General features: G+C 56.0%; 56 protein-coding genes and 2 pseudogenes (1 of these 58 cut by a window edge). 32 read left to right on the forward strand and 26 right to left on the reverse strand.

Annotated elements, in window-relative coordinates:
- The first annotated feature begins 40 nt into the window (after positions 1-40).
- A complete protein-coding gene (locus tag GRAN_RS06950; RefSeq protein ID WP_128912206.1) occupies positions 41-403 on the forward strand; it encodes a lysozyme inhibitor LprI family protein in 363 nt (120 codons plus the stop codon).
- 406 nt (positions 404-809) lie between these two features.
- On the opposite strand, the gene GRAN_RS06960 is transcribed toward GRAN_RS06950, so the two are convergent.
- Together GRAN_RS06960 and GRAN_RS06965 are read right to left on the reverse strand one after the other, a co-directional pair.
- Positions 810-1,178 carry a hypothetical protein gene (locus GRAN_RS06960; protein WP_128912208.1) on the reverse strand — a complete coding sequence of 123 codons (369 nt, stop codon included), beginning with the start codon at positions 1,176-1,178 and terminating at the stop codon, positions 810-812.
- Positions 1,179-1,735: 557 nt separating this feature from the next.
- Entirely contained in the window at positions 1,736-1,981 is a 246-nt protein-coding gene (locus GRAN_RS06965) for a DUF2934 domain-containing protein (RefSeq protein ID WP_128912209.1), read from the reverse strand.
- A 348-nt stretch (positions 1,982-2,329) separates the two neighbouring features.
- On the opposite strand from GRAN_RS06965, the pseudogene GRAN_RS26955 reads away from it, so the two are divergent.
- Together GRAN_RS26955 and GRAN_RS06970 are read left to right on the forward strand one after the other, a co-directional pair.
- Positions 2,330-2,803, forward strand: a pseudogene (locus GRAN_RS26955) (MHYT domain-containing protein); the annotation flags it as partial.
- 27 nt (positions 2,804-2,830) lie between these two features.
- Complete coding sequence (locus GRAN_RS06970; protein WP_241654379.1) at positions 2,831-3,841, forward strand: sensor histidine kinase; 1,011 nt, start codon at positions 2,831-2,833, stop codon at positions 3,839-3,841.
- Positions 3,842-4,285: 444 nt separating this feature from the next.
- Here GRAN_RS06970 and GRAN_RS06975 read toward each other — a convergent pair whose 3' ends face one another.
- Positions 4,286-4,975, reverse strand: coding sequence for an EAL domain-containing protein (locus tag GRAN_RS06975; RefSeq protein ID WP_241654380.1), 690 nt, complete (start codon positions 4,973-4,975; stop codon positions 4,286-4,288).
- Between the two features lie 277 nt (positions 4,976-5,252).
- Positions 5,253-6,460 (reverse strand): IS3 family transposase gene (locus GRAN_RS06980; RefSeq protein ID WP_128912211.1). Its coding sequence is split into 2 segments (ribosomal slippage): positions 5,253-6,193 and positions 6,193-6,460, totalling 1,209 coding nucleotides; the frame shifts between segments, so codons are not numbered across the junction.
- A 381-nt stretch (positions 6,461-6,841) separates the two neighbouring features.
- Between GRAN_RS06980 and GRAN_RS06985 the strand changes: the two genes are divergently transcribed.
- The gene (locus GRAN_RS06985) at positions 6,842-7,747 is read left to right on the forward strand and encodes a CPBP family intramembrane glutamic endopeptidase (RefSeq protein ID WP_128912212.1); all 906 of its coding nucleotides are present in this window, start codon (positions 6,842-6,844) and stop codon (positions 7,745-7,747) included.
- Positions 7,748-8,371: 624 nt separating this feature from the next.
- On the opposite strand, the gene GRAN_RS06990 is transcribed toward GRAN_RS06985, so the two are convergent.
- From GRAN_RS06990 to GRAN_RS25425, 3 genes are all read right to left on the reverse strand, one after another.
- Positions 8,372-9,079 carry an alpha/beta fold hydrolase gene (locus tag GRAN_RS06990; RefSeq protein ID WP_241654381.1) on the reverse strand — a complete coding sequence of 236 codons (708 nt, stop codon included), beginning with the start codon at positions 9,077-9,079 and terminating at the stop codon, positions 8,372-8,374.
- Positions 9,080-9,324: 245 nt separating this feature from the next.
- Positions 9,325-9,954, reverse strand: a complete 630-nt coding sequence (locus GRAN_RS06995; protein WP_128912214.1) for a response regulator — start codon at positions 9,952-9,954, stop codon at positions 9,325-9,327.
- The gene (locus tag GRAN_RS25425; protein WP_161570876.1) at positions 9,951-11,936 is read right to left on the reverse strand and encodes a sensor histidine kinase; all 1,986 of its coding nucleotides are present in this window, start codon (positions 11,934-11,936) and stop codon (positions 9,951-9,953) included. Before GRAN_RS25425 ends, GRAN_RS06995 begins: the two co-directional genes overlap by 4 nt.
- 294 nt (positions 11,937-12,230) lie before the next feature.
- On the opposite strand from GRAN_RS25425, the gene GRAN_RS25430 reads away from it, so the two are divergent.
- The 10 genes from GRAN_RS25430 to GRAN_RS07045 all read left to right on the forward strand — a co-directional run bounded on the left by GRAN_RS25430 (position 12,231) and on the right by GRAN_RS07045 (position 21,152).
- Positions 12,231-12,515 carry a hypothetical protein gene (locus GRAN_RS25430; protein WP_161570877.1) on the forward strand — a complete coding sequence of 95 codons (285 nt, stop codon included), beginning with the start codon at positions 12,231-12,233 and terminating at the stop codon, positions 12,513-12,515.
- 1,101 nt (positions 12,516-13,616) lie between these two features.
- Positions 13,617-14,744, forward strand: coding sequence for an alkene reductase (locus tag GRAN_RS07005; protein ID WP_128912216.1), 1,128 nt, complete (start codon positions 13,617-13,619; stop codon positions 14,742-14,744).
- A 24-nt stretch (positions 14,745-14,768) separates the two neighbouring features.
- Positions 14,769-15,464: an alpha/beta hydrolase gene (locus GRAN_RS07010; protein ID WP_128912217.1), complete on the forward strand. Its 696-nt coding sequence runs from the start codon at positions 14,769-14,771 to the stop codon at positions 15,462-15,464.
- Positions 15,465-15,550: 86 nt separating this feature from the next.
- The gene (locus GRAN_RS07015) at positions 15,551-16,426 is read left to right on the forward strand and encodes an SDR family oxidoreductase (protein WP_128912218.1); all 876 of its coding nucleotides are present in this window, start codon (positions 15,551-15,553) and stop codon (positions 16,424-16,426) included.
- Positions 16,427-16,451: 25 nt separating this feature from the next.
- A complete protein-coding gene (locus GRAN_RS07020) occupies positions 16,452-17,561 on the forward strand; it encodes a Gfo/Idh/MocA family protein (protein WP_128912219.1) in 1,110 nt (369 codons plus the stop codon).
- On the forward strand, positions 17,558-17,971 hold the full coding sequence (locus tag GRAN_RS07025; RefSeq protein WP_128912220.1) for a nuclear transport factor 2 family protein: 414 nt from the start codon (positions 17,558-17,560) through the stop codon (positions 17,969-17,971). Before GRAN_RS07020 ends, GRAN_RS07025 begins: the two co-directional genes overlap by 4 nt.
- A complete protein-coding gene (locus tag GRAN_RS07030; RefSeq protein ID WP_128912221.1) occupies positions 17,968-19,113 on the forward strand; it encodes an alkene reductase in 1,146 nt (381 codons plus the stop codon). The genes GRAN_RS07025 and GRAN_RS07030 overlap by 4 nt, the downstream gene beginning before the upstream one ends.
- Positions 19,106-19,636 (forward strand): DinB family protein, encoded by a 531-nt coding sequence (locus GRAN_RS07035; protein ID WP_161570878.1) that lies wholly within the window; start codon positions 19,106-19,108, stop codon positions 19,634-19,636. The genes GRAN_RS07030 and GRAN_RS07035 overlap by 8 nt, the downstream gene beginning before the upstream one ends.
- Positions 19,633-20,385: an SDR family oxidoreductase gene (locus GRAN_RS07040; RefSeq protein WP_128912223.1), complete on the forward strand. Its 753-nt coding sequence runs from the start codon at positions 19,633-19,635 to the stop codon at positions 20,383-20,385. The genes GRAN_RS07035 and GRAN_RS07040 overlap by 4 nt, the downstream gene beginning before the upstream one ends.
- Before the next feature lie 50 nt (positions 20,386-20,435).
- The gene (locus GRAN_RS07045; protein WP_128912224.1) at positions 20,436-21,152 is read left to right on the forward strand and encodes a hypothetical protein; all 717 of its coding nucleotides are present in this window, start codon (positions 20,436-20,438) and stop codon (positions 21,150-21,152) included.
- Here the strand turns inward: GRAN_RS07045 and GRAN_RS07050 are convergent.
- A complete protein-coding gene (locus tag GRAN_RS07050; RefSeq protein WP_241654382.1) occupies positions 21,149-21,679 on the reverse strand; it encodes an HNH endonuclease in 531 nt (176 codons plus the stop codon). The genes GRAN_RS07045 and GRAN_RS07050 overlap by 4 nt on opposite strands.
- Before the next feature lie 4 nt (positions 21,680-21,683).
- Positions 21,684-21,998, reverse strand: coding sequence for a hypothetical protein (locus GRAN_RS07055; RefSeq protein ID WP_128912225.1), 315 nt, complete (start codon positions 21,996-21,998; stop codon positions 21,684-21,686).
- 93 nt (positions 21,999-22,091) lie between these two features.
- On the opposite strand from GRAN_RS07055, the gene GRAN_RS07060 reads away from it, so the two are divergent.
- The 6 genes from GRAN_RS07060 (at position 22,092) to GRAN_RS07085 (ending at position 28,894) form a co-directional block, all read left to right on the forward strand.
- On the forward strand, positions 22,092-22,655 hold the full coding sequence (locus GRAN_RS07060) for a recombinase family protein (protein ID WP_128912226.1): 564 nt from the start codon (positions 22,092-22,094) through the stop codon (positions 22,653-22,655).
- Positions 22,656-22,690: 35 nt separating this feature from the next.
- Positions 22,691-23,668: a non-homologous end-joining DNA ligase gene (ligD, locus tag GRAN_RS07065; RefSeq protein ID WP_161570879.1), complete on the forward strand. Its 978-nt coding sequence runs from the start codon at positions 22,691-22,693 to the stop codon at positions 23,666-23,668.
- A 531-nt stretch (positions 23,669-24,199) separates the two neighbouring features.
- Complete coding sequence (locus GRAN_RS07070; protein WP_128912228.1) at positions 24,200-24,400, forward strand: hypothetical protein; 201 nt, start codon at positions 24,200-24,202, stop codon at positions 24,398-24,400.
- Positions 24,401-24,632: 232 nt separating this feature from the next.
- A complete protein-coding gene (locus GRAN_RS07075; RefSeq protein ID WP_128912229.1) occupies positions 24,633-26,648 on the forward strand; it encodes a two-component system sensor histidine kinase NtrB in 2,016 nt (671 codons plus the stop codon).
- 143 nt (positions 26,649-26,791) lie between these two features.
- Positions 26,792-27,349, forward strand: a complete 558-nt coding sequence (locus GRAN_RS07080; RefSeq protein ID WP_241654383.1) for a Crp/Fnr family transcriptional regulator — start codon at positions 26,792-26,794, stop codon at positions 27,347-27,349.
- Between the two features lie 444 nt (positions 27,350-27,793).
- On the forward strand, positions 27,794-28,894 hold the full coding sequence (locus tag GRAN_RS07085; RefSeq protein ID WP_161570880.1) for a sensor histidine kinase: 1,101 nt from the start codon (positions 27,794-27,796) through the stop codon (positions 28,892-28,894).
- 268 nt (positions 28,895-29,162) lie between these two features.
- Here GRAN_RS07085 and GRAN_RS07090 read toward each other — a convergent pair whose 3' ends face one another.
- From GRAN_RS07090 to GRAN_RS07120, 7 genes are all read right to left on the reverse strand, one after another.
- Complete coding sequence (locus GRAN_RS07090; protein WP_128912232.1) at positions 29,163-29,933, reverse strand: hypothetical protein; 771 nt, start codon at positions 29,931-29,933, stop codon at positions 29,163-29,165.
- Between the two features lie 157 nt (positions 29,934-30,090).
- Complete coding sequence (locus GRAN_RS07095) at positions 30,091-30,657, reverse strand: hypothetical protein (RefSeq protein ID WP_241654384.1); 567 nt, start codon at positions 30,655-30,657, stop codon at positions 30,091-30,093.
- 330 nt (positions 30,658-30,987) lie between these two features.
- Entirely contained in the window at positions 30,988-31,578 is a 591-nt protein-coding gene (locus tag GRAN_RS07100; RefSeq protein WP_128912233.1) for a hypothetical protein, read from the reverse strand.
- Positions 31,575-32,207, reverse strand: coding sequence for a YsnF/AvaK domain-containing protein (locus GRAN_RS07105; RefSeq protein ID WP_128912234.1), 633 nt, complete (start codon positions 32,205-32,207; stop codon positions 31,575-31,577). The genes GRAN_RS07100 and GRAN_RS07105 overlap by 4 nt, the downstream gene beginning before the upstream one ends.
- 78 nt (positions 32,208-32,285) lie before the next feature.
- Positions 32,286-33,089, reverse strand: a complete 804-nt coding sequence (locus GRAN_RS07110; RefSeq protein WP_128912235.1) for a YsnF/AvaK domain-containing protein — start codon at positions 33,087-33,089, stop codon at positions 32,286-32,288.
- 46 nt (positions 33,090-33,135) lie between these two features.
- Positions 33,136-33,639, reverse strand: coding sequence for an OmpA family protein (locus tag GRAN_RS07115; RefSeq protein WP_128912236.1), 504 nt, complete (start codon positions 33,637-33,639; stop codon positions 33,136-33,138).
- Positions 33,640-33,673: 34 nt separating this feature from the next.
- Entirely contained in the window at positions 33,674-34,423 is a 750-nt protein-coding gene (locus tag GRAN_RS07120) for a YsnF/AvaK domain-containing protein (protein WP_128912237.1), read from the reverse strand.
- Positions 34,424-34,763: 340 nt separating this feature from the next.
- Here GRAN_RS07120 and GRAN_RS07125 point away from each other — a divergent pair, with 340 nt between their 5' ends.
- Both GRAN_RS07125 and GRAN_RS07130 read left to right on the forward strand, forming a co-directional pair.
- Positions 34,764-35,231: a DUF3761 domain-containing protein gene (locus tag GRAN_RS07125; protein WP_241654385.1), complete on the forward strand. Its 468-nt coding sequence runs from the start codon at positions 34,764-34,766 to the stop codon at positions 35,229-35,231.
- Positions 35,232-35,323: 92 nt separating this feature from the next.
- Entirely contained in the window at positions 35,324-35,737 is a 414-nt protein-coding gene (locus tag GRAN_RS07130) for a YidB family protein (protein WP_128912239.1), read from the forward strand.
- Positions 35,738-35,748: 11 nt separating this feature from the next.
- On the opposite strand, the gene GRAN_RS07135 is transcribed toward GRAN_RS07130, so the two are convergent.
- A complete protein-coding gene (locus GRAN_RS07135) occupies positions 35,749-37,752 on the reverse strand; it encodes an EAL domain-containing protein (protein ID WP_128912240.1) in 2,004 nt (667 codons plus the stop codon).
- Between the two features lie 261 nt (positions 37,753-38,013).
- Here GRAN_RS07135 and GRAN_RS07140 point away from each other — a divergent pair, with 261 nt between their 5' ends.
- Positions 38,014-38,283, forward strand: a complete 270-nt coding sequence (locus tag GRAN_RS07140) for a hypothetical protein (protein ID WP_128912241.1) — start codon at positions 38,014-38,016, stop codon at positions 38,281-38,283.
- A 251-nt stretch (positions 38,284-38,534) separates the two neighbouring features.
- On the forward strand, positions 38,535-38,780 hold the full coding sequence (locus tag GRAN_RS07145) for a KH domain-containing protein (protein ID WP_128912242.1): 246 nt from the start codon (positions 38,535-38,537) through the stop codon (positions 38,778-38,780).
- Between the two features lie 17 nt (positions 38,781-38,797).
- On the opposite strand, the gene GRAN_RS07150 is transcribed toward GRAN_RS07145, so the two are convergent.
- Positions 38,798-39,880, reverse strand: a complete 1,083-nt coding sequence (locus tag GRAN_RS07150; RefSeq protein WP_241654386.1) for a two-component system sensor histidine kinase NtrB — start codon at positions 39,878-39,880, stop codon at positions 38,798-38,800.
- A gap of 250 nt (positions 39,881-40,130) precedes the next feature.
- Here GRAN_RS07150 and GRAN_RS26085 point away from each other — a divergent pair, with 250 nt between their 5' ends.
- The 6 genes from GRAN_RS26085 (at position 40,131) to GRAN_RS26605 (ending at position 45,513) form a co-directional block, all read left to right on the forward strand.
- Positions 40,131-41,162: a hypothetical protein gene (locus tag GRAN_RS26085; RefSeq protein ID WP_241654387.1), complete on the forward strand. Its 1,032-nt coding sequence runs from the start codon at positions 40,131-40,133 to the stop codon at positions 41,160-41,162.
- Positions 41,163-41,350: 188 nt separating this feature from the next.
- The gene (locus GRAN_RS07160; protein ID WP_128912244.1) at positions 41,351-41,605 is read left to right on the forward strand and encodes a PqqD family protein; all 255 of its coding nucleotides are present in this window, start codon (positions 41,351-41,353) and stop codon (positions 41,603-41,605) included.
- Between the two features lie 18 nt (positions 41,606-41,623).
- Positions 41,624-42,994: a phosphotransferase gene (locus GRAN_RS07165; protein WP_128912245.1), complete on the forward strand. Its 1,371-nt coding sequence runs from the start codon at positions 41,624-41,626 to the stop codon at positions 42,992-42,994.
- Between the two features lie 20 nt (positions 42,995-43,014).
- Entirely contained in the window at positions 43,015-43,389 is a 375-nt protein-coding gene (locus tag GRAN_RS07170; protein ID WP_128912246.1) for a lasso peptide biosynthesis B2 protein, read from the forward strand.
- Between the two features lie 12 nt (positions 43,390-43,401).
- Positions 43,402-45,300 (forward strand): asparagine synthetase B family protein, encoded by a 1,899-nt coding sequence (locus GRAN_RS07175; RefSeq protein ID WP_128912247.1) that lies wholly within the window; start codon positions 43,402-43,404, stop codon positions 45,298-45,300.
- Between the two features lie 78 nt (positions 45,301-45,378).
- Entirely contained in the window at positions 45,379-45,513 is a 135-nt protein-coding gene (locus tag GRAN_RS26605; RefSeq protein WP_277751196.1) for a hypothetical protein, read from the forward strand.
- Positions 45,514-45,558: 45 nt separating this feature from the next.
- On the opposite strand, the gene GRAN_RS07180 is transcribed toward GRAN_RS26605, so the two are convergent.
- The 4 genes from GRAN_RS07180 to GRAN_RS07195 all read right to left on the reverse strand — a co-directional run bounded on the left by GRAN_RS07180 (position 45,559) and on the right by GRAN_RS07195 (position 53,184).
- Positions 45,559-47,955 (reverse strand): hypothetical protein, encoded by a 2,397-nt coding sequence (locus GRAN_RS07180; protein ID WP_128912248.1) that lies wholly within the window; start codon positions 47,953-47,955, stop codon positions 45,559-45,561.
- A 79-nt stretch (positions 47,956-48,034) separates the two neighbouring features.
- Entirely contained in the window at positions 48,035-51,148 is a 3,114-nt protein-coding gene (locus GRAN_RS07185) for a TonB-dependent receptor (protein WP_128912249.1), read from the reverse strand.
- An 80-nt stretch (positions 51,149-51,228) separates the two neighbouring features.
- Complete coding sequence (locus GRAN_RS07190) at positions 51,229-52,476, reverse strand: anti-sigma factor (RefSeq protein ID WP_128912250.1); 1,248 nt, start codon at positions 52,474-52,476, stop codon at positions 51,229-51,231.
- Between the two features lie 39 nt (positions 52,477-52,515).
- Entirely contained in the window at positions 52,516-53,184 is a 669-nt protein-coding gene (locus GRAN_RS07195; protein ID WP_128912251.1) for an RNA polymerase sigma factor, read from the reverse strand.
- A gap of 134 nt (positions 53,185-53,318) precedes the next feature.
- Between GRAN_RS07195 and GRAN_RS07200 the strand changes: the two genes are divergently transcribed.
- Entirely contained in the window at positions 53,319-53,579 is a 261-nt protein-coding gene (locus GRAN_RS07200; RefSeq protein ID WP_128912252.1) for a helix-turn-helix domain-containing protein, read from the forward strand.
- Positions 53,580-53,714: 135 nt separating this feature from the next.
- On the forward strand, positions 53,715-53,960 hold the full coding sequence (locus GRAN_RS07205; RefSeq protein ID WP_128913014.1) for a helix-turn-helix domain-containing protein: 246 nt from the start codon (positions 53,715-53,717) through the stop codon (positions 53,958-53,960).
- Positions 53,961-54,181: 221 nt separating this feature from the next.
- Here the strand turns inward: GRAN_RS07205 and GRAN_RS26960 are convergent.
- From GRAN_RS26960 to GRAN_RS07225, 4 genes and pseudogenes are all read right to left on the reverse strand, one after another.
- Positions 54,182-54,448: pseudogene (locus tag GRAN_RS26960) on the reverse strand (DUF2520 domain-containing protein); the annotation flags it as partial.
- A gap of 103 nt (positions 54,449-54,551) precedes the next feature.
- On the reverse strand, positions 54,552-54,800 hold the full coding sequence (locus tag GRAN_RS26965) for a hypothetical protein (protein ID WP_128913016.1): 249 nt from the start codon (positions 54,798-54,800) through the stop codon (positions 54,552-54,554).
- Positions 54,776-54,970, reverse strand: coding sequence for an NAD(P)-binding domain-containing protein (locus GRAN_RS26970; protein ID WP_421800803.1), 195 nt, complete (start codon positions 54,968-54,970; stop codon positions 54,776-54,778). The genes GRAN_RS26965 and GRAN_RS26970 overlap by 25 nt, the downstream gene beginning before the upstream one ends.
- A gap of 561 nt (positions 54,971-55,531) precedes the next feature.
- Positions 55,532-57,200: the 3' portion of a xanthine dehydrogenase family protein molybdopterin-binding subunit gene (locus GRAN_RS07225; protein ID WP_128912254.1), read on the reverse strand. 638 nt of this gene lie beyond the right edge of the window; only the last 1,669 of its 2,307 coding nucleotides appear in the window; the start codon falls outside the window, past its right edge; it ends in the stop codon at positions 55,532-55,534.

Genomic DNA, 57,200 nt, shown 5'->3' on the forward strand with positions numbered 1-57,200 from the left:
TGCAAGGCTTTCGCATAAACTGAGTACCTGGGGGGCAACAATGAAATCCATTCTTATCGGCTTTTGCGCCGTCCTGACCTGCGGGCTCGCAGTGGCTCAAAACCCGTCGGAGTTCGCCGCGACCGATGCCAAGCTCCAGGCCTGCGTGGACAGAGATAGCAGCAACATGCACATCATGGCGTGTAATTCCGTCGCTCAGATGTTCGCGGACGCCCGGCTGAATAATGTCTACCAGGCCTGGACCGAAGTGCTGAAGCATCCTAAGCCAGATGAAGCCAAGGACGACGCGGAAATCCTGAAGCGCCTCGTCGCGGCCGAGCGGGCCTGGATCACATTCAGGGACACGGACTGTAGCTTGCAAAGCACATCCATGCTCGGCGGTACCGGCGAGTCCAACGCCTAGGGCGACTGCGCCTACGCCATGACTAAAGCGCGCGTGAAGGCGCTAGAAGCGGCACGTAGCGCCCGCTGAGGTGCTTAACCTTCTACAGAGTCCTAACGCCCGAGGCTTGGTGCGATGACCCCCAGAAGGTTGTACCCGCCGTCTAGCACTCTTTACACTTCTCGCAAACGTTGCAATGATCCGCAAACGCAATCCATCTACTGCTGTAGACGCCGATGACCTGGGGCCTCAGATCGACGAGCCCCCTTGCCAGGACGATCTTCCACTCTTCTGTGTGAGTTCGGGCAAAATCTTTGAGCAGCGCCATGCCCTCATCGCAAGCCGCTATCTCGTCCAGCGTCCATCGGTCAAGTAATTCTGCACTCGCAATCATCCGCGACCGCCTTTCCGCGTACAGCACTGTCCGTTAACCACATTTTCTCACCAGCGCCCGTTCCAGGATGAGCCTCGCGAGCCCCACGCAGTCCGCAATGACAGACATGAGCCGTGGCGATGGGCCGCTTATGTTCTCATCCCGCGCGAGGCGAACGGCTGCAATGATGCTGGCAGCGATAACGACGGTTGAGGTGAACCGCTCTCTGATCCGCTGAGCTTCCTCTACCGGCTCGAGGGCCATATCCGGGCACAGGAATCTCTTTTGACTCGGAACACGCCTGTTCAGGGCTAGTCCGCACCGGTAAGCCAGAGCAACGATAGGCGGGGCCTGGAGCTCCAAGGACGGCGATGCTAGCCTGTGTTCATGATTTGCAGGCTTGCGGTGCGTCGAGTTGTTCATCCCGAGGGAAATCTCACTCAGTACGTCCTTCGCGTGGCCGGGGCACCGACCTTAGGAAGTGCCGGTACCCTTAGCTCTGACGAGAAGACCTTTTCCGAGCACCAAGACGTGCTGTCGTGTCTTCGCTCTTTGGGTGTTTCGGACAAAGCCATCGCGCAATTCGAAGCAGCCGTGCTACAGCCTCACAGCGCTTTGAGATTCGTTGGTTTTGCCGATCAGGAGCACATCGCCTTCGATCGCTTGCAAGACGACGGCTTCGACATTTTCATAGATTGATTTCAGACATCTTAGGTAACCTATATAATTGATTACACAGCACTTAGGTCTGATAACGCCTTTTATGTACAGTAGGTACAATTCAGCATGGCCACTGAAGAGCAGCTCCGTAAGTTGATTTCAAAATGGACCGGCGACAGAGACGGCTTCCGGGCGGAGGCACGTCGCTTGGAACTCTCTGACCTTAGCCGTCACGCAACCTCAGTCGCAATGCTGGAAGCTCGTGCTCAAGCAATTGACCGGTGCATAGTTGACGTACAGATTTTGCAACAAATCGCTGTCTAGCCATTTTGCAACTGGTGCTCAGCCCTTAACCAATCTTGCGCGTCGCCGCCGTGCTGCCTTCCCCTTTGTATCCAGAGGTAATATGCCAACAACTGGATATCGTGCTGAGTCGGGGCAACAAGGGCCGGTTCCGCCGCTGAGCTTGCCTTCTTCTTCGCTGCAGATTTCCTTGCAGGAACGGTGCTGGCCTCTGCCGCTACAGAGGAAGCAGCCTTCTTCGCTGGTGTTTTCTTTGTTGTCATGGAAGCTTTCGGCATACCTAAAGTCTAATCGAAGCGCATTGTTCTCGAGGCCTGTAGGCCTACTCTCCCAGCTCGATCACTAAGACACAACGTTTCCAGAGGGATAGCGTCCTACTGAAAGTACGTTGCCGAACTTTCCGTTCCCTCGGTTCTGGCTTCCCCCTTCCGCAAACCGACTCCCGCCCAAAGACCGTAAGGCTCCCAGTAGTGGGAGCCTTCACTTCTGTGATCCGATAGGACTTCTAGCTGGCTACAACTGTTGTGGTAGTGGCGGGATGACAGAGCACCCGTCGAGGGGCATATTCTCGAACATGCACGTCGCGAGCAGATGCATTTCAAGAGGTAATCATGAACGATTCCTTTGACTGGACGCGGGCACTCCTTTCCTGCCTGATCGCTTCGATTTCAGCTTTTGTGGCATTCGAGGCGGTAGGACATAGGGAGCAAAGTGAGAAGCGACAACTTTGGATCACGTTAGGAAGCCTCACACTCGGCGTGGGAATCTGGTCCACCCACTTTCACAGCCTTTTGGGCTGGCATGCTGGGTTCCGACGCTTCTACGACACGCGGATTATCTTCGGGTCAGTTCTCCTGGCAGTCTTGGGGTCGTGGTTAGCGCTCAACCTCATTAGCCGCCCGTCGCCCGGGTCGCGCGTAAACAGAGCGATAGCCTCACTCTTTCTGGCCGGCGGGATCACCGGGATGCATATGGCTGGAATGATCGCACTCCACTTCGCACCCGAAGCTCAATGGAGCATACCCTGGCTTACCGCTTCTTTCTGTATCGCAGTTCTCTTGAGCTATGGATCGCTTAGCTTATTGAGTTCGCGGAACTACGACGGAGCCAGAATGGCTTCGCGTGGTCTCGGTGCCACCACGCTCGGAGTTGGAATTTGCCTTGCCCATTTCACGGCCATGCACGCCATGATGCTGCCCAAGGGCATCCGATCAATCCAGACGCTCACAAACATGAGCGGACCAGTGTTGGGAAGAATCGGGACGATCAATGTGTTCGTATTCGCGTTCGGTCTCCTAATCTTGAGCTATCACCGCAGCAGCCGCTGGATGCAGCTCGCTCATGAGGCTAGAGTTCAGGCCGAGGACGCAAGCAGACAAGCCGAACGGCTTGCGACCGCAGGCAAGATCGCAGCCTCAATCGCTCATGAGATCAATAATCCGCTCGAAGCAGTAATCAATCTTCTCTACTTGATGAAGGATGAAAAGAACGAAGCCTGCCGTCAGGAGTACTTGGGACAGGCCCAGAGCGAAGTGAACCGCATCTCTGAGATAACGACCCACACTCTAAAGTTCTATCGACAGCAGAGTGCTCCTGAACTCGTTGACGTAACGGATCTCCTTGAGACCGCTATTGTTCTCTTTCAAGCCAAAATGGATAGGGCTCAGATCCACGTTGAGCGATTCTGGGAGCCAGACCTTCCGCTAGTCCTCTGCAGAGCCGGGGAGATTCGCCAGGTGCTTGCCAATCTCGTCGGCAATGCGACGGACGCCATGCCCACGGGAGGGATTCTGCGACTCGTGTTGAGAAAGCGAGAAGATACGCTAGAAATCAGCGTTGCGGACACGGGATGCGGAATCTCCGAAGAGACGAAGCAGCGAATCTTTGAGCCCTTCTTCACTACCAAAGGCGCCGCTGGAACAGGGCTTGGCCTGTCGATCAGTGCAGAGATCATCGCCAGGCACGGCGGCCAGATCGAACTCATGAGTTCTACGAAGCCAGAGGATCGCGGTACCCAGTTTCGGATTTGCCTTCCATGTCATCCGGAACAGCCCACGCCGACATTTTCAGAAGCTAGCCGGGAGCGGACCGGCGTTCTAAAGACCGCCCTCATGACCGGTTAGGCTAACCGTTGTAGCTCGGATGCTCAGACTCTGAAAATCTATTAGGGTATCGGGTTATCCTGTTGACAGGCTAACGCGGTAGATTACTCGGGATTATCAGCAAATACTTGCAGCGTTTCGCGCCCCTTCTCTTGGGCCGTGAAGTCCAGGAACTTCTGGTCTTTTGCTTTCGGGTGTTATTCTCGCCAGAGAATGCGAAGCCGCTCGGGCTAACCCTCATCCGGAAATAGGATCCGCGTGATCTTGCGTGGCAAGCCAGACACAAAGTAATCATCCGCTTCGGATCGTTGTTACGGGGTTCCCGATGATGAACAACTAGTGACCGCTTTCAGCGCGTCAGCGTTGTACAGCCAGAAACGGCACACCTGTAGGTCCCCTTCAGAATTCGGACCACAAAGTACGCTAACCATTTCGTTGACGCCGAAAATCGGAACGGGCAACGACTTACGCCGCTGTGTAGTCCATTTGAACTGCCGAAGACTCAACTCGCTGCGTTGAAGACTCTTCGGGCCAACTGACAGGTGGTAGCTTCTCGAACGCCGGCTTCGCAAAGAGATAGCCCTGCATGAGCCGAACACCACAATCCCGCAGTGTTTCGAATTCTTCGAACGTCTCGACGCCTTCAGCGAGCATCTCCATCCCCAAGGCCTTTGTGAGCGCTACGATGGACTTCACGATCAGGAGAGCTGATGGACGCTGATGCACGTTCTTGACGAGATCGATGTCAAGCTTCAGGTAATCGATTGGTAAATCGACCAGCAGGTTCAACTCCGAGTAACCACTCCCAAAATCGTCCAGCGCAACCTTGAAACCTTGCCGCCGGTACTCCTCAACAATGCTTCGAAGGTGTGCCTTGTCCTTGACCCTCTCGTTCTCGGTTATCTCGAAGATTAGGCGATCCACTGGAAAACCACACTTTCGCGCTGTCGCGAGCGTTAGTTGAATGCAGGCAGCCGGACTGTATACAGCTCCCGGCATGAAGTTGATTGAAAGCCTCGCTCCGCTTTCTGCTAAGCGCAGCTGGGAGGCCAGCATGATCGCAGCCACGCGGCAGTTCTGGTCGAAGGCATACTTGTTTTGATCGGTGACTTGGCTCAGTACAGAGTAAGCCGATTCACCCTTCGGCCCGCGCACCAGTGCCTCGTATGCGTAGACTTTTTCGTATCAACGTCCACGATTGGCTGGAACGCCATAGTGAATGGGAAAGGACTCTGGACGCCGTCTCTGCAAGCGCCGCATTTTGTAGTGCTCGTCACTTCGATCATTAGGTACCCGCATAGGCAATAAATGTGCTCGGTTCGATCCGGCCTTATTAGAGGCTGAGTCTCGACAACGCTCGCGATTCGAGCTTAGATCCAACTCCTATGGAGAATACTCCCATGGTCTGCCCGATCTTTTGTACCGTGGAGTGTCAGTGTAGCGCAGCTTCTTTTGAGATCAAGTAGCCGCCGTCGAGGGTGTGGGGAAGTGGGAAGCGCATTTTGCTTTCCACTTCTCCATACCTTGTTTTGATTTCGGTCTGCCATGACTCCGGTGCTGGTGGTCGATAGCCCAGCGAGGAGTGTGGCCGGACGGTGTTGTAGTGAACCCGCCAACGTTCGGCCAGGATCCTGATCTCCTTCATGGAGTAGAAGATCTCGCCGTTGAGGAACTCGTCACGCAGCTTCGAGTTGAAGCTCTCGCAGTAGCCGTTTTCCCACGGGCTGCCCGGCTCGATGTAGAGTGTCTTTGCACCCGTGTTTGCAAGCCATTTGCGCAGGTCGCGGGCTACGAACTCAGGGCCGTTGTCTGAACGTATGTGTTGCGGTACTCCTTTGATCACCATCACATCAGCCAACGCCTCGATCACCTTCGCGCTCGACCAGCGCCGCTCCGGACGTACAAGCAAGCTTTCTCTGGTGTGTTCGTCGATCAGGTTCAGCATCCGGACCGTCCTTCCGTCGTATGTCTTTGCGCTCACGAAGTCGTAGCTCCAGACATGGTTGACATGCTCGGGACGCAAGCGCACGCACGAGCCATCGTTGAGCCATAAGCGGCCTCTTGGCTTCTGCTTCTGTGGAACCTTAAGCCCCTCGCGACGCCAGATTCGTTCCACCCGGTCCTTGCCGACATGCCAGCCCGCGTGCCTCAGCAGAGCTGTAATGCGGCGATAACCATAGCGGCCATATTGACTGGCTAGGGTCACGATGGCCTGGGTGAGCGTATCTTCGTCGTCTCGCTGTGTTGGCCGATAGCGCTGCGTGCCTCGTGGCTGTTTCACCACAAGGCACGCATGCCGCTCGCTCAGCCCATGCACCTGTCGCGCATGGTTTACCGCACAGCGACGTCGCTCAGGGCTTAGAAATTTCCCTCCGCGATGTCCTTCAACACCAGCTTCTCAAGGCTCAGGTTGGCTACGATGCGCTTCAGCTTGGCGTTTTCCTGCTCGAGCTCCTTCAATCGCCGAGCCTGGTCTACCTGCAGTCCGCCATACTCCTTGCGCCACCGGTAGTACGTCTGGTCCGTGATCAACGCTTCTTTACAAGCCAATGAAGTCGACTTCCCGTTCGCGATCGCCACTTCAATCTGCCGCAACAGGTTCACGACCTGCTCAGGACTATGCTTCTTCCCTCGTGCCATATTTCGCTCCTTTGATCCCAGTTTGTATCAACTCCACTGGTACAAAAGAAGCCGGGCACTCCAAGTTCCCTAGAGCCGACTCCATGGCAGACGGATCTGGAGCGCAGGGGATGCTCTGTCTATCGGTAAGCTTTTAGGGGTTGCTACATCAAACGTCAAAAATCGTACGGTAAGCCTTCGTTGCACAAACCGGTCGCCAATAAGAAAGCAATCGCAACAGCTTTTTGCGACACAGAATACGGGACCTCGCCCGGTAGGCGTCGACTTGCGTATACGTTCGTTTGCGCAACAAAGCCTGAAGAGCCTCTCGGTGAGCGCCTTGGCGATTATGCACTCATCTGGGCGACGCCCTGCCGTGCTGCAGGCAGTTAGAATCTGCAGATGCGTGTGACAAACGAAGGTCTAAGCGGCTGGCGGGATCCTCGTGCCTGGTGTGCCATCCTTTTGCTGGCCGTCAGCACATATTTGGAAGCTCCGATCAGCAATTCTGTTTTTCGCCCGATCGTGCACGCGTTTGGTATTCACCATCCACCAGCAGACACTCTGGGACAGGGCTCTTACGGAACGCAGATGCTCATTAGGCTGCTTTGGGATCTTCTGCTTTGGGCTGGTGTCTGCATGCTCTTGGGCCGTCGCCTAACCGGTTTCCCGTTCCGCGATCGGAAATGGTTCCTCCATCTCTTGCTCGGTCTCGCCACAGGGTTATCTGTCATGCTCGCGACAATGCTTGGAATTTGGGGGCTTGGATCAGCAAGTGTTGCCTCTTCAGGACAGAGCTTTGCTAGCGCGCTCGGTAACGGCTCTTGCTGGCTGGTGCTGGATTTCATTGGAGCTCTCGGCGAGGAGATTCTTGGGCGTGCCGTCATCCTGACGACAGCAGAGCGCTTTTTGGGCTGGAGGGGAGCGATTCTCGTGTCTGGGCTCATGTTTTCCGGCCTACACCTGCATAATCCGGGAGCAAGCCGCGTATGGCTCTTACGACTCTTTCTTCAAGGTGCTTTACTCGCGTATGCCGTCTTCCGCACGCAGTCCCTTTGGTGGTCCGTGGGATACCATACCGGGTGGAACTGGATCAGTGCGCCTCTGTTCGGGGCCGCCGGCAGCGGATACCTGGACGAGGGACACGTCTTTGACTTTCTGCCGCACGGTACGACCCTAATCACAGGCGGGTCCGTAGGTCCGGAAGGTAGCTTGCTGGCCTTCCTTGCGGTATTTGTAGCGTTAGCGCTGCTCACAGCCTTGACTCAACCGCATTCTTGCCAAAGGAAGCTTGGTGAAACTCATTAGCCCAATCGTTTCCTTGCAGGTCGGCTTCCCGGAAGCAATTTCTTGCGAGGCGTTCTCAAGTTGAGAGAACAGGCCAATGCGCATTTCCAGACAGGCTCATCCTCGAAACGTGACTCGGCGATTTGTCGTCAATCCGACTGACGGCTGTCGTGACCGGCATTCGTCGTACTGGCGAAAGCCGCGGCTACGTCACCGAGAACGCCCCTCACCGTTCTCTGTAATTTGACGGAACGACGATCCTAGTAGCCGTAAAGGCACCGGTATCTCTGATCAAAATGAATACCTGCGAGCACTCATGTGGTACGCCCTTCCGGTCATGAGGTATGACTTCCTACCTTCGGGGCAGTCATACGCCGATTGCCGAGTGGAACGGTAGGTCGCCCCCTTTAGTCATCGAAGAGGGCGCAGGCATCGACTCGCTTACCTAGTGAGCTAGGGCTCTCGCAGGACATTGAGGCCCTGCAAACATGAATCGAAGGCACAGGATATTGGTGCGAAATTGAAGGTCCACAGTGCCATCGCCAAGTGATGATTCGTCTCTCCGTTGCATGCGCTTACGACGCGGTCTCAGTTACAGCAGGAAAGCACTGCGGAGGCCGCACCATCCGATGCGGCCTCATAGCTTCAGTGTGTGTCGGCCACTGCTGTCGTTCCCTGAGCAGCGTCGATGATGAACTCCGCCACCTCTGACGGCCTGGATAACATCGGCACGTGGCAGCTCTGAAGTGTAAGCGTCTTCGCCTTCATGAGTTTGGCCGAGGCGCGTTCCTGGTCAGGAGCAATCATGCGATCGTTGGCTGCGACGATAAACCATGTCGGTCTGGTGCGCCACGCGGGCAATGTGACCGTTGCTCCCAAGGCCGCACCTTGCGTGGGTGTTTGCGTTGCAGTGAGGATGGATCGCTCAGCCGCAGAAAGGTCCGGACCGAAGTCCTCCTCAACGCCCTTCGGCGTCAGGACGAGGAAGCCATCTCCGATGGGCCGCAATTCGCCGATCCCCGGCGTAGGTCCGTACGGCTTGCCTTCGCTGCCAGCGGACTCGCCCTTGTCAGGCGCAAAGGCCGCAACGTAAACGAGGCCCGCCACCTTATCGTTAGTACCTGCTTCGGTGATGACGACTCCGCCATAAGAGTGTCCGACGAGTAGCACCGGGCCATCCTGTGCGTCGATCGCGCGCTTGGTTGCGGCTACATCATCCGCAAGCGAGGTAAGAGGATTCTGGACGCAGACCACGTGCAGGCCTTTCGCCTCAAGCAGAGGAATGAGTTTGGACCAACTCGATCCGTCAGCCCACGCGCCATGCACAAGCACAATGTTGTGGACGGCTGGCATCGCCGGCTTCTGTGCAAATGTGTTGACTGGGACAACGAACGCGGCTATGAATGCGACTTTCGCAACTACGGCGGCATGAGAACGAGAGAGTGGCATGGATGTCCTTTCGGTTAGGGCCAGCTATGCGATGAACAGCGCATTGCCAATCCTTACAACGAAGGTAGAGGCCCCCAGTGGTATGCGTAAGTCTCGTTCGGCCCTTTCGCAGATAGCTCAATAGAGTCACATGCCGGGAACGCTACGATTCACGCTTCTATGTAGCCTCTTCTTATACCGATGACCACCGCATCGGTCCGGTCGCTGGCATCGAGCTTCGACAGGATGCTCTTGATATGGTTCTTCACCGTGTGCTCTGAGATGCAAAGGTCATCCGCGATGATCTTGTTGGACCTGCCTCTCGAGACTCCGCGAAGAACTTCTAGCTCTCTCGCGGTGACTGTATCTTCCAGAGAGTGTTCGGCAATTTGCTGAGCAATCTCAGGAGGCATCTTTCTCTTGCCTGCATGCACCAGTCGGATGGTTTCGATGAGTTCTGTTCGCAACAGATTCTTCAGCAGGTATCCGGTCGCGCCCGCTTGAAACGCTCGCACTGCCTGTACATCGCCTGCGGAAGAGGTCAGGATCACAAACCTGGATGTGGGGAAGTCGGCACGGATGCGCGTGATAGCTTCAATGCCGCTCACGCCAGGCATGCGGATGTCCATGAGTGTTACATCGGGCCGGTGCACGCGATACGCCGCGACCGCTTCTTCGCCATCGCTGGCTTCGGCGACGACTTTCATGTCGTGTTGTGCATTGATTTCACCCGCGATACCGGAGCGCATGAGGGGATGGTCATCGACAATAAGTACCCGAATCACGTGGAGCTCGGTCATCGCTTGTAACCTCCTCGTGCGGCGTATGCAATCTTCGCAGGCACTTCCACTTCGATTTCGGTACCTTGGCCTCGCTTACTCCACAGGCTGTACCGCGCGCCGATTCGCTCAGCGCGTTCATTCATGCCGATCAAACCGAGGTGGCCCGGACGGCGGCCATCGCGAATGACGATTTCATCGATGCCCTGTCCATCGTCACGAATTCTCATCTTGAGAAAGTCCTTTTCGTAAAGAATCTCTACCTCAACGGCAGTCGCGTTGGCGTGTTTGAACGCGTTATGAACCGCTTCCAGCCCAATGCGCAGAAGCTCGGAACTCGACACTGGGTGCAGCCTGCGAACCTGTCCGACCGCAGTGACTTGATAAGCCGGCGCGGCTACGCCGAATGACTGTGGATCGACGCGCGACAGATCCTCGGCAAGGTTTGCGGTGACGGTATCGTCCGCGCGCAGATCCAGCACTAACTCCCTGCCTTCCGCCATGACTCGATCCGACTGCTCCAGCGCATCGACGAGGATCCGGCGTGCTGGTTCATTGGCCGGCAGCATGGCAGTGCCGGTGTTGACTCGCAGAAAAAGTCCTTGGATGCCCTGGAAGAAGGTGTCATGCAGATCACGGGCGATGCGTTCACGCTCTGCGAGCCGTTCATAAAGGCGCTGCTGCATGCGCGCGGTCAGGCTTCGCAGACGTAGCAGAAAGAGGAACGACAACACACCGAGCGAAGCGGCCACGCATAGCAATTTGAACCAGACGCTCTGCACGAAGGTAGGAGGCAGAGAGAAGTCCCAGCGCGCCGGTGCCTTACTCCACACGCCGTCATTGTTACTCGCTATGACGAGGAAGGCATACCGTCCTGGGGGCAGGTGCGTATAAAACGCCTGACGTCGTGTTCCCACGTCCAGCCAATCCTTATCGAATCCCTCGAGCTTATAACGGAAATGCACGCGTTCTGGAATCAGCAGGCTGGATGCGGTGTAGTTGATCTGAAGATTCTGCGATCCCTTATCCAAGTCGATTGCCACTGGATTGTCATACCTGCGCCGATCGGCAACCGCCGATGTAATGGCGATCCCCGGGAGGATTCTATTGGTGTCGGTGTGGGATGGATCGATGGACATGACGCCTTGGCGGCTTACAAAATAAATCAGGCCGTCGAACGTGAGAGCCGTGGTAGAAGCCTGCGAACTTACCCTGGGAGATTCAAAGCCTCCATCCAGATAGTCGAGTATGGTTGCATGGACCCAAGGTCGCTCTTCGCGCAGTCCGTTTCGTAAGTCGAGCGAAGTCATATGCACGATGCCTCTGGCAGAGTTCATCCAGACGTCGCCATTGGATGTTTCCTCAACCCCGGTTACGCCCGGAAGCTGGGATCCGTCCTCAGAAGAAATTCTGCGGAAGCGACCATCCGAGAAGTAGTCCAGATTGTCTGTGCCACCGACCCAGACATGATCGCCATGTTCGAAGAGCAGTGTGGTGCCTCCACTGTCGACCCCTTGCTGTCGATCAAAGCTGCGTGCTTTGCCGTCCTCAATCATGAAGATGCGGGATGCCCCCGTCGCGATCCAGACACGTCCTACATGGTCGGTCATCATGCTGGTAGCTTGAAAGCTACCGGCATCGTCAAGACCGTGAAACCGTGTCCAGATGCCATCGCGAAGCGTATAGATCAAATCTGGTCCGTTGGAGAGGATCGACACCCACAACGATCCGGCCGCATCCGTTGTGATGGAACGAATCTTGAACTCGCCTTCGGAGATGTCCGCAGGCCCTTGCACAGCTGTGCTTGTAGCCCCGTTCAGGCGAACAGATTTTCCATCAGCATTGAGCCATACCGTGCCGCGTGGATCGCGAAACATCTGGTGTATGCCTGACGTCAGCAATGGAGTAGGAATTGGTTCCAGCCCGCGAGGAGACAATCGCGCGAGCATGACTCTTGTCTTGAAGCCCGTTCCGATCAACACGCTTTTGCCTTCATCCAGCATGAGCGGCTGCGGCATCTCAAACGGCAGCGCCACGTTGGTCAGAGCCGTCTTCCGGAACTGGTCAAGCCCCTTAGGTGTGACGGCCCACATACTTCCTTCCTGATCGATCGTGAGAGCGTAAACGAAGTCGGCCGACAAACCATCCGCTTTCTGAAACGACTGCAGTGCATCGGCAGGCAAGGACCTCATCGCAAAATTGTTGATGTTTCGTATGCGCCAGATACCATCATGGGCGCCGAACCATAGAGATCCATTTGGTGCGTACGTGATCGAAGAGATGTTTTCCTTCAGGAGTTGCTTGCCAAGCGACCAACGGTTGCCGATTCCACGGAAGATGGGAAAAAGGCCGATATCGTCGCGGGATATCCAACCCATGTCATCGCCGGTAAGAACGAGCTTGCCATTTGGCAGGCCGGTCTCTTGAAATCGCTTGCCGCCGCCTGGCAGGACATAATAGGTCTTGCCGTCATCGACCCAGAGCTCACCGTTCGTCATCAACCTCAGGTGATCGACATGGCTGATCCTTGGTCCCCAGGACTCATCCACATGGCTCCAGCGCTTACCGTCGAAACGGAATAGACCGATCGACGTTGCTCCCCATAGGACGCCATCACGGTCCTGAGCCAGCGTGTAGACCGTTTCAGAGAACTCACGAGAGGCTAGGTAGTTGGTGACAACTCCATTCCGAATCGAACTCGCGCCCCCGAATCTGTACGCAATCCAAAGACCATTATCCGTAGTTGTCGTGATGGCTGTTATTGGGCCATCTTTCAGAAGCTTCTGACCTGGCGGTGGCTGGTACTTTGTGAAGGTGATGCCATCGAAACGATAGAGGCCGTTCTCAGAGGCAAGCCAGAGAAATCCATCCGTTGTCTGTTTCGTCTGCCAAAGACCCGGAGGCACCCCCTCACGCACCGACCAAGACTTGTGATATTGATCGTCGAACGGAACAGGAGGACGGGCATCAGTCTGCGCATGCAGCGCAGCGGCCAGCATGCACACGGCGAGCGCGGTCAACACCTTTCTTCGACATCTCCGGGCTGCGCAGAGATTTCTCATTGGGAAGAATGTTGGACCTGACGCCGACGGATCAAGTGTAGTCTCTTGCCGCCGTACATAGAGTGGCTCGAAAGGGCTACTGTTTGCAGGCCAGGACGGGATAGAACCTCTCTCCATCGTGAACTAACTTCGTTCGGTGCAGAGACTTTTTTCATCCTTTCCCTCCGGTGTCCCAGGTGTGGCACTGATTCTCCTGAGGCTTTGTGCCGCCGCGTCCCTGATTTGTTCGGTATTCCTCCGGCATGCAACGCCGCTGTCTCCTGCGGTGTACGTAGTAGCAGTGGGGCTATCGATCGCCGTGACAGCAGGCGCCATGTTGCCACTCTGTTGCGCAGCCGCAGCCTTAGTGGAGGTTTGCGTTGAAGGTTGGCCGCCGAGCGCCGTGCTGGTAATCAGCGTCGTTCATGCCATCGCCCTTGCGTGCCTGGGCGCCGGAGCTTACTCCATGGATGCCATTCGGTACGGCCGGCGCGTTGTGATCCTGCCAAAGAGCAATTAGTTCGATGGCTCGAAAGAGCCCACCTGCACTTGCTCGAAGTGGTCTCAAGGGAACACGCAGTTCCGTTCTACCCTCGCTGTGTGACGCATTGCCCTCAGAAATGCAAACCCGGAAGTAGGCTTATGGCAAGTACACATGCACTCTTTACTCCAGTTCAGCTCGGTCAGCTAACCCTTAAGCACCGTGTGATCATGGCGCCTCTCACGCGATCACGGTCGGTGCAGCCCGACTCTGTTCCCGGCGATCTCATGCGCAGGTACTACGAACAGCGCGCATCGGACGGTGGCCTCATCATCTCTGAAGCAACAAACATTTCGCTCACCAGTCGCGGCTGGCTGGGAGCGCCAGGTCTTTACTCAGACCAACAGGTCCTGGGATGGAAGTCCGTCACGGCAGCCGTGCACGCAAAGGGCGGGCACATGTTCGCGCAATTGTGGCACACAGGCCGCTCGTCGCATGTCGCCATGACAGGTGGAGCGGAGCCTGTCAGCGCTTCCGTCGATGCTGCGTATTGGCAGCATCCCAGCCATCTCGTCTCCATCCCCGGTGGATGGGTACAGCCCTCACCGCATCGTGCACTGTCCGTCGTAGAGATTGCAGCAATCGTGCAGGACTACCGCCGCGCCGCACAGCGCGCCATGGACGCCGGTTTCGACGGAGTGGAAGTACATGCCGCGAATGGCTACTTCATCGACCAGTTCCTGCAAAACGGCAGCAACAAACGCGCGGACGAATACGGCGGCTCGCTCCAGAATCGCTACCGCATCCTGTCGGAGGTCGTTCAGGAACTTGTCTCCGTATGGGGCGCAGGGCGCGTTGCCGTGAGGCTTGGCCCCGGCGGCACATTCAACGGCATGTCTGACTCTGATCCGCTCGCCCTGTTTTCGTATATCGCGGAACAGTTGAACACCTTCGATCTTGCGTACCTTCATCTCATCGAACCTCGTGTTGCGGGTGGTTACACCACCCGTCCGGAAGACGGCGCGGTTGCAGCGAAGCAGCTGCGGCCCATCTTCAAGGGCAGTCTGGTCGCGGCGGGCGGGTTTGAGGCAGACACTGCCGACGCTGCGATCACAGGTAGACTGCTGGATGCAGTTGCCTTCGGCCGGCACTTTGTGTCCAATCCCGACCTGGTGAGCCGCATGCGCGAGCATCTGCCCTTGAACGATTACGACCGGGATACCTTCTACACCTTCGACGCGCGGGGCTATACGGACTACCCCGCATACAAAGCAATGTTGAGCGCTTGAGATCTGTACCCAGGGAGAAATGAAATGAACAAGAAACTGAACATCATGCTCGTACATGGCGCGTGGGCCGATGGCACATGCTGGAGCAAGGTCGTCCTTCTGCTGCAGGCAAAGGGCTACACCGTCACCGCGGCGCAGATACCCTTGACGTCTTTGGAGAACGACATCGACGTGACACGCCGCCTGCTCGTGGACCAACCTGAGCCTACGGTTCTGGTCGGTCACTCCTACGGCGGAGCCGTCATCACGGGCGCAGCCACGGCAACGCCGCAGGTGAAGGCGCTGGTCTACATCACTGCGTTTGGTCTCGATGAAGGCGAGAGTCTTGAGTCTCTCTCCAAAGAAGGCCCACCATCGCCGGGCTCCACTGCCATTGAGCCGGACACGCAGGGCTTCCTGTGGATCAACCGGGACAAGTTCCATGACGCCTTCGCCGGAGGCGCTTCCGACGAGGAGGCTGCAGTGATGGCCGCCGTGCAGAAGCCGCTAAGCTTCGAGGCCTTCAGCGGCAAAGAAACTGCTCCTGCCTGGAAGACCATCCCGTCGTGGTACCTGGTATGCACTGACGACAGGATGATTCCTCCTCCAGCTCAAACGTTCCTTGCAAAACGCATGGGCGCGACCGTGCGGTCCGTTGCATCGAGCCACTGCCCCTTCATGTCACACCCGCAGGACGTCGCAGACATCATCCTGCTGGCAGCTGACTCGTTGATCCAGTAACCACAACCCCACTCAGGACGCGGGCTCCGCTCTCGCGCGGAGAAAGTGGAGTCGCGCCCTCCAACGCATCGACAAAGGTGAACGCTATGGCAACGAAGGCGAGAGTTCTTGTGATGGGCGCTACAGGGCAGGTCGGTGGCGCGCTGCTTCCTCTGCTAAGTGAGAAGTCCGATGTGGAGGTGATCGCAGCTGTGCGCAATCAAGCCAAGGCCGCGCATCTGTCTGTGCCAACAGTCCATCTTGACCTGGATGACTTCACCACCTTCGCGCCGGCACTGCGCGGTATCGACCGCATCTTCATGGCAACTGGCTACACCGTCGATATGCTTCGCCAGAGCAAAGATCTTGTGAACTGTGCGAAGCGGGCAGGCGTTCAGCAGATCGTGCATCTCGGTGCATGCGGCGACAACGACACACGCGTGCCGCACTACGGATGGCACCAGTTTATTGAACGGTATATCGAGTGGTCGGGCATAACGTTCACCCACCTCCGCCCCGAAATCTTCATGCAAAACCTGCTTGGCTACGGCGGCGAAAGCTACGTCAAACAAGGCGTTATCAAGCACTACGTCGGCGCGGCAAAACTCAGTTGGGTCGATTGTGGTGACGTTGCAGCGGTTGCTGCAGAATGTCTCGCCGACCCCGCGAAGCATGCAGGCATGACCTATCGCATGGGCTATGAAGCCAAGACATACTACGACCTGGCTCAGACGTTTACCGAAGTGTTGGGCCAGCGCTTCACGTATGAGCCTCAGTCACCGGCGGAATTCCTTCGCAATGTGCTCGCAGCGGGGGCGGAGCCGGCCTACATGAAGTGCGTCTTCGACAGCTACACCGACTTCACGAATGGCGTGGACATCGGCGCGGATGAAGTCTTCGACAACTTGCCCAGTCTCATCGGGCGAAATCCGTCCACCCTGGCGGATTTTGCAAACAAACACGCAGAGCGTTTTCGTTACTAACAGTGCCCTGGAAGTAGGAAGACTTATGTCCGAACACAAACCAATTCGAGTGGGCCTCGTAGGCGTCGGAAACTGGGCGACCTACGGTCACATACCCGCACTCCAACTTCTCCCCCAGTACGAGATCGCAGCCGTGTGCAGCCGAAGCATCGACAAGGCAACGGACACTGCGAAGAAGTTCGGCATTGAGCGTGCCGTTTCGCGAGTCGAAGACCTGGTGGCCTTGCCTGATGTTGACCTGGTGGCCGTTCTGTCGCCAGCGCCTCAACATGCCTGCATCGTCAAATCGGCAATCGCAGCGGGGAAAGACGTCTACTGTGAATGGCCTCTCACGACGAATACGAACGACTCTGCACAACTTCTGCGTCTCGCCGAAGCCGCCGGAGTCAGGCATGTTGTCGGCCTGCAACGCACTCTGGGCGCCAGCTCGCAACATCTCTCGCAGCTCTTACAGGAACGATACATCGGCGATGTGCGGTCCGTGCACATGCACGTGAGCATGGACTCATTCGGTCCGACTCGTTCAGCGTCTCTTGAGTGGACGCTGCCTGCGAAGAACTTCTCTCACGTGCTCTCGATTTATGGCGGACACTTCATGGACATGCTGTTCCATGCCATCGGACGTCCGGAATCACTTATCGCAATCGTCGAGACGCAGTTCCCAACACTCACCTTGACGCGCACCGGGGAGCAGCTCCCGAACGAAACGCCCGATGAGGTAATGGCGATGGGGCGGCTCGCAAACGGAGGTCTGTTCCAGATCCACATTGAAGGCGGCAAACAGAACCTGTCCGGTCTGCGGATCGAGATCACCGGCACCGAGGGCGACTTGAAGGTCTTCAATGACAGGGCGTTTGTCACGAAGCGTCACGACGTAATCGAAGCCGCTCTGGGAGACAAAGGCGCATGGGCATCGCTTCTCCTGCCTTCCTCCACGATCCAAATTCCGCGCTCCGATCTGGACGTGAGCATACAGGATCTCGCGCAGCTTTATGCGGCTTTCGCGTCCGATAAGCAGACCGGAGCAACGACCGTCCGGACCTTCGCTCACGCAGTGGAATTACATCGCCTGATCGACGCAATCAACGAATCTTCTCTCACTAAGACAACAGTTTCACTGATGGGGCAACGATGAAACCGACACTCGCAGAAACAAATCGCGCACTTGTTCTCGAAGCCTTCGACACACTCTTCAACAAGCGCGATTACGCGCGCGCAGAGACGCTGTGGTCACCGGAGTACATCCAGCACAGTGCTCACATCGGTCCCGGCCGCGACGGGTTGCTGGACCTGACAAAGGCGCTGCCTACTACGCTTCGTTATGAAAATGCCGTAGCCGCAGCCGAAGGCGACTACGTCATTCTCCATGGTCGCTTCTCTGGTCACGGGCTTCCTCGGAACTGGATCGTCGCCGATATCGTGCTGGTAAAGGACGGACTTCTCGTGGAGCACTGGGACGTGATCCAGGACGAGGCCACGCATCTGGAATCGAAGAGCGGGCGGCCCATGTTTGGAACGGCGTTCGCCCCGGAGCCAGCGCAATGACAACCCTTACACAAAACCCTCGTCTGCTGTTGGAACCGTTTCGTTTCGGCGACCTTACGCTTTCCAATCGCATTGTGATGGCGCCGCTTACGCGTATGCGTGCGCCGGCCGCTGGGGCAGTACCGAACGCGCTCATGCGCGAGTACTACCAGCAGCGGGCATCTGCCGGACTCATCATTACTGAGGGCACGTTCGTCAGCGATCAGGCGCGAGGGTGGTTCGGCGCGCCAGGGGTCTACACCGAGGAGCATCGTAAGGGATGGCAATCCATCACCGATGCAGTTCACGCAGAGGGCAGCCGCATCATCGTGCAGTTGTGGCACCAGGGGGCCGTCTCAAATAAGGCCCTGGTCGGCACGGGACGCGGGCCGCTCGGTCCGTCAGCGGTGGACCCAGAGCAACTCGTTCACACCGGCTATAACAATACGGAGCTGACATCGGTTCCTGAAGCGATGACGCTGGACGACATCCGACAGACCGTTGCGGACTTCCGGCATGCTTCACAGGTAGCACGCGACGCGGGCTTTGATGGCGTGCAGATACAAGGCGGCTTCGTCTATCTCTTTCAACAATTCCTGCAGCAGAATCTGAATCTGCGAACAGATGCATACGGGGGGTCGATCGAGAATCGCGCGCGGCTTCTGTTTGAGGTGATTGAAGCAGTGCTCGAGGTCTGGCCGTCGCAGCGCGTCGGCGTCAAGGCCGGGCCGATGATGCCTGAGCGTGGCGGCTTCCGCTCGGGGTCTTCGACACTGTCCACATCCGAATACATCTATCGCCGCCTTAATGACTATGGCCTTTCTCACCTGATGGTGATGCGGCAACTTGCGGACCTCAAGGGCACGCCGCTTCAGCCGCTTGCGGGTGATGACGTTCTCCATCGCATAGGGAAGCTGTACGAGGGAACGCGGATCATCAACGCTGGCATCAGTGCGACGCACGCGGAGGAGCTGCTGCAGCAGGGGCTGGGTGAACTCGCTGCGTTCGGACGCGACTACATCGCGAACCCCGACCTCGTGGAACGTATCCGCGTCCATGCCCCGCTCAATGAACAGCGTCCAGAGGGCTATTACGGGGCAACGAGCTCCGGATACACGGACTATCCCAGGCTGGGGCAGATCGTCGAGGTGCAGTATGTGTGACTTTGACTGTGTCGGCACAGTCGGCTTCTTTCGTGAGCGTCACAGGATCGAATCCGCGACGACGCGTAAGGTGCTCCATGCAATGACGCCCGAGATGCTTGAGTATCGGGCTCACCCGGCATCGTCAACAGTCGGTGTCATCGCGTGGACCATCGTCCGTTGTCTTCGCATTTGCAATCAACTCACGGGTCATCCTCTCGCTGAGGTGCCGCGCGATCCCCACCCGGCCTACGCGGAGCTACTCACAGCGTTCGATCGAGCGACGCAGGAGTTGACCGTCGCCCTTCTTGTGATGGCGCAGAAGGAATGGGAGACGGACCGCGTCGTTATGGCAGGCCCGCGCGTCTTGCTGGATCAGCCACTCGGTCAAATCTTCTGGCTGTTTCATGCCGACGCTATTCATCACCGCGGACAAATCTCAGTGTTCTTACGGCCGTTTGGAATAAAGGTCCCATCGATTTATGGACCTTCCGGCGACTGCCAACCACAGGTGTCAATCAACCGCGAAGGAGCACAGCTATGAAGCTGGAAGGAAATACGATCTTTATCACGGGCGGCGGCTCCGGCATTGGACGGGCACTCGCTGAAGCACTCCATGGACGCGGAAACAAAGTCATCATCTCTGGCCGCCGCAAGGGGCATCTGGAAAAGGCGGTTGAAGCAAACCCAGGCATGGACTTCATTGAAGTGGATGTCACCGATCCGGCGAGCATCCAGAACGCGGCCCAGGAACTGATTGCGAAATACCCGAAGCTGAACGTCCTCATCAATAACGCGGGCATCATGCAGATCGATGATGCAAGTACTGCCCTTGATGACGACCTCATCACATCGACCATCACGACCAACCTTGTTGGCCCGATTCGGCTCACCGCGGCATTGATCGAGCACCTGAAGCAGCAAGACTCAGCTGCCGTCATGATCGTGTCATCAGTGCTGGGGTTCACACCCATGGCGATGACGGCTGTGTACTCGTCCACGAAAGCCGCTCTTCATTCCTACGCGCAGTCTCTTCGCTTCAAGCTGCGGCACAGTTCGGTGTCGGTGCTTGAGATCATTCCGCCCTGGGTCCAGACAGAGTTGCTCAACAGCAGCGAAGAGCCTCGTGCCATGCCGCTGCATGAGTTCCTGGAGGGAACGCTGGATGTACTCGCCACGGAAGCCAACGAGATCATGGTCCCGCGAGCCAGGTTCTTGAGGGGCCAGGTCGGCCTCGAAGAATCGGCATTCGTCACATCGTTCAACGAACAACTCGAGACGCCGCAAGTCTAGGCTGTGTGCACTCGCAGTCACCAACTCCAACCCGGTAACCGGAGGATGTTATGAACGACCTATTGCAACTCGCAGTCGACGCACACGGTGGTTTGAAGCGTTGGAAACAGATCAGTTCCATTACAGTCGCCGCATCGCTCACAGGGGCGATCTGGTTCGTTAAGAGCCAGGGCGACTACCTGAAGGACATTGTGATGACGGTTGATACGACAAAGGAGCGCCTTGTCACCGATTTTCCAAGGCAGAACAAGCGGTTCATCTTTGAACCAAAGCGCATGGTCATGGAGCGCCGCGACGGCACACTCCTTCAGGAGCGCATGAATCCTGAAGAGATTTTTATCGGCCAGTCACGTGAGACGCCATGGGACGATCTGCAGGTCGCTTACTTCCAGGGCGAGGCTCTCTGGACTTACCTGAATACGCCCTTCCTGTACACCGAGCCAGGGTTTGTAACGGACGAGATCGCTTCCATCGAGGTGGATGGCGAGCAATGGCGCCGGCTCAAGATCACATTCCCCGACACCATCAAGAGTCATACGCGGGAACAGATTTCCTGCTTCGGGCCGGATGGCCTCCTGCGGCGCCACGACTACACCGTGGATATCCTCGATGGGGCCACGGGATTGAACTACGCGTCTGACTACCGCGATGTGGAAGGCATCATCATCCCGACAAAGCGCAGGATCTATGCCTACGAGGGTGACTACCAGCGTGTGCCCGAACCTTTGCTGGTGAGGATCGACATGGCCGACATCACAATTCGCTAATAAGTCAGCCGGCCGCTTCTGGGCCTGGCAGAACGGACAAGGGAACCACGTTGAAGCTTTCCGCGTTTTTCAAACCTCTGCAGCTCGGCAGCACAACGTCCGTCGTCGAAGAGATGTAGCGTTTCACGAACTTCTTCGCGAATGTTGAAGTTTAGAAACGTCTGCTCTTTTGCTTCAGGGTGTTGCTCCCGCCAGAGTGTGCGAAGAAGCTCGGGCCATTCGTTCTCTAGGAACTGCGTGCGGCCAACCTTAGCGTGACAAGGGAGGCAGAGCGTAATCATAAGCTTGGGATCGTTGTTGCCAGGCATACGATGATGAACTGCCACGGAGCGCTTTCCCCGCTTTAACGTTGCGCAATCGGGGATACGACATCTATAGCCATCACGAGCCAGAACTTCTTCGCGATGACCGCCGAAGTATTCCTCATCTTGGCGCTTAAGCGTGTAGCAGGTCGAGCAAAGGCCCAGCGCAAGGATCTTCTCATTGCCGCACGGGCAGCACAGCGACAGCTGCTTGAGGCCTGCCATTTAGCTACATCACCCGTTGCGGCACATCATGTACAACCTCGACATCGACCATCCACCCATGGATCAAGAAGCACTGCCCGTCATCGCAGCGCACGGTGAACTCATCGGCAAGATCATAGTTTTCAGCAACGTCACTCACGAGCGTCCCGCCGATCACTTCGCCTTCAATCACCGTACCCTCACCGTCGACCAGAACCCGCATCACATTCCTCCGCCCTTGAATCGCAACGCTCCACTCAATCCCATCACAAACGACCGTTTGCGACACGTCTTTTAGCTCGCTCAATTCGTTGAACGAAACCGCGTAAAAACCTGTCATAACTCAACGTCACAATCATACACTATCGACAACCGTTTGTGACAGCTTTATTGCACTTCTGGGAGATTATCCGTTTATGATATGTTGTCTCTCATGATCGTTGGCTATGCACGAGTGTCGACCGCCGACCAAAATACCGAAGCCCAGATACCCGCACTGAAAGGGGCGAAGTGTAAGCGCATCTACCAGGAGGAGGGCAGCGGTCGAACGATGGATCGACCGGAGCTGGAGAAGTGTCTGGACAATCTGGAGGCCGGAGACACACTTGTCGTATGGCGTCTTGACCGTCTCGCGCGATCGCTCCGCGACTTGCTTGAACTCGTAGCCCGCTTTGAGAAAGAAGGCGTCAACTTCCGCTCGCTGACGGAGAACTTCGATACAACCACAGCATCAGGGCGGCTCGTGTTCCACTTCTTCGCAGCCCTTACACAATTTGAACGCGAGTTAATTCGAGAGCGCACGATGATCGGATTGTCAGCAGCGAAGGCCCGAGGACGAACCGGAGGGCGCAAACATAAGATGTCGCCCCAGCAAATACGTCAGATCAAAGCTTTGTGGGCAGGCCGAAAGGAAACAAAGGTTGATCTTGCGAAGTCCTTCGGCGTATCCATCTCAACCATCGACCGCATCGTAAGGCCCAAGAGTCTCAAGTCTTAGATAGATCCACCGTGCAAAGCAATATGGGAGACCTCATGAGCGCTGCGACGACCAATAAGCAGGATGCCCCCAACATTGGCTTTATCGAATCGATGGAGTGTCTAGCAGTCCCGGTGATTCCCGAAGGTCCTGAGTGGACCTACGAGATCAAACTCGATGGCTTTCGGCTGGAGGCGGTCAAGGATGGATCAGAGACAACGCTCTTCTCACGCCGTGGCAACATGCTCAATCAGAAGTTTCCTTACATCGCTGCCGCATTGAAAGGACTTCCTAAGAATACGATCATTGACGGAGAGCTGGTAGCCCTTGACGACGAGGGCCGGACGGACTTCAACCTGCTTCAAAACTTCCGCTCAGCGGAGTCCCAAATTCACTACTATGCCTTCGACATCCTGGTCTCGAAGGGCAAAGACCTCACACACCTTCCCCTAGCGGAGCGTCGAGCAATCCTTGAAAAGATCGTGCCGGTGAACGACCACATCAGCCTTTCGGTGGTTCAGACTGATTCCCGGGCGATGCTGTCCTTTGTACGCCAGCATGGGCTAGAGGGCGTTGTCGCAAAGCGAGTCGACGGCATCTACCAGCCCGGTAAGCGGACCGGATTGTGGGCGAAGCATCGCATCAACCTCGGCCAAGAATTTGTGATCGGCGGCTACACCAAAGGGACGCAGGGGTTTGACGCTCTCATCATTGGCTTCTACCGGGGCAAAGAACTCATTTACGCTGCCAGAGTCCGTGCGGGCTTCGTCCCGGCGACCCGCCGCGAGGTATTCGCCCAAATAAAAGACCTGAAGACAGAGCGGTGCCCCTTCGTGAATCTTCCTGAGACGGGGGCGGGCCGCTGGGGGCAAGGACTTACGGCGGACAAAATGAAGGAGTGCGTGTGGCTGCGGCCCGAGGCGGTGGGACGGTTCGACTTTCTTGAGTGGACCGGGGCCGATCATCTACGTCACACCAAGTTTGTCACCTTACGGGACGACAAAGACCCGCAGAAAGTCGTCAGAGAGAGCTGATTTCGGGTTGAGTCGCCTGGCCGACAGACGATAAAATGCCTATCGGATATTCTGCGACAAGCGCGACGGTGAGAAATCCGACCATGGTCCCAGACGCTCAAATTGTCATTTACGGCCAAGACAGAACCCTCCTCAATACGCGAGCGTGGGTGCTGCAAAATGCTGGGCTTAAGGCAGGCACGGCAACAGACCTAGATGAGATTAAGAGCTTGAGCACGACTCGTACTGTCGAGTTGCTCATTCTTTGTCACACCCTCACTCCTCCTCAACTCTCAGGCGCTATCGCACTTTCCCGAAGCGAAAAATCGGACATCAGACAGCTCCTATTGCTCTCAGGACCGACCACACCGATGACTGAGACGACTTATCCAACCGTAAACCCTCTGTCCGGTCCTAGTGCGTTCATCGACTCCGTGCGAGCCTTGTTGACCCCCTAGAGCACCACCGACAGCGATCTCACCTAAATACTGCATCGAACATTTCAGCCTTCGCAAGCGCACGACTGCAATTTATGTGGGATATGAAGGGTTTATGGACGACTCCAAGAACTCTCAGGTTGGGGACTTGCTTCATCGGCTGACCCCGCCCATAGAAGCTCTCGCTAATCTTAGTTGGCTGATCAACCATGAGTCGGAGCACGTTGATAAGGTTCGCTTCTACGCCGAACTTGCGGAGCAACAGATCAATGAACTCCGAACAATCATGTTGGCTGCCACAGACCCGAAGGCTTGAGGGATCACTCGCAGCTACTCGCTCTGCGAGGCTTGATCGCCATCCTGTATACTAAAGATAACAAAGAACTTATGTCTGATAAGCTAACTTATGTATAGTCGATACAATTGGGTGGTGCCTGGCGGTCGGCTGCGGATTTCTAGATGTGGTCCCCCCAAAGAACCTCTCAGAATTGCCCAAGGCTCCCGGTTCATGCGTTTCTAGTCTGGTACAAGAGAGCCGAGAGAATGCGATGGTTGAAGCTGCGCACGATCCTCAGGGTCGTTACGACTTAGCTGAATTCGGGCTGAAAGAAATGATCGAGTGCGGGCGGGCACTTCGCATAGAGTCACAGAACTCCGCCACGATGGAAGACGCAGCCCGGAGGATCGTCAGCTTTCTTCACGGAAAGCTCTCTTCTGCATACGGTCAGACAAACTGCGCTCTGGTTCGCTGCTTCAAAACACATCGCTTCTTCGACCTACCCGTGGAGCTGGAAAAAGTGGCCCGAAAAGCGCTGCTCCAGAATGATCCAAGTCCAAGCCTCCCTTGTCTCACTCTATTAGCCACGGCAGGCGACAGGCCAGAATGGAATGATCGCCGAACCTCACAGGGCCATGCGGTGATTCCACTTGAAAGCGTGGAGCTAGTTGAACGAGCGCCGATGATTGCTGCGCTCATTCGCCAAATGGGTCTCGAAATAGAATCCACGCTCTATCCCGATCCTCAGATCATCTTGGACTCGGAACAGCATACGTTCAACGTGTTTCATGTTGAGAACGCGAATGGGGATCCGCTCATCCCTGCGCAAAAGGGCTTCGTTGGAGCCTATGGGATTAGTTCAGTTCTGGGGTTTGGCGGTCTTCTTCCGTCCGGCGAGCTCTTCGCAATAATCCTCTTCTCAAAAGTTCGTATCACCCGCGAGACGGCAGAACTGTTCCGGACAATTGCCTTGGGTGTGAAGCTCGCTCTCCTGCCCTTTACGCGCGGTCGGATCTTTGACGATGATCCGATAAATCGGCCGGGCCGGCATCTCGAGGAGAATCTGAAGACGATCCAGGATGAGCAGCTACGCTCAGAAACGGCAACTCTGCAGCTACTCCTTTCAGCGCTGGAAGACACAGCTTTGTACCAGACAAGACGGCTGCACCTCTCAAATCAGAAACTGGTTTTGCAGGCTGAGAGCGTGCAGAGACAGGGGGCACGGCTGAGTGCGATGCTTGAAGCAACCAGCGATGCAGTGTTCCTTCTTGATCGTGAGTGGCGCTTCACATTTCTCAATCACTATGCACAAACGCTGATCGCCAACGGTGTTGATCTCATTGGCCAAAATGTATGGGAGCTATTTCCCCACGCCGTGGGAACCAACTTCTGGGTTGAATATCGAAAGGCTATGTTGGAGGGTCAAGACGTCAAATTCCAGGAATACTATCCGCCCCCGCTCGACAGGTGGTTCGAGGTTCATGCTTTCCCGAGCGATGACGGCATAGCTGCGTTCTTCCATGATGTGACGGATCGCCGCAGGCAAGAAGAGACCCTGAGACAAACGGAAAAACTGGCGGCTGCGGGCAAACTTGCCGCTTCCCTTGCCCATGAAATCAACAACCCACTCGAGGCCATAACCAATTTGCTCTATCTCGTGGGTGGAGATGAGCGGCTCAGCGCTGAAACGAAATCTTTTGTTGCCCTTGCGGAAGGTGAGTTGAAACGAGTTTCAGAGATTACTTCTCAAATGCTACGTTTCCATCGACAAAGCACCTTTGCGTCTGAGGTAAACCTTGTTGCTGTGTGCGAGTCGGTTCTGGCCTTGTATAAGGGACGGTTAGACCAAGCGAACGTCAAAGTAATAAAGGCATTTCCCAGCAGCGCGGTGGTTACCGGCTATGAGGGGGAGATCAGACAAGTTCTTGCAAATCTGGTGGGCAACGCCATTGATGCGTCGCGTCTTGGCGGATCCTTGTGGTTGAAGGTACGTTACAGGAAGAGCCTGCAAGATGGGAGACCAGGGGTGACTGTCACGGTCGCGGACTCTGGGAGCGGGATGAGCAAGGCCGTAGCCGCCAGGATCTTTGAACCTTTTTTCACCACTAAGGGCATCACGGGTTCTGGCCTGGGACTCTGGATCTCGCTCGACTTGGTAAAGAAGCATGGCGGAAGATTATCGCTGCGCACCTCCGAACTGTTTTCCCGCCACGGGACGGTCTTTTCGTTGTTCCTTCCTGCAGACATGGGGCGAGAGGCCGCTAGGTCAGACTTTGAACGAGAATAGGTCACCGGCCAGACCGTTGAGATTCTACGTATCTATACGGTTACAGAGAAGAACCGATCGCTAGTCGTCGTCATCCGGGTTTGGCAGTTTGCTAAGGCGACATCATCCAGGATGTCTACTTTGTTGAAGAAGGAATGGCGTCCATGACGACGACCTTTTCGGATGGAGCACAGGTCGAAGTAGGCATGTTTGGCTACGAATCCATCATTGGAGTTTCCGCCCTCATGGGAACGAAGCGAAGCCTTAACCGGGTCTACACACAGATTGCGGGTCACGGCTACTCCTGCTCTTTAGAGGCAGCGAGAAGAGAGTTCAATCGGGGAGGCGTCTTTCAGTCGCTTGCACTCAGGTACGTCCAGACGCAGCTCGTCCACGCTATGCAGTCGGCTGGCTGCAATGCGCAACATGAGGTGGACCAACGTCTTGCCCGATGGTTGCTCATCTGCGCAGACCGGGCACAGAACACGACCTACAAAATGTCCCATGAATTTCTCGCCCACATGTTGGGAAACTCCAGGCCCACAGTCTCCCAGGCTGCCGCAATTTTGAAGGATGAGGGGCTCATTGAATACACCCGGGGAGTGATTCACATTCTCGACGTGAGCCGATTGGAAGCCAAGGCTTGCGAGTGTTACCACGTCATCAAAGACCATTTGGACAACTACACAGAGTTCGATAGTGGGATACCAGTCCAAGGATAAAGGCGGTATGGCAACGACTCTCCCCAAATGGCCATATGGCGTGGCCAGAATTCCTACGTTTCGGCCATCACTTAGAGCGTTCCGCAAGTCCTCGCCAGGCCGACGACCAGTTCACCTATCCGTCATTGAGCTGCGGGAGAACTGGCGAGAGAACGTCACGGAATGCCGCAAGTAACGCACGCCTGGATAGGCTAGCGCACTTTAAGTCGAGGCCGTGCTCATGGTATTCAAAGCGTGAGCCAAATCTACGGCCTCTTCGCTGTCTCTCTTACCTATGAAAATTATCGAAGCGCAGGCTCGCAGGGCGATGCGGCGTCTGTTAGATCGATTGAGCCATCCCTTTTTGACCCTGTGGCCGAGGATGGCAGCTGGGGGCTAAAATGCCGTTCAGAACGGAGTAACTTCCTTTCAAGGGGCCCGCCGATGTTCCAACCTGTTGAGCTCATGCCCCACGCCGTCTGCTGGGCGGCCGCACCGAACCTGATCTGGACCATGGTCGTTACGAATCTGGTCACATTTCTCAGCTATCTCAGCATCTGTGTCACCCTGCTATACCTGGTGAGCAGGACACGCCGGGTCATCGCGCGCGACTGGGCATACTTCGTTGTCGGGTTCGCCCTCTTTATAGTTGCTTGTGGCTCCACTCACCTTCTCGAGGTCATTACGACTTGGATCCCAGTGTTTTGGATCGATGCAGGGACCAACGTCATTACTGCGCTACTTTCCGGCTACGTTGCCATCATGTTGATCAAAAGAGCTTCAGCAATTGGCTTTGCAATCAGCGACTACGCCGATCGCCTTGCAAATGCAGAAGAGGAGAAACGAGCGATTGAGGAGAAGCTACTTTCCGCCAGGAAGCTCGAAGACTGGAGTCGCCTTTCGACTGTGATTGCACACGAAATCGGCAATCCTCTGGAGGCGATCCAGAACATGTTGTACCTCATTACGACCGATCCGGAATCATCTCCTGGGTCGGTGGAATTGGCCGAACAGGCACAGCAGGAGGTAGAACGCGTTATCACCATCTCGCGGTCCACGCTGTCGTTTCACCGCGAGTCTAAGCAGCCCGAAATGATCGATCTGCGATCAGTGTGTGAGTCTGTCCGTTTCTTATTGCAATCGATCATCGACGACAAAGGTATCGAGTTCGAGATCATAGGGGAAGGACCATTCCTGATTGAAGCCTTTCCAGGGGAGACCCGCCAAGTGATTCTTAACCTCGCAAGAAACGCATGTGAGGCCATCTCGGAGCGCGGGCGTGGCGTCTCCCTTTCCTTGAGTTCAGCACTAAATGGTGTAGAACTTCAAATTGCGGATGAGGGAATCGGGATAAGCAGCGCCACCCTCTCTACCCTGTTCGAATTCGGAAAGACGACTAAAGGGGACCAAGGGAACGGATTAGGCCTATGGAGCGTCAAGCAAATTCTCTCAAAGCACGGAGGCACGATCAGCCTCGCTAGCAGTTCCTCGTCGGGGACGCGCTTCGTACTTTGGTGGCCGGAAAATCACCCTTCAATGAGCCAAACAGGCGCTACAGCCGCATAGCCCAGACGGAAGTTGCTGAGGAATTACATCGGCCATCGGATGAGTCCGACGACAAGAGCCCACGTCTACACCATTAAGCACAGCACCGGAACGGGACTTGCGCTTTGGATCAGTGAAGACGTAGTCCGTCGACATCACGGGTCGATTAGCCTTAGAAGCAACGCAGTGGCGGGTCCTTCCTGAACGACCTCTAGTCTTCTCTTTCATCACGGTAAGTCAGGTCTTAACTGATCGAACAAGCCGCGCTCTACGATGCAATAGTCAAGGGCTACTGAAAGGATGGACTAATCTGTTCCATTCTCCAGATCGGTCCCCCTTCGTACAACGCTCCTTCCTCGCGCACGAACGCCGGAGGATTACCGGCCTGGAGCCAGATATGGTAGTCCGACGGCTGCTTGCCGATGATGGGCGCGACGACTCCTGTTAAGCCGCCTAGTTCAACATGGAGAGTGAAATCTGTAGCTTTTCGCCGAAACGCCCCGACTCGGAAGGGGATGGTTCCCATTGGTCTGATTGCAATATGAATGAGTCGGGCCTTCTTGCCGGGCGCAATATAGGAGACTTTGGTCTCAGGTGTCGAAGGAAGGATGTTCAGCAGCAGATTCGGCGGAAGTCCATTGGCGACGTCAGAAGGGAGATCCATGTGCTCCTTCGAAATGCTGCCGTCCTCCGCTTTGAATGTGAGGTCGCCACTGGTCATATCGATCAGGAAGTCGATCGGCTTAGGAAACGAAGGACCGTGCTGAATGTGGTGGTCGGTCAACAAGCGGAAAACCTTGTCTTGCGTGAAAACGGTCACGTCTTCATCAACAGAGCCATCCTTAAAACGGAATATCAACCGCGAAGTTACCTTACCTCTGCTGACGACCTGCGTTGACTCGCCTGTCGCGATTGTCACGCCGTCGAGAGTTTTGAGCGCGAGAAAGCCATGACTCGACCCTTGACCGTATCGAACTGGAATCGGTTCCGCTTTCAACGAAGCAGCAAGGAGAAGGGTTATGAAGGTCGAGAGACCGAGCGCATTGGCGCAGAAACGCATGGTGGTGCTCCTTGGTTTATATAGTGAGCAGATCCGTGAAATTGGACCGCAATAGGAGCTAAAAAGGCTGCCTGAAACCTAAACCCAAGACTTGCTGTTCGGTTGCGCGGAGAAGGATGCGGTCCGGAGAACAGCCTGGCTCGTGGCGCTCCGGAACCTAGCCGTGATGCTTTGGCCGCAAGGCGGAAGCCACCATTTTAGGGCCAGCGATTAAGAAGTTGAGGAGGATCTTCGGCAATACTTCCATGTCGTGAAGAATAGTCGTCTCTTCAGAACCCCCCAACATTGCACCATGACGCATGGCGTACCAACTGAAGGCTGCTGAGGCGGAGGAAACAAGGAATGATAGAACGAGCCCGCCGCTGAGGTGAGGCGTGTGCGCGAGCCGATGAACCCCCGATTGAGCCAGGAGCATCACGCCCGGCAACCCTATCCAGACCACGGCAGCGTTCGCCCAAAGAGGCTCAGCATTCCGCAACTGCTGTGAGATCGCTCCGATCAATCCTCCTGTGACGAAAGCGAATACTGCTTCGACAATGAGAGCCTTTGTCGCTTCTCCTCGCCCCGCCTGAAGATTCGTTAAGAAAAAGGCTGCTCCACGCACCGCTGCAGCAAAGGCCGCGGCCTTCCAGCTCCACGGGGGAACCAAAGTCTTTACAGGCTCGCGCACGATGTTCCGCAGTATTTGTCGAAGATGTACGGGTGTACCTACCATCTGGTCCATAGCTATTGGTTTCCATGCCTACAGGATGCCTTGGCGATCAGAACCAGCAAAGGTACGGTCGATAACCCGTCCGTTGGATTGCATACCCTAGGATTCCGCGCCACTGTATAGATCAGGACCGAAAATTGCCAGCGAGGTGATCATGCAGGGGCATACTCACACCGAAAGACACGGCATCAACCTGATGCCATGGCAGATCGAAGCTGCCGACGAGCTTGAGCAAGCCTGCATCCTCGTGGCCACGATGAACGGAAACGAGATGATGAGTATTTCTCTTCACGTCGCCTCTAGTCCGCCCGCTTCTAACCCGATTGCAGTTAGGAGTCCCTCTCAAAACTGATGTTGTCTCTGCGACGGCGCAGATGGTGCGGCGCTTGACGAAACAGACCCTCTGTCTCCACCTAGCATCGTTATGATCCCTTTCCAGAGGGCTCTAACTTTACTCATCATCGCCAGACCTTGGGCTGTGGCTCGCTTGGCGCTTGACGAGATTCTATGAAGATCATCGGTAATGTCTTCCACCTTAGGAGAGACCTCTCCAATTAGAACGTGCGTTTTTTCAGCGATACCCTTGATGGTCGGCGTGAGGTCAGTGATGAGAGCATCGGCCTTAACCGCCGCGCTTCTGATGACGGGAGCCAGGTCGCTGACCAATCCGGTGCTTTTCTCGATGAGCGGGTACGCACGTCCCTTAACCTCGCGCACCGTCTCTCCGAATGAACGCTTGGCCTTGATTCCGGCCACTACCAACGCGACGAGCGCTCCTGCAGCCAACAAGGCAAGCACTAGGAGAGAGATCGCGGCTATGCCCATGAAAATCAGCATCAACTTTCCATCTCCCCCGTTCTGGGGAATCTGCACGTCCTGGTCAGCCAGAAGAGAGATATCGACCGCAAAGTTGCTGATCGATGCGAGAATCATGAGCTTCTCCTAGATTTTGCTCTATCGGTTGCGCTCCAAATCGTCCTGCCCGGAACGCGTTCGACCGTCATGTGTTCTCTGTGTAGGGTGACGACCTGAGTGTCGTGGCGCTCTGTATCACGTTGCACGATGCGAATCTCTTCTTTGAGAACAAGTTCTTTCGTAAGAACCAATCTCTCCTCTACGAGCGAGTAGATGGTGGTGTTCCCTTCCTGGCGGACCGGTGGCGGAGCATCTACAGGCTGGTTGATAACGATGCGTTCGACATCGAAAGTGCGAACCGACAGGCTTTCGTCGAGGGCCTCGGTGTATTCCTGGACCGTTTTATTCAGGCGAACGGTGCCTGTAGCAACAGTCCGTTTCCCTACTTCGAGTCTTTCTTCGACCAGGGGGATTACTGTCGTGGCACTGTTGTTCGAGGAGAGAACGTCCGCCTGCGTGTCAGCAGACTTCCATACGTCAGAGGTCTGAAGAAGCACGGTGGTTGGCAGGCGAACCACTTCACCGTTGGCCATCCAGATCTCAGTAAAAGGTTGAGTCGGGTCGAATTGCCCAGAGACGGCAAGGACATTGGGCCGGGTAGTGGGCTGGTCATCCACTGTCGATGTGGCAGATTCAGTGTCAGTCATAGAAACTCCTGAGAGGCAAATGCCACAGGCCGGACGTGTTGATGTCCGGCCTGCGTGGTGAGCGAAATACGTGATCGTCTAGTAGCGATCCTTCGAGATGCCGGCTCCAGTGGTCTCGCCGGGAACCTCCTCGACATCCACCTCTGTCTTGCGAACGGAATCATGGATGGCCTGAGTACGCTCGCTGCTCTGCTTGCCAACGAGAACTTCCTCTACGACTCTGCTCGTCTTGCCCACGACGGCTTCCTCTCCAGTTGCGTTCAACTCGATGACAGATCCGCTACCGGCAGCAAAATCAGCTGCGGTTGCAGGCCGATTGACCACGCGGCGCTCCACATTGATCTGCTCTTCGCGGAGGTTGATGTCCGCGTCGACTGGACGCTCTACAACGTGGGAGTAGATGCGGACACCACCGCGATCAACCTCGCGCTTCCCGACTACGAGCTCTTCTTCGACGATTGGGATCGCTACGCCTTCAGCTGCAGTTGTCGCGGCACCTTCGTACTGACTGCTCGACCCGCCCTCGATATCACGAGCTCCAACCTGCTTTAGAAAAGTGGCTGCCTCGGCAGCTTCCTCATCCGGTACCGTGATGGCGAGGAGTGCACCGCCCGCGTTTACCCCTTTCGCGTAATGATCATGGGCGTGGTCATCGCCGCCGCTGAGTGAACGGAAGAAGCTGCTGATCTTCTCTCCGATTCCCGTCCCGCTGCCGCTTCCAATGTCGGTGTAGCCGGAAGGATTTGCGGTTGCTGAGGAATTGCCCTCATCATTGGCCATAACCTGGATATTCTGGGATTCGTAGCCGTCTGTGATCAGTTCCTGCTTCGCCTTGTTCGCTTCCGCCATCGTGCTGAAAAGCCCTACGACTGTCTTTGACATATATATTCTCCTGGTGTGGGTTGGCTGCCTAAACTGTTTGCCGTGCTTACTGCGGCTGCGAGAAGAGTTCGACGCGGCGATTATCCGCCTTGCCGGTCGGAGTGGCGTTGGTGTCCGTGGGCTTCTGGGCTCCGAAGCCCCCACCAGTCAATCGATTACCATCAATGCCTTGCCCTTTGAGATAGCCAGCTACCGCGAGTGCTCGCTGTTCCGAAAGGTCTGCGTTGTGGGGTGCAGAACCTGTGCTGTCGGTGAAGCCCTCAATCCGAAGATGGGCGGAGGGATTTGCTTTCATCGCCGCTGCAGCCTGCTGGAGTGTCGCTTGGCCTTCCGGAGTCAGAGTGGCTTTGTCCGTATCGAAATGCACAGACCCGAGGTCCGGTAGTGCGGGCGCTGCCACTGCAGAGCTGACCACTGGCGCACTGTCAGCGGGATGGCGGTGGGTGAGGAAATAGGCGAGGAGAGCCAAGAGAAGAAGCAGTGGCAGAAGCCAAGCCCAAACAGGAATCCCCTTCTTTGTCTCTTCGTAAACTTTGACGCGTTCAGCCATGAAATTGCTCCTGGGATACCGGATGGGCTACAAATTAGTTCGTTTTGACTGGCGTTCTCAGTTCGCTCTCGCGCTGAATCTCTTCAATCTCAACCTCGGTATGGCGAACCGTATCGTGAATATGCTCCGTGCGCTCCGATGCGGTCTTGCCCACGACCACTTCTTCTACAACGTGCGCTGTCTTTCCAACAACGGCTTCTTCGGCTGTCTCGGTGAGTTCGAACACTTGATTGCCTTGAAGTGCCAGATCTGCATCCTTGACCGGACGGTCCACGGCATTTCGCTCGATAACGACATGCTCTTCGCGGAGGTTAACCGACTGTTCCACAGGAATCTCGATGACTCGCCGATAAACACGGACGCCACCTTGATCAACCGTCCGCTTGCCGACTTCGAGGTCCTCTTCCACGATCGGAATAGCTGTCTCACCCTCTGCGACAACGGGAAGTTCGGCGGCTTTGGGCGTCATGACAGCATCATCAATCTTGGTAGCCTTGTGGCTTCCAAAGATCTTCTCCACAGCGGAAACATGCCCTTCCACTGCGGAAACCGCCACAACAACGCCGCCGTTGCGTATCCCTTCCAGAAGATGTTGGCGGTCACGGGCCGGAACTCCGAACTCGTCGAGAGCGGAACCGGCGGCATGCTCAGGTCCTTCGTTGCAAATGACTGCGATCGACGTGGGAGGAATGCCTTGTTTGTAAAGATCTTCAGTTGCTGCGGCAGCCTGATCGTGGTGATGGAATAGGCACACAAGATGAGTGAGCTCGTCGGTCGTTGCCATGAATCCTCCATAGATAAGTCGCGAGATCTTACGGTTGCAGGCCCAGCTCTACGTCGGCTGTGGGCCGCATTTTTTTCAGGGTGCTATAAGGGCTATTAGTCGTGCTGGATGGATAGGCGAGCGGCCTTCGGATCGATACCTGCAGCCCCTAGTTCCCAGTAATGAGGTGCCTACTTTTTGCGTTCGGTTGTACTTGAAAATACGAAAATGTGCGTCTGGAAGACGACATTAATCCTGGTATTTTCCAAAAAAACACCACGTGGCGACTGAAGAAGGATCCGCGCGCATCCAATGGCGCAACCGCGCTAGTAGGAGTTCAGGCGGACATATGGAGGAATCTGTGACCAAACGCGCCATCGTTGTTTTCGCCACAATTTTTATGTCCGTCTGCACCCTTGCTCACGCACAAGCTCCGGCTGGGGCAACAGGCCAGTGTAAAGACGGCACCTACTCCACTGCCAAGGCTAAGAGCGGAGCATGCTCCGGACACAAGGGCGTGCAGACCTGGTACGCCACGGCTTCGGCAGCCCCGGCCCCAGCAGCAACGCCCAGCGCGACTCCAACGCCGCCTCCGGCACCGTCTACGCCCGCTCCCCATCCCACTGCGAACTCCAGCGCGTCAGCTATACCGAGCCAACCCGCAGCCGGGGGCGGACCGGGGCAGGTTTGGGTCAATACCTCCACCAAGGTCTACCATTGCAGCGGCGATCGGTTCTACGGCAAGACGAAAAAGGGTGCTTACATGAGCGAGTCTGACGCCATTACCAAAGGCGCACGCCCCGACGCCGGAAAGCCTTGCCCCAAGTAGCGTTTCACCCCAAGGTCTCAGGCCGAGGAAGAAGCCTGAGACGCACCTCATTCAGCTCAACAGCTTTCCGCATTTCACACCCGAGGTCATGTATGGGACTACTAGACACAATCGAAGGATTGACCAGTCAACAGGGCCAGGGTACCAACTCCGGCACGAACGCGAATGTCGCTAGCGGCATGATGCAGGCTCTTGAACAGCATCCTGGCGGCCTCTCCGGCGTCATCGATTCTTTCCGCAACAACGGTATGGCCGACCACGTCCAAAACTGGTCCAACGGCCAGGAACCCGCCGCCACGCCCGGCCAGATCGAACAAGGCCTCGGAAACACAGGCTTCATCGAGAACGTTGCTGCAAAGGCTGGGGTCTCGCCTGAAATCGCAAAGGTAGCCATGGCTACAGTTCTTCCCATGGTCTTAAAGCATTTCACCAACGGTGGCCAGCAGGCTCCGCCGCAAAGCGGGTACAGCAGCATGGCTTCCAAGATTCTAAGCAACTTCCTATAAGTCAGTACACGTCAACATATCGTGCTTGTCTCATCGGTTATCTCCTGGATAGTCGCGACTGCACCTACGATCTTGCCGTCCTTGTCTTTGAGCGGTGCACCAGTGAGGCTTAGCCACTTCCCAGAGCCGCTTCCGAGAGTGTAGTAGACGTGCTCTGCATCAGTGACTTCTCCCTGCTGAATTGCCCTAGCCAGGGGGAAGTCATCGGACTCTAATTTATGGCCGTTGCGATGATATGCAACTCGTTTTGAGTAATCCCCGATCTCTTCAAACTCCATTGGGTCCTGCCGGAGTATTGACTCAGCTTTCGGGTTGCGGCTGACAATCCGCCCGCTCGGAGCTTCCGCAATCACCACCCCAACTGGCAAGGTATCAATGATGCTTTGCAATCGCATCTGGCTGGCCCACAGTTGTTCTTGCGCTCGCTTCTGATCATCGATTAGCTCTACGCTCCCATACCACCTGATGATTACTCCGGCCCGATCCTTACGTGGCGCAGCCCGAGATCGCATCCAGTGCCACACCTGATCACATCCTAAGACTCTGAATTCCACATCAATGGGCTCTCCCGCCCGAATAGCCGTCAAGCAAACATTGACCACTCCAGATGCGTCCTCAGGGTGAACTGCTCGGAGCCAACCGCGCCCGCGGGTCTCCTCGAATCCAAGCCCCGTAAGCTCCACCCACCGTGGACTCATGTCAAGAATGAGGCCGTATGGATCCATCGTATAGGGGATCTGCGGATTGAGTTCGACCATATGGCGGAAGTGATCTTCGCTCTCTGCCAGCGCTCTTTCGGTTGCTTTCCGGTCAGAGATGTCGACCACTGTGACCGACACGCCGATCACATCATCGTTCTCATCTCGCGCGGGCTGATACGTTGTCAGCATGGTTGCCGATTTTGCTCGGGAACTGTGGTCTCTTCGCTCTAACTCGACCCCGTTGATTGCCTCTCCGCCAAGAGCTCTAGTGAGATAAGGCGCAATGACATCCGCAATTGCTGGAACCATCTCGTAGACAGTCCTTCCAAGATGCGCTTTAGCGGATATGCCATTCATCTGGGCTAGCCGTTGATTGATGCTCACGTACCGTAAGTTGCGATCGATGAAGCAGAGTCCTACGGGGGATCCATCGTAGATGGCTTGCAGCTGAGCGTGACGAGCCCCAGGCAGAGCCTCGAGAAAGGAGGGGAAATTGTAATCAGGTTCGGAAGATGTGCCCACCAAACCCGAAAGAGCTGGTCGCTCGACCCCGAGCATGGCGGTCAAAGCCTCTTTGGGCATGGGTCTTCCATATAGCCAGCCCTGCCCTACCTCACATCCGAGATGGCGCAACATGTCTGCTTGAGCAACTTCCTCCACCCCTTCACCGACCGTCGTCAGCCCAAGACTCCGGCCGAGACCGACGACGGCCGCCACGATCTTCATGCTTTCCCGGCGGCAACACATGGAGCTCACGAAGCTCTTATCGATCTTTAGCTCGTCGAAAGGCAAGGCTTGCAGGTGCGCGAGGCTGGAATATCCGGTGCCGAAATCGTCCAGTGAGAGCTTCATGCCCAGCAACTTCAATTTCGCTGCGATGCATTGCGCGTCTACTAAGTTTTCGAGGAGGGCGCTCTCGGTAATCTCGATTTTCAATTGTCCAAGTGGAAATTGATGCTCCTCAGCCAAGCGAGAAATCCGTTCTGGGAGCGAGCAGTCGCGAAACTGTATGGGCGAGATATTGACCGATAAGGTGAAAGGAGCGCCCAACTCTGCGCACGTCTTGAAGGCCTGCGACAGCACGCTTTCACACAACGCTCCTATGAGGCCAGTCTCCTCGGAGAAGGGTATAAAGTCATCGGGGAGTACAAGACCCTTTGTGGGATGAACCCAGCGGGCAAGAACCTCGCAACCCCGTAGTTGTCCGGTTCGTAGATCAACCAGTGGTTGAAAATACGGAACGAATTCACCTCGAGCTAACGCAGAACTCAGATCTAGACGTCTTCGTCGAGTCACGCACAACCTCCACTCCACCTACCCTGTGGACCTCCCGCAAATAGACTAAAATTCTCCCATAAAGTTGAGGAATGTGTCAGTAACACGTCGGAGTGACAGACCCATCGCGGAACGAACCGTTGCAGTCTCGGCACCCTCGCTCTACCGGTCGATCCCGCTCCACTAACTTAGAGGCGCCGGTTAGGCAAGGCGTTCGGTTAGGTTTTGGGGCCGACATCTGATGAATTCGTGTAGTAGATAAAATCGGAGTGCTACTCCGTTACGTGGACAGGAGCCATCATGACAGATTCCGATCCCACCTTCACAGGCCAGCAAGCGGCCACCGCACAAACCGCACTTCGTAAAGCTCTCGGCCTTGAACCGGAGCAGTTTCCCGTCTCTGCCTTTATCGGTATGGTAAGCGATGAGATCGAGCAGCTCCGCGCCCAGGGAAAGACGGACGACGAGATTGCCGTGCTGATCGAACAAGCCGTCGGGGTCAAGCTCCCCACGGAGACGATTACCCGCTTTTTTGCGTCTCCCGAGAAGCGAGGCCATCAGGGACAATGATCTAGCGCTCATGACCGTTTTCTCGAATCCAGATCACACTCGGAGGGTTTCGGATGCCGAACGAGGCCTTGAGGCTTTACTTGTCCCGGTCTTATGGAGAGGACCACATCGTGACTGTCTGGCCCTTCGTGAACTACAAACGCCCACCTTCCAAACGACACGCCGAGGTCAGGCGTTTGGTGTAGTGGCGTAAGCTCAAACGCATGGCCGGCCAAAAATCCATTCCGAAAGAGACCGAGACTATCTCTGCCATGAAAACACTTGTGTATGAGCTCGTTGTTTGTTTGGTGGATAAGCCGAACGAGGTTTCGATTCAGGCTGTCACGAATGGGGAGGTAACGAGCCTGCGGGTGAGGGTCGCGCCGGAAGACGTAGGCAAACTCGTAGGTAAGCAGGGCCGCACGGCACGTTCTTTGCGCACGATCCTCTCGGCCGCCAGCATGACACGCCAGCAAAGGTTCTCCCTCGATATTCTCGAAGAGCGCTCGACTCCGTGATTATGGTCACCTGAAGACTAACCGCCCGCCCTCAAGGTCTCGTTATGGCCGGTAGGCGGGCCATAGGGGATTGCGACCGTCACAGTCGTCCCGCTATTCCCTTGTTCGGTGCTGCTTGCGACGGAGATGGTACCACCACGAGATTCGACAAGTTGTTTTGCCACCCAAAGGCCAATACCTGTTCCCAGTTCACCCTTCGTGGTGAAGAAGGGCTCGAAAATCTGCGTTATGTGTTCGAGCCTAATCCCTGAGCCACTGTCTCGGACCACTGTCTCGATTCCATCTCCCCAGGGACCAACAGACTCATGAGTCGAGATGCTAAGCTTCCCTCCCTGACGCATGGCATCCGCGGCATTTGTTATCAGGTTTGAGAAGACCTGGAGGAATTCGCCTCTGCGAATGAACACCTTCCGTTGGTCATCAAAGTGCTTTTCGATCGTGATGCCTGCGGCAAGCAACTTTGGACTGTAGACGGAGATAACGCTCTCCAGGAGCTGATTTAGGGACACCTCAGTCGGTGAACCGGTGTCTCGGTAGAACCCCAATGTCTGGCGAGCGAGATGCGTTAGACGTTCCAGTTCGCCTTCGGCCGTAATCAGATAGTCGTGCACCTTTCCGCCAGGCGCGCTATCTTGACGAGCGAGGAAGATCAGATTCATCAGCGACTCCAGGGGATTGTTGATCTCATGCGCCATCGTCGCCGCCATCCGGCCTGTCGCCGCAAGCTTTTCAGATTGAACCAGCAAACGCTCCACTCGCTTCCGATCCGTGATCTCGCGAGCAATCTTCGAAGCCCCTATGATGGTTCCGGTTTCGTCCCTGATTGGTGAGATGGTCACCGAAATCTCGAATACCTCCCCGCTCTTCTTTTTTCGCCTGGTTTCAAAGTGACTGATCTGCTCGCCCAATCTGATAGTTTTGAGGATTTTAGACTCCTCATATTCAAGTTCTTCCGGAATAACCCGCAGGATTGGTTGACCGATCATCTCATCGGCCGAGTACCCGAATAATTTGCTCGCTCCTTCGTTCCAGCTGATGACAATTCCGTTCAAATCCTTGCTGATAATCGCGTCATCCGCCGAGTCGATGATAGCCGCCAACCGAAGGCTGCTCCCATTGCGGATCGTAGAATCCTACACCTTCGAAAGAGACAGGCTGTCGGACGTGCCGTTAAATCTGGCTCCCGCAGAAAGCTTCACATCGGACAGCACACTTCGCGAGCTGGTACGAAGCTGGCAGCGCGATGTCCCTATGCGTTCGTTGAGGGGAGCAACGTGGCGCCGTCCTCACGCGTTCTACGTCCAAGTCGGAACAGAAGACAGTCTTGGATCGAGTCTCCCGCCGGGAGCGGTGGCATTGGTTGAGCCTATAGATGCGGAAGAGTTGCGTCAGCCTCAGCCGCGCTCCATCTATCTGCTTCAATTCCCCAACGGCTACCGTTGTAGCGGATGCATGGTCATCCGGGGCAAGCTCTACCTTCTGACCTCTGAACGAACCTACGCTGGCCCGCAGGAGTTCTCCTACCCTGGCTCAGTTCGCATCGCCGGTCGCATCCGCATGTTTGCTACGCAGTTGCCTCTGCCCGAGTATTCGACAGTTTCTCTTGCTAAATACCATGGTAGCGGCGAACTCTTACTTCCCTGGGAGCATGAGACTCGAGATCGGTTGCTTGCCACGATGTATAGACGGTTCCAGCGATCACATGACGAAGAGCGATCCGTTCGACAGTTTCTTGAGATGGAATTTAGATCGAAAGTCAGCGAACGCACCTTGCGTCGGTATCGCAGTCCGAATCGGTCGGAACCGCACGTTGATGTACTCCTAACGCTGGCACTGATGCACTCCACGCGCTATACGGACGCCTTGCAATCCGGGGGCTACACGATTCGCGACACGAGCCGCTTTTCACTCGAATTTTTGCTGATGACGAAAACCTACGCCGACCTTTTGGTTTCACCCCTGATAGCAAGCACACCGATACCAAGGGAAGTCTGGGAGACTCGACGACAAGAGTTCGCGGAATGGCCATCGTTGCTGGCAGTGAAGTTTCCCAAGCTTCGTATCTGGGACGACCGCGTAATTCGATTGGCGAAGGAGAAAGCGATTGAGGGGCTGAATCCGGTGATCAAGCCTGGATCCTGGATGCTTCTGGAGCCGCTGTCGAGCGTCCCCGACACGCGCGTGGACGCTCGCAAACAGGGTTGGTCACAGCCAATCTATGTGCTGCGGCGAGGGGTGGAAATTCTTTGCGGGCGGCTAGTGCGCGAGGGAAATCGTTTTGTATTGTTAGCAAATCCCAAAGACGTTAGCTCAAAGATAATGCTCGACGCCGATGACCTTCGCGATGTTAGCCGCGTCTCCGGCGTCGCGGTACCAGTATAGAGACCACTTTGACGGAAACGTAGATCTGGCCAAAACTCCATTGCAACGCACCAAGCGTGCCGTTCGTAAGTCCCTGTGATTCCGCCATCGAAGTATGTTTGGCCAAATACGCAGTTTCTCCTTGCAGGACAGCGAGACCGGGGTAAGCTCGGTTCACGATTCAGGACCGATCTCTGCAAGGTGCACTCATGATGAACGGCAGTTCCCATCTACGAACCATCGTGAACCAGGACGGTGCCGCAGTCCTCGACACCAAGCTTGGGTCGATTGCGACGCTCAACTCAACCGGGGCCTTTGTATGGCAGGGACTTGAGCGCGGCGACAGCCTCGAAGCGATTGTTGTCAGCCTTTCCAGTGAAACGGGAGTTCCCCACAAGATAGTGGAACGCGATGTCCTCGACTTCGTCAGGGCATTGCGAGCGCAGCAGTTGTTGTCCCACTGAGCATTTGAAGGAGCCCGCATGATTTCTGCATCCTCCAACGATGCGAATGAATTCCGAGTCCTCGTAGTCGATCCCTTTGCTCGTGCGGTGTATATGCGGGAAGACCGAAACGAGTATCGTCTGATCCGCGTTTCAGTGCCAACCGGAAGCCGGCCCGCGCAGCAGTTACAGAAGGAGCTTCGCGAGGTGTGGGGACTTATGGTCTTGGTTCTTGATGTGATGATCCCCAAGGATGGCGATCGCCCCTGCGCGATCGTTGAACTCCTACGAAGAGATGCTGCTGAAGGCATTGCGTCCATCGAGCCTGACCAAATTCCAGACGACGAATTATCTACGCAGGAGCGAACATGGCTGCTCTCCGTCCTGAGCGGAGACCCAATTCATCCCATTGCAAGAATCGGCTGGGCTGATGACGCTGTTCGATGGGTTGAGACCACAACAAAGAGCAAAGTTTTGTCTAAGACCGATATCGAGCAATTCAATGCTGGGAACGGATTCAGTCTCCTCTGCTTTCGTATGAACGATGGAGCGACGCATTGGCTGAAAGCAACCGGCGCACCGAACACGCAGGAGCGCTCCGTGTCGCTGCTGCTGACACGGTTATGCCGGGATTATGTCCCAGAAGTGGTGGCAGAAAGGCTGGAGTGGAATGCGTGGCTGATGCACAGCAGCGGACAGAGCCTCAGCAAGCTACCGCAGGAAGCACCCGAGGTAAAGCGCACGCTGCAAGTCGCAGTCAAATCCCTGGCCGGGTTGCAGATCAGAACGGTGGGTGCGGAACTCGACTTACTCAATGCCGGTGCCGTCGATCACAGAACACATGTCTTGCGAAACGACGCGGAAGCGCTCTTCACTTACATCGACGAGGCGATGGGCTATCAAACATCCACCAAAGTTTCACCTGTTAGGCCGAAGCGGCTCGGCGAGCTCAAGAATATCTTTGAAGATGCCTGCGACTACCTGAGCGAGTTGGACATTCCGGACACGATCTTGCACGGCGATCTGAATGTCGACAATATCTTATTTGCCGGTACACATTGCGTGTTTATCGACTGGAGTGAAGCCTACGTTGGCAATCCTCTCGTGACTTACGAGCACCTTCTGCTCCTGAATCAGATCGAGGATCCATCCCTGAAGGCCTCCTGCAACCGGCACCTCCGGACCACCTATTTGAAGGCCATGTCGTCGATCTGTGACTTTAGAGTGCTCGAAGACGCTTTGCCTTTCGCTCCGATCATCGCGGCGGCCTCCACAATCCTCGGCAGAAAGGACTGGCTACAGACGCGAGAACGCAGCGATCCGCGGAAGTTCCCCTTGGTGAGAGCGATTGCGAGGCATCTGGACCGCGCTGCACAAGCGCCAAGTCTATTGAGAGCGTTGCTCGTTTGATCGATTTGTCCGGAGAGAACATGTTGCGACATGTAGCTGAAAGCTGGGTCTTATTGCTGTATTTCGATTGGCTGATGCACTTCCGTGGGTTTCAGGAGATCCATACTGCGGTTCGCAACTCTCCGCCCCGAGCCGTGGGCAGCACCGCGCCAGATGATGGCGAGCTATCCCGTGCCGTCGATCTTGCTTGCGTCTTTTACTTCAAACCGGTGCTGTGTCTTCAGCGTTCAGCCGCGGCAACAGTTCAGCTGCGGCGCTGTGGCTGGAACGCGGAGATGGTTATCGGGGCGCAGCTGCTTCCCTTCCAATCACACGCATGGGTTGAGATCGACGGGCGCGTGATCAATGACAAGCCGTACATCACGGAGATCTTTCAGGTCTTAGAACGTTGCTGAGCGAGGTATTGGATGAGCATCCTCTACGGTGTCTTGAAGGAACCCGGAGTCCAGGCGACGGCATTCGAATTGCAACGTCTTGGCGCTGACATGGAACGGTACGCGACTGGCAAAGGATCAGTGATTCTTGACGGCAGGCTCGGCATGGGCGTCCAACCTTACTTGAGCCATATGCGTTCGACATTGGAGCAGGGGCCGGTCAAGAGTCCTGATGGCCGCTACGCTCTCTCGTTCGACGGCCGTCTCGACAATTACGGTTCTCTCTCAAAGGAGTTCGGAGTCGAACATCCGGAAACGGTCTCAGACTCACAGATCGTTCTTGCGGCGTTCGCTCGATGGGGTGAGGCGTGCTTTTCCCGCTTCGTTGGAGATTGGGCGCTGGCCTTGTGGTCAGAGAGAGACCAGTCGCTTTATCTCGCTCGCGACCATGCAGGCTCGAGATCGCTCTACTACCGCCACACGCGAGACGAAACCGTATGGGGAACCTACCTCGAAGCGTTCCATGTGACAGACGATACGCTCCGACTCTCGCATAATTACGCCGCTTGCTACATGGCTGGCCGCCCGGTGCGCGATTTGACCCCGTTTGAATACATCCGTTCAGTCCCTCCAGCCCACTTCCTGAAGGTCCGTAAGGGACTGCTCAGCCGGCATCAGCACTGGAATTCCACAGTCATGACCACAGTTCTGCACCGCACGGATGCCGAGTATGAAGAGCACTTTCTCACGCTATTTCAGAATTCTGTCGAGCGACGCAGCGGTCCTGGAGAAGCGATCCTCGGCCAACTGAGCGGAGGCATGGATTCCACCGCGATCGTGTGTATGTCCGACTTCCTGCGCCAGCGCAAGCATCCCAACGCAGAGACTCTCGATACCGTGTCCTTCTACGACGACTCAGAGGCCTCACTTAATGAGAGACCGTACTTCTCCATCACGGAGGCGAGACGAGGGAAGGTGGGCGCGCACGTCAATACTGCCTTCTCTCAACGGACCTTCGAGCCACATGATGGCAGTGGTGGCGTATACCTGATGCCTGGCGCGGACAGCTTCTCCATCGAACAGGAACGCAGGCTCCATCATGCCGCGTGGAAACGGGACTATCGCAGCGTACTCTCTGGCATCGGAGGGGATGAGGTTTTGGGCGGTGTCCCAGACCCGTTGCCCGAACTCGCTGGCCATCTACTTTCAGGGAACGTCTCACGATTGCTTGGCCGTTCCCTTGCCTGGTCTCTGGTTGATCGCAGCCCGCTTTTTGGAATGCTGTGGCGCACTGTCCGTTATACCGGCAGTCTGTATCTCAATCCAGGCCCGAAAGACAACGATCTTCCACCTTGGCTTTCGCAATCACTGCGTGAACGGGAGCTACAAATCGAAACCGTCAAGGCGATGGTTCCTGCACGAATCGGGATCGCACCGCACCGCCTCGATAACAGCTTGACCTGGTGGTTTGTCATGGAGACACTTCCACATCTGTTTCCGCAACTGCTTGTACGGCCCGAGTATAGATACCCCTTCCTCGACAAGGACCTGGTGAGCTTCCTTTTTGGCGTTCCAAGGGAGCAGATTCTGCGTCCTGGCCGAAGGCGCTCGCTGATGCGGAGGGCACTCATCAATATTGTCCCTCACGAGGTACTTGAGAGACGCCGCAAGGCCTTCCAGCTTCGGGCGCCACTGCACGCCGTTCAGCAGGCATCCGGAGTCCTCGAAGGGCTATTTGCAAACTCGATGATCGCCGATGCCGGACTGGTTGATGGAGATAAGCTGCGTCATTCCTTGCGCCAAACGATAGAGGGCGACCCGAAATGGTGGCATTTGATTCTCCGAGCCACTGCATTCGAACTTTGGCTTCGCTCGATGCGCGGAGGGAGCGGGGAACGCGCCGGCGATGCTGGCCTAAGATTGACCGCCTGACGGCGGCCGACAAGATCCGCCTGCGCTGGTGCACGTTCCAGCGACGACGGAAATTTGAAGACGAAACGAGGACTAACCATGCGCTATATCCAACCGAAGGTAACAGCAACGTTCAAGGCTACATCAACCATCAAGGGACCGAAGATCTTCACCCCGCACGAAGTCGGCACCTCCCTGCTCAATTCCAACGCCGCCTACCAGGCAGACGAGTAGTTCGGAATTGCAGTTCACGTTCGAGCCGGCCCTGTCTCCCCTGATTTATGGAAGGGACGGGGCCGGCGTCGTTCCAGTTGGGCTGGCGTAGCTTTGAGCGGCTGCAGCTCGAAGCTTGGCGAACCCTCGCCAACGCTCATATTGTGCCGCCTTCGCAGGGTCTGGATCTTCATAGCCTTGCAACCAGAAACGGAACCAGTCCACACTACCCTGCTGGGACTCCAGGCGCTCCAAGGGTTTTTGATGAATATGGGTTCCGTGCGGGAAGTAGATGAGGTCAACCGGCTTGTTCTGTAGCCGGAGCGATGCATAGAGCTCCCACTCCTGAAGCACGGACAACGGATTGATGGCCTCGATGCGGACCGGTGCTTGTACCTGGTCAAGATGAAATCCTGGAGCTTCGTCGACCCATTTCTTCAATCCATGCCCAAACGGAGCTGTCTGCCGTATCTGTTCCATTTGACGCTCGAGAGACTCCGAGCCGGCACCAAACATCAGATATTGCATGTAACTGTTGTCGAGCCCGTCGGCAATCGTCGCCGCCTTGAAGAGCTGAGGGTCTTTGATGATGGCATTGACTGCGTACCAGCAGGTCCAACTGAATCCGACTACGCCTACCCTGTTACGATCGACCATCCCCGCCGCGGCGAGACTATCAATGGCACTCCGATAGCCTTCCAGATGCACCTCTGGATCGGCCTCCGACAAAGTATCGACCTGCCGCCTGACCTGAAGAACCACAAAACCCACGCTGGCAAGATGCCTCGCGGCAAAGGCTGTCGGGTGAAGTCCATCGGTCGTGAACTCACCATCAACGTAGTTGTACATTTGCACGACTAAGGGATATCGCTGTCCGGATTGATAACCGACGGGTTTTACGAGCAGCCCAGACCAGTGGTGTCCACTCTTGTCCTCCCACTCATAGTGAGACGCCTCGCCAAAGCTCATATCTGCGAGTTGCGGATTAGGGTCCCAAGCCTCACGGGCCTTCCCGGTACGGCGACTCGATACCCACAGCTTCGGCGGTTCATTGAGGCTCTGCCGGACTGATATTTGCACGTCCGAGATATCAGGAGAAACCAAGCCTGCAGACCCGGTGCCAATATCAGCGGCAGAGTCCTCCCCGGCAAGATGCCAGCTATCCTGAAAGAATCGATAGCGTCGAGTTACGCGCCTGTTGGGCCTTTGTGTCAAAGTGACGATGGCCTCATCGTCACTGGACCCAAAAGACACTTCCTCAATGTGGAATGCCGTTCGGTCGAGATCCTTTCCTTCGAAGAAGAGGCACCGGGGTTCAAACGACGGAAGGTCGAAGCTGGCAACGCCGCACGGCCGGTTTCTCTCCAGCGGGTTATCGTCGTGTGTTCCGAGAAATGTGTTGGTCGCCAGAACGCGCTTCTCATCAGTCGTCCAGGCCACCCGGCTGTTATCGAAAGGATATCCGAGGCTCCGGGCATTCGGTGCATCCGTGAGCGGCGTTCGCTTGCCGGTGTCGAGGTCGATGAGCATGTACTGCAGGGGCCGCAAGGTTTCGCCAGCGTTCGTGATTTGAGCATCTTTACCGGGCAGAAGACGGAGGTATTCGGATCCCGTTACCGGTTCAAATCGCTGCCACGTATCTGGGATCGTTGAAACGGGCATAGGCGCAACCAGCTGGTGTCCCTTCGGAGATAACACGAATGGAAAGAGCGCCGAAAGATAGGTCATCTCCGTGCTCGGATCGCCCGGCACACGCCGGGCGAACCAGCGACCATTCGTATGTTGGAGCACCGAGATCGCGAAAACTTCAGGTTCGAGAGTACCGAGCTGGCTAGGAAAGACGACGTCCTGTATGCGAGCGCCCGTCGCAGCGAAGGCGTCGCTGTTGATCTTAGCGATCTCTGAACGATGCTTGTCGACAAGCATCGATACCTTATAGACCACTGTGTCTGCGACTACGTCGAAGCGGTCGACGCTCTGGTCCGCGGGCGTCAAAGCGTGAGACCCGCTTCCGTCCGCTCGCGCAAGATAAAGCTGGTAGGCACCCGATCCGTTTTCGCCTCGGAAGTAGATTCCCTTTCCGTCTGGCGACCATCGAAGGTCTTTGATCACCGGCGCATAGGAGATCGTTTGCTCACGGTGAGGATAGGAGACGATCGAGGCGACGATTCGCGGCTGAGGCCGAGTTCCCTCGCCGTCGAGGAACGCAGAGAGCTCCTTCATTCGAAAGACTGTGAGATCGGACTCAACCTCGTCCGTTGCAAGGAGCCCTTTGGTCGTAACGATCGCGACGTAATCGCCATGCGGGGATGGCCTCGCGATCTCGCTGCCCACGATCGCAGGATCGAAGGATGGGTCGCTAAAGCGCACCATCGCAATATCGTCTTTGACAGAGAACGAATGGCCGTATGCTTCATTAGATAAAGGGCACAGTAATGCGAAGACGATGGCGACGAAAGGCACACGAAGGGTCATATCCAACTCCAAGGGTTGCGATGGGGTGAGTGCAGAGAATTTCAGATGGGAGAGGAGAGGCAGGTCGTCAGAAGGTCATCTTGAGGGCGAACTGCATTGATCGGGGACCACCCTGCTGATACTGCGACGCTACGGTTCCAAGACTTGCGTTCAGCATCTGAGTCGCCTGACCGAAAGTCGCATCGGTATATGTCGGATCTACGTACCCGAAGCTTGGATGGTTGAGAAGGTTGAAGCTTTCGGCGCGAAAGTGGAGAACCAGCAGGTCATGCAGAGGAAAGTCTCGCCGGAACGCGAGGTTGACTTGGGTGCTCCCAAAGCCGCGGACGAAGTTGCGTGGAGCGTCTCCCGCCGCTCCCGTTGCTGGCAGGCTGAACGCCGCCTTGTTGATCGTGCGGCCTCCCGGATATTGCGATCCGTAAAGGTAGACCGGCTCACCCCGCACGAGATTGAGGGCTCCAGAGTATTCGTTTCCGTTTGCCGTATTGGTGGTTAGCGCTCCGCCAAGCGTTACAGGAAATGACGAGCGCGTACTGAGGCGACCATCCACTCCCCAATTTTTCAGGAACAGTGAAAGAACTCTCGAATCGAAGTTGCCAGGAAGCTCCCAGCTAAGACCTGCCTGCAGATTGTTGCGTACGTCGAAGTCGGAGTTTCCTCGCTGCAGCGGCAGCGCGTTGGCATTCGACCCAAAGTCGAGTGAATGTGACCAGGTATAAGAAGCGAGTGCCTGAAGTCCCTTCGCTACTGACCGCTGAAACTTTACCTGCAAAGACTGATAGTTCGACGTCACGCCTGATGCGAGGTACTGCACCTGGTCGAAGTTCGGGTTTAGCACGGATAAAGATTTCTGTTGCAGCCCGATTAGTCGTCGTCCTTCAGCCGCCACATAGGAAAGCGTTAGGGACTGATTTCTCCCAAGTGCCTGCTGCATACTGACGTTCCACTGTAATGTATACGGCAGCTGCAGATGGGATGGAAACGCGGTGATCGTCCCGCTGGTATACGGTGCTGTCACGGAGACTGGTACCACGAGCTGGCCGGGGGTAAACGGAATCTCGGCCCCACTCTGCAGCGCGAATGACTGAAACCCAAGCCCGCTGTATCCGAGCGACGCCACTTCATTTGCAGAGTCGAAGAACACGCCCCCGCCCGTGCGGAACACCATTTCATTGCCAGGCTGGTCGTGCACCGTCCACGCCAAGCCCAACCGGGGAGCGAAATTGTACCAGGCCGTCTTCCAAAGGGAAGTACCTTGACGCGCAAGAGTGAGAGTCGCAGGGTTATTGATATCTCCCAGCAGCGTATAAGCATCCCGACCGTGTTCCTCTGTTGGTGGCGGATTTAGCTCCCAGCGAATGCCAAACGAGAGGTGAAGTCTCTGGTGGACGCTCCATTCGTCCTGCGCGAAGATGGCAGCTTGATTGAACAGTGGCGTAGCGGGAACGAAGTTGAAGACGTAGGGTAGGCTGGGCATGCCGCTGATCACCTCCTGCGCACTGAGGAAGATTGCATACGGTTCCACTGTCGGCGGAGTGATCGGCGACTTGATGTGGCGGTAGTCCACCCCAAACTTCAGTGCGTGAACACCCTTCAGCAGACTCACCGTATCGATGACATTCCACTGCCGGCTTGCGTTGCGCCCGTCGTAAGTCGTCAACAACGGCGATCCGATGTCCGAAACCGACATGACAATCACTGGCTCTGCCCGCTGATAGGAACCAGCTCCCATCGCAGCTCCAAGATCGATCGGAGTGGCGCCCCCAAAGTTGTCCAGCGCACCTATCTGCGCAGAGTCCGAACGCGCATATCCAAGACGAAACTCATCCGTAGTCTGATCGGACAACTGGACCGTTGCCCCGAGAGTGTAGCTTTGTGCGTTGCTACTGGTGGTTGTCCGGGCGAAGTACGGCCTGGCTACCGTAGAGCTCGGCGTGTCTCCAACCCGAAAGAAGAGAGCGATTTTGGGTCGAAGCGTGTGATCGATCCGTACGCTGGTCGAGTCAATCTTGCTGGGTAGCGAGAAGGGTGAGATGAACTGCGCAAGGTTCGGGCTCGCGGCGGTACCGTAGTCGATTCCGTTCGGCAGCGGAAAAGCATTCAAGATGGGACGCATGGCGTCAACCGCCTGCTGCCGCATGAAGTCGTCCGGAACGTATTGGATTGTTGCAGCCGTAGGCTGCGTCAGACGTAGGCCTTCATACGAAGCGAAGAAGAAGGTCTGGTTTCGTCCGTCGTAGAGTCCAGGAATCCACACTGGACCACCCACCGTGCCACCGAAATCATTCTGTCTAAGAGCAGGTGTCGGCTTGCCATAGTGAGCGTTGAACCAGTCGTTCGAGTCGAAGACATCATTGCGGAGGTAGTCGAATACGCTACCGTGCAAAAAATTTGTTCCGGCGCGCGTTCCAAGCGAGAACTGACCTCCCGGCGACCGGCCAAACTCCGCGGAGTAAGTTGAGCTCTGCACGCGGAATTCCTGCAATGCATCGACCGAGATCAATGTCTGTGTTGTGCCTAGCGCGGTCGATCCTCCAAGTGTGCCTCCGGTAGAGGCCTCCCCTACGCCGCCTCCATTGCCTGAACCAATATTCGCGGTAACTCCGTCCACTGTGTAGTAGTTCGACTGCGTTCTCTGCCCATTCACGCTGAAGTCACCTCCAACTCCCACCACCTGGCCTGGGCTCTGGGGGCTCTGCGTCACAACACCTGGAGTCATGGAGATCAGATCTTGAAAACTTCGTCCGTTCAAGGGTAGGTTCTCGACGAACTTACGGTCGATGACCGTGCTGACGCTCGCGTCAGTTGTATTCAGTTCCGGAGAGTTGTCGTTCACTGTGAGGCTCTCTGATGCCGCCCCGACCGGTAGAACGAAATTGAGGCCGACAGCGCTCTGAACGTTGAGCACAACGTCAGCTTTGATGATCGTCTTGAAGCCACGCTTCGAGACCTGGACGTGATAATGGCCCGGCGGCAGGATCGGTACAAAGTACATCCCTGCATCGTTTGTTTTCGCGGAATTCACGACGCCCGTGGCGTCATTGGCAATCTCCACGTCCGCGTCCTGGATCAAGTTGCCCGCGATGTCCGTCACGCCACCGCTGATGGTCGCGTTGGTGGACTGACATAATGCGAGATTCGGGAGAAGAAAAACACAGACGAGGAATAGCCAGCGTTTCATAGAGCAGCGCTCCGAAGATGAAAGAGTGAATTGCTTTAACTCTATCTACGGGGCGCTGGCTGAAAAGGTACCAAGCTCAATCAAAGATGATTGGGTTGCATCTGCAGAAACGCGCGGAGGAGCTGCTTGCCGGTAGGCTTCGCACTTCCCCCCGGCGGCTCTACGGTGACGAAGACCATGTTCATTCGAGCGAGGGTCGTTGCATCATTGCAACGCAAGACCCATCTCTTGTTGTTGTCGTCTTGGTAGAACAACCCAAGGCTAGTTGGCTGCTTGTCGCTCCCGCTCCCCCAGGCCTGAAACGCTACTGATTGCTTTAGACCACCTTGCTTGTCGAGATCGAATCCGTAAAACACCAACGAGCGATCTTTCGTGTAGAAGATTCGTCCGAAAGGCTTGGCCGTCTTCCCTGCCTCGTTTGTGTCGAAGATATCAGCGATATATAGATCTCGAGCGCCGATCAGCTCTCGGATGTCGCGGTCGTGCGCCAGAAAATCTTTGTCGAGCGCAAGAATGCGTTCTTTATCACTGAGAGCCGTGTTGGTCTCGTTTAAAATAGAGTTGAGGTCGCGAAGCTTCGCCTCAAGCGAGGCCGCACGCGCGGCCTGTTGGTCCGCAGCTGTCTGACTGGACAGCAGCTTGTCGCGAAGCGACTGAAGATCTGACTGCGCCGAGGCGAGCTGTTGGCTGAGAGTCTCTCTCTCCGTCGCGAGCTGCTGTTGTAGCAGACTATTTGCATCAAGCTGATGTTTGAGATTGGGGTCAACGGATCGCGGCTGACTCTCGCGGTCTTTTGCAGCGGCCAGCAGCTGTTTTAGATTCGCTACTTCCTGTTGCGCCCGCGTAAGCTCCTGCTCTTCCTCGCCTTGCGTAGCTACGCCTGTAGGCGGAGCTACGGCAATGGTCGGATTTCGAGGTACCGGCGAATGAGCGCTGTTCCGGATCAAGTACACGGACGAGAGCCCAGCAGCCACGAGTGCGCAAGCCGCGAGAGCACCGGCGACGACCCGGCGCGACGATTTAGGAGCAATAGGCTGTACCTTCGGCGGAGTTCCCTGTTCCAACTGGGTCATCAGACGGCGCTCCGCGTCGGCAATAGCGCTCTCAGACTCCCAAGGGAGATCGTCGGCATCAGAGGCGGCACTTGCCGCCATCTCCGGAATCGCCTTTGAGGTCAAGCTCTTATACTGTTCGAACCTCAGCCGACATTCGTTGCAAAATGCGAGATGGATCTGCAGCAGGCCCCACTCTTCGTCGGTGAGTTCTCCGGTGTGGAAGAGAGCAACCAGAGCAACGAACTCGTCATGGAATTGAGGGTTCACCGGCATGGTTCCCTTGCGATTAGGTTTGCGAACCATTCTCTCACTCTAACCACGTTTCTGGGAGAAGAGATGAGAGCGCAAGCGCTCCAGAGCCCGGTAGTAGTGGTGCTTTACGTTTCCGAGTGTTTGCCCATTCTTCTCCGCGATTTCGCGGAGGCTGTATCCCTCGAAAAGATGCAGTTCTAATGTTTGCTGTTGATCTGCCGTCAATTGCCTGCTCAAGCGGTCCCGAATGGCCTTTCCATCAAGAGATGACGGAGAGGAATGCTCCGCTGTAATGGGCACGCGTTTCTCGTCAAACTCTTCGGAGTTGTAGTGCTGCCTAACATCGAGATACCGCCTCCGATCGATTGCGCGATGATAGGTCGCTTGTCTGATCCACGATGCCCCGGAGCCCTTCTCAGCGTCGTAGAGTTGGGCCCGCTCCGCAATGTAAATGAATGTCTCTTGTCGGAGGTCGTCAGCTTCCGACTCGTCGCGAAGAATGCGCCACGCGAGGTGGAACACGGTCCGCGCGTGGCGGCGGAAAAGAACGCCAAGGGCGTCCCTCGATCCTTCCCCGACCAACGCCAGAAGGTGCTCATCAGTGGGTTCAACAAGAACCATTACGCTCGATGCATCATCGCTCAGATGATGTCGGCTGACCACGGCCTCCCCGACTTCAGAAGCTTCGGCAAGCTCATTCGGCACATAGGCGATAACGTCTGCGTTCATCGGACCTCGTCAAGCCGAGGATAAGGTGGAGGGCACCTGTCTCATCGCGCAAATTACGCAGCAAGCACTATAGTGCCTCTCTTGTAGGCACTATAGTGCCTACCTAATGCTTCGTCAATCGTAACGATGGAAAGGTGGCAGATCTCCACATACCGGAATCGTTGACGTTGGAGCAGGCGATTGGTCGCGTTCTATTCGATTTACGGACTCAAAGGAACCTTAATCAGATCGACGTCGCGATTGCAACAAACTTCGCCGTGAGAACGATCCGAACGATGGAGCAAGGTCGACAAAGCATGACGATCCGCTCATTAGACGCACTCGCCCTCTTTTATCGCATTCGCATCGAGGACATCCTGATTCGAGCGAAAGCACTACGCGGAGATCCGCTTTAGGCCGATTGCTGACCCGATGTCAGTAGCGGGACACCGGCACTATAGTGCCTTCGCATCTAGGGTGATTCGTACAACATTGAGCCTGTGGTCAAGAGCAAAGAAAAGCCGGCGACTCTTGAGCAAGCATTTGGTCGAGTGGTCTTGACTCGACGAGAGAATAAAGGTCTCTCTCAGATGGATCTCGCTGTTGCGACTGGCTACAGTTTGCGCTACATGGGGGATGTCGAGCGAGGGGCGAAAAGTGCAACCATGCGCACAATGAATGATCTTGCGACGCTCCTGGACGCATCGCTGGGATCGCTGGTGATTGAGGCGGAAGCACTGCTCAACATAAAGCAAGCACCGGTTAGAAAGTTAACAAATCGACAAAAGAGACAGTAGTTGTGCGGACGCTGCCAAAATGACTTCGCGGGCTTAGCACGTTCCCTGCCATGCGGCAGCAAATGAACGCTCCGTGGGCCTTAGGACCTGCCACTTATTTCCAAAGGCGCAAATCCCGCGCCGCCGATTAGACCGCTAATTCTGCTCCTGGCCCAGTAACTTTCGAATCGTCGCAAGTTTCTCTTTCGTGGCAACGCCTTTCTCAATCGAGAGTTGGACCGCTATTTCGCCAACTCCTTGTAGAGAAGTTGATACTCGGCGCTGAACGCGCCAAGCGCTTCTAGATGTTTAGCAACCACCAGGTCGTCGCCGCGAGCGATGGGTCCAGTCAAAGCCTTACCAGGGCCAAGCCTCAGCGCATTCTCGACGGTTGCATGGAGGATAGGCTCAACGATCCGAGATGCAGCCTCCCGAGTGACCCCGGCAGCCTCATAGCACTGAAGTCCGATTTCAAGGGTGGAGCAAAGGTAGTTCGATATGAATACGACGGCAGCGTGTAGGCTGCCTGGCGCTCAACGTCGACAGGGAATGCGAGTCTACCTAACTGTTGAAACAGAGGGTTGAGCACATCCAGTGCCGCGACATCGCCTTCTATGCCGCACCATGTATCGGCGAATGTACCTGCATCTTCCAGCGGAGAGGTAAAGTCTTTACAGGGTGGACGCTTGCGATGAGCGCGCCCCGTCCACGAAGTGCAGAGAATATTGATGACGGCGTTGCTCCACTGCAATGAAAGACTATCGTTCCCGGTCTCAGAGCCGGCGATGAAATTAACTCGTCAGCGATGAGCGGAATCTCGTTGTCGCCGGTACTAACTAAACAGATGTCAACGGTGTCAATCGGTAAACGTCGGAGTCCACTTGGTCAGACCCAATGATCTCGTGAAGTCGCTCTGCCGAAGACCTGGTTCCACTGCAGATCTCTTGAATTACATAGTTGTGTTGCGTCAGCAAGATCGCCAGCGTTGTACCGACATTACCCGCACCAATAATCGTGACGGTTTTCATCATCCATTTCTCAAAGCCCAGTGTAAGGCTCAGCCAGAGACCGCTCAATATAGGGACTCTCCAAAGCTGTTCTCGTCCTTACTTCAGCGCAAGATTGACTACGCGCTGCAGAGATGTGTGGTGGAGTCAGACGATTTGTTTGTGCTTGGCGGGAAGCATTCTGCTTCGAACTGTGGGGATCCGCTCCCGAATATGGCGAAACGCCGCACGAAGTTCGGAATGCTCAAATTGGGTAAATCCTAGGGAGACTCGCGACTCCACAATATGCTCTATGCTGTCCTGTCACCCTTGTCTTTGCTGGAGACCGTCGGTTGAACCTCTTAGACCGTTCATCGCTCTCCACAAAGGTTCGATCCATGATGAGCCCGGCGCTTCGTTTTGGCATAGTATCCTTACTCAAGCTGCGATCTGATGCACCTAATAGGGCTTCTATTTGTCCGAAAGGATTTCTTCCAACCGCTCCGGACTCACTTCAAGTTCAGCTCGCTCATTTGAACGAGATCGTGCTGCGCACCCTCACGGAACATAGTGCATATTGGTGCTTAGTGGAACTGCACAGGCCTCCTATAAGATCTTGTCCAAAGTAATTGGCAGGTCCCGAACGCGTTTTCCTGTGGCGCTATAAACAGCATTCGCGACCGCTGCTCCGACACCCGTGATTCCGATTTCTCCAACCCCGTGTGCTCCCATTGGAGCGTGCGGGTCAGGAATGTCGGTCCAGATCACATCGATTTCGGGAACGTCCATGTGTACGGGCACGTGATACTCGGCAAGACTGGGGTTCATCACGCGTCCGGTGCGCTCATCGAACTCCGTCTCCTCCATGAGCGCGAGACCGAGCCCCATAATGATCCCGCCCCGGAACTGGCTCGCGGCTGTCTTCGGATTGAGAATACGGCCACAGTCAAATGAGCCAAGAAAGCGGCTCACTCTGGTTTCACCTGTGACTGTGTTCACTCGAACCTCACAGAACATGGCTCCATAAGAGTGCATCGACCAATGTGTGAATTCGAGCGGTGGGGGAGCGTTCGCTTCCACCGTGACCTCACTGCGTTGAGCCCGCGCCATGATGGATACATAGCTCTCGCGACGCCCCGGCTCTTCCGCCTTGCACAGATAACCGTCTCGCCCAATCACTTCGTCCGCATCAAGGCCAGCAAGCAGAGAGTCCTTACCTGCGAGTTTCAGTAATTCCTTGATGAGTTCTCGATGAGCAGCCGTGACCGAGGCACCAATCGAAGCAGTCTGCTGCGAGCCGCCCGCAAGGACAACGCCGGGAAAGTGGGAGTCTCCGTAGTTCACAGTCACACACTCCATACCAAGTCCAAGACGGTCGGCGGTGACCATGGTCTGCGTAGTCGCAGTCCCCATGCCCATCTCATGTGCTGCGATTTCAACGGTAGCTCGCCCATCGTGGGTCAAAGTGATCCGCGCCGCTCCGCCGGGCATTCTGTAATAAGGATATGTCGCGGTCGCACATCCCATACCGATGAGCCACTCGCCCTCACGATGGGTGCCCGGCGTCGCTCGACGCCCTGACCAACCAAACTTTTCCGCACCAGCCCTGTAGGCTTCCACGATGTGACGCGACGAGAACGGCGCTCCGGTAGTCGGATCCTTCTCGGGCTCGTTCCGAAGCCTCAGTTCGATAGGGTCCATACCGAGACTTATAGCAAGTTCATCGACGGCACATTCCAGACCGAAGGTACCAACCGACTCTCCCGGCGCTCGCATGAACGTATTCGCGAGCATGTCCATCTTCACCGCTTCTACATCAAGCTTGAAGCTTGCCGAGCGGTACGCCGACTTTGCCGGAAGAATGAACGGCTCCGGCATGTTGTTATGGTGGCCCATCGCTACCGTGCCCGTATGGATGAGCGCTTCGAACTGACCCTCTGCGTTTGCGCCGATTGCAACCCGTTGTTCCGTCAGAGTGCGACCGCCTACGATGCGGTAGACCCCTTCGCGGGACAGCATGATTCGCACGGGCCGTCCCGCTACTTTCGACGCAGCAGCCGCAAGGATCTGATGCTGCCAGAGGGTCTTGCTTCCGAAGCCACCTCCAACGTAAGGAGATGTGACATGGACCTGTTCCTCCTTGAGGCCGAAGACCTGCGCAAGTGACCAGGCAGCATGAGCTACCCCTTGCGAGGCATCATGCACCCTGAGATCTTCTCCGTTCCATCCGATCGTCGCCGCATGGAGTTCGATTGGGTTGTGACTGTGGCGCGGA

Origin of the sequence: Granulicella sibirica (assembly GCF_004115155.1) — a bacterium.
Classification (GTDB): domain Bacteria; phylum Acidobacteriota; class Terriglobia; order Terriglobales; family Acidobacteriaceae; genus Edaphobacter; species Edaphobacter sibiricus.

What these genes read in the sequence shown, in the direction of transcription:
- GRAN_RS06950 (WP_128912206.1), top strand. Translation starts at nt 41, where the DNA reads ATGAAATCCATTCTTATCGGCTTTTGCGCCGTCCTGACCTGCGGGCTC.
- GRAN_RS07175 (WP_128912247.1), top strand. Translation starts at nt 43,402, where the DNA reads ATGAGCATCCTCTACGGTGTCTTGAAGGAACCCGGAGTCCAGGCGACG.
- GRAN_RS07010 (WP_128912217.1), top strand. Translation starts at nt 14,769, where the DNA reads ATGAACAAGAAACTGAACATCATGCTCGTACATGGCGCGTGGGCCGAT.
- GRAN_RS07025 (WP_128912220.1), top strand. Translation starts at nt 17,558, where the DNA reads ATGAAACCGACACTCGCAGAAACAAATCGCGCACTTGTTCTCGAAGCC.
- GRAN_RS26970 (WP_421800803.1), bottom strand. Translation starts at nt 54,970, where the DNA reads ATGATGAAAACCGTCACGATTATTGGTGCGGGTAATGTCGGTACAACG.
- GRAN_RS06995 (WP_128912214.1), bottom strand. Translation starts at nt 9,954, where the DNA reads ATGACCGAGCTCCACGTGATTCGGGTACTTATTGTCGATGACCATCCC.
- GRAN_RS07055 (WP_128912225.1), bottom strand. Translation starts at nt 21,998, where the DNA reads ATGACAGGTTTTTACGCGGTTTCGTTCAACGAATTGAGCGAGCTAAAA.
- GRAN_RS07030 (WP_128912221.1), top strand. Translation starts at nt 17,968, where the DNA reads ATGACAACCCTTACACAAAACCCTCGTCTGCTGTTGGAACCGTTTCGT.
- GRAN_RS07005 (WP_128912216.1), top strand. Translation starts at nt 13,617, where the DNA reads ATGGCAAGTACACATGCACTCTTTACTCCAGTTCAGCTCGGTCAGCTA.
- GRAN_RS07095 (WP_241654384.1), bottom strand. Translation starts at nt 30,657, where the DNA reads ATGGACCAGATGGTAGGTACACCCGTACATCTTCGACAAATACTGCGG.
- GRAN_RS07035 (WP_161570878.1), top strand. Translation starts at nt 19,106, where the DNA reads ATGTGTGACTTTGACTGTGTCGGCACAGTCGGCTTCTTTCGTGAGCGT.
- GRAN_RS07100 (WP_128912233.1), bottom strand. Translation starts at nt 31,578, where the DNA reads ATGATTCTCGCATCGATCAGCAACTTTGCGGTCGATATCTCTCTTCTG.
- GRAN_RS06985 (WP_128912212.1), top strand. Translation starts at nt 6,842, where the DNA reads ATGCGTGTGACAAACGAAGGTCTAAGCGGCTGGCGGGATCCTCGTGCC.
- GRAN_RS07060 (WP_128912226.1), top strand. Translation starts at nt 22,092, where the DNA reads ATGATCGTTGGCTATGCACGAGTGTCGACCGCCGACCAAAATACCGAA.
- GRAN_RS07090 (WP_128912232.1), bottom strand. Translation starts at nt 29,933, where the DNA reads ATGCGTTTCTGCGCCAATGCGCTCGGTCTCTCGACCTTCATAACCCTT.
- GRAN_RS07040 (WP_128912223.1), top strand. Translation starts at nt 19,633, where the DNA reads ATGAAGCTGGAAGGAAATACGATCTTTATCACGGGCGGCGGCTCCGGC.
- GRAN_RS06960 (WP_128912208.1), bottom strand. Translation starts at nt 1,178, where the DNA reads ATGAACAACTCGACGCACCGCAAGCCTGCAAATCATGAACACAGGCTA.
- GRAN_RS07020 (WP_128912219.1), top strand. Translation starts at nt 16,452, where the DNA reads ATGTCCGAACACAAACCAATTCGAGTGGGCCTCGTAGGCGTCGGAAAC.
- GRAN_RS07165 (WP_128912245.1), top strand. Translation starts at nt 41,624, where the DNA reads ATGATTTCTGCATCCTCCAACGATGCGAATGAATTCCGAGTCCTCGTA.
- GRAN_RS07085 (WP_161570880.1), top strand. Translation starts at nt 27,794, where the DNA reads ATGCCCCACGCCGTCTGCTGGGCGGCCGCACCGAACCTGATCTGGACC.
- GRAN_RS07145 (WP_128912242.1), top strand. Translation starts at nt 38,535, where the DNA reads ATGAAAACACTTGTGTATGAGCTCGTTGTTTGTTTGGTGGATAAGCCG.
- GRAN_RS07015 (WP_128912218.1), top strand. Translation starts at nt 15,551, where the DNA reads ATGGCAACGAAGGCGAGAGTTCTTGTGATGGGCGCTACAGGGCAGGTC.
- ligD (WP_161570879.1), top strand. Translation starts at nt 22,691, where the DNA reads ATGAGCGCTGCGACGACCAATAAGCAGGATGCCCCCAACATTGGCTTT.
- GRAN_RS07050 (WP_241654382.1), bottom strand. Translation starts at nt 21,679, where the DNA reads ATGGCAGGCCTCAAGCAGCTGTCGCTGTGCTGCCCGTGCGGCAATGAG.
- GRAN_RS07105 (WP_128912234.1), bottom strand. Translation starts at nt 32,207, where the DNA reads ATGACTGACACTGAATCTGCCACATCGACAGTGGATGACCAGCCCACT.
- GRAN_RS07110 (WP_128912235.1), bottom strand. Translation starts at nt 33,089, where the DNA reads ATGTCAAAGACAGTCGTAGGGCTTTTCAGCACGATGGCGGAAGCGAAC.
- GRAN_RS06970 (WP_241654379.1), top strand. Translation starts at nt 2,831, where the DNA reads ATGGCTTCGCGTGGTCTCGGTGCCACCACGCTCGGAGTTGGAATTTGC.
- GRAN_RS07115 (WP_128912236.1), bottom strand. Translation starts at nt 33,639, where the DNA reads ATGGCTGAACGCGTCAAAGTTTACGAAGAGACAAAGAAGGGGATTCCT.
- GRAN_RS07140 (WP_128912241.1), top strand. Translation starts at nt 38,014, where the DNA reads ATGACAGATTCCGATCCCACCTTCACAGGCCAGCAAGCGGCCACCGCA.
- GRAN_RS07070 (WP_128912228.1), top strand. Translation starts at nt 24,200, where the DNA reads ATGGACGACTCCAAGAACTCTCAGGTTGGGGACTTGCTTCATCGGCTG.
- GRAN_RS26605 (WP_277751196.1), top strand. Translation starts at nt 45,379, where the DNA reads ATGCGCTATATCCAACCGAAGGTAACAGCAACGTTCAAGGCTACATCA.
- GRAN_RS07170 (WP_128912246.1), top strand. Translation starts at nt 43,015, where the DNA reads ATGTTGCGACATGTAGCTGAAAGCTGGGTCTTATTGCTGTATTTCGAT.
- GRAN_RS07185 (WP_128912249.1), bottom strand. Translation starts at nt 51,148, where the DNA reads ATGAAACGCTGGCTATTCCTCGTCTGTGTTTTTCTTCTCCCGAATCTC.
- GRAN_RS06965 (WP_128912209.1), bottom strand. Translation starts at nt 1,981, where the DNA reads ATGACAACAAAGAAAACACCAGCGAAGAAGGCTGCTTCCTCTGTAGCG.
- GRAN_RS07080 (WP_241654383.1), top strand. Translation starts at nt 26,792, where the DNA reads ATGACGACGACCTTTTCGGATGGAGCACAGGTCGAAGTAGGCATGTTT.
- GRAN_RS25425 (WP_161570876.1), bottom strand. Translation starts at nt 11,936, where the DNA reads ATGCTGGATGAAGGCAAAAGCGTGTTGATCGGAACGGGCTTCAAGACA.
- GRAN_RS07045 (WP_128912224.1), top strand. Translation starts at nt 20,436, where the DNA reads ATGAACGACCTATTGCAACTCGCAGTCGACGCACACGGTGGTTTGAAG.
- GRAN_RS07075 (WP_128912229.1), top strand. Translation starts at nt 24,633, where the DNA reads ATGGTTGAAGCTGCGCACGATCCTCAGGGTCGTTACGACTTAGCTGAA.
- GRAN_RS07160 (WP_128912244.1), top strand. Translation starts at nt 41,351, where the DNA reads ATGATGAACGGCAGTTCCCATCTACGAACCATCGTGAACCAGGACGGT.
- GRAN_RS07195 (WP_128912251.1), bottom strand. Translation starts at nt 53,184, where the DNA reads ATGAACGCAGACGTTATCGCCTATGTGCCGAATGAGCTTGCCGAAGCT.
- GRAN_RS07130 (WP_128912239.1), top strand. Translation starts at nt 35,324, where the DNA reads ATGGGACTACTAGACACAATCGAAGGATTGACCAGTCAACAGGGCCAG.
- GRAN_RS06990 (WP_241654381.1), bottom strand. Translation starts at nt 9,079, where the DNA reads ATGCCAGCCGTCCACAACATTGTGCTTGTGCATGGCGCGTGGGCTGAC.
- GRAN_RS07190 (WP_128912250.1), bottom strand. Translation starts at nt 52,476, where the DNA reads ATGCCGGTGAACCCTCAATTCCATGACGAGTTCGTTGCTCTGGTTGCT.
- GRAN_RS07120 (WP_128912237.1), bottom strand. Translation starts at nt 34,423, where the DNA reads ATGGCAACGACCGACGAGCTCACTCATCTTGTGTGCCTATTCCATCAC.